This is a genomic window from Bartonella sp. MR63HLJHH, from assembly GCF_042194155.1.
GTDB classification, from domain to species: domain Bacteria; phylum Pseudomonadota; class Alphaproteobacteria; order Rhizobiales; family Rhizobiaceae; genus Bartonella; species Bartonella grahamii.
This window is the reverse complement of record NZ_JBHIMN010000006.1, coordinates 1-53077: the sequence shown is the minus strand read 5'-3', so window position 1 is coordinate 53077 and position 53077 is coordinate 1. Positions and strand designations below refer to the sequence as shown.

Sequence of the window (53077 nt, the reverse complement as noted above, 5' to 3'; positions counted from 1 at the left end):
TATGAATAATAAAAAATAATAACTTCAAGTTAAGAAATGACTTATATAATATTTATATTATATAACGTGTACAATCTTCTTTTTTTAGTATACAAGAGGATGAATTTTATTGTTATCTCTATAATAACCACATAAAAATCTTGCAGTTTTTTATACTCAGGGAATGAGAAAAACTGCAAAGAATAGTTTGGTCTCCCTTTCATTTCAGCTCATCTTTTTATTGTTTAAATCAACAAAAGTACCTTAAGCCATTCTCATGAAAAAAAAGCTTTTGACTCTCAAAACAATTCTTTGCGTGCAATTATTGTAGCTATTGTAACTATTGGCACCGTTGGAACAGCATTGGGAATAGGAACACAACTTGTCTCTCTCTCTTCTTATGGCAGAGAAAGGTATTTCCAATAGTATGATCGGCTATAGTGGAACTGTTGGTGGATTTGCCACAATTGTTGCAGCTATTTTTACTTCTCGAATCGCCTTATGCTTAGGCATTTCTAAAACGATATTATTTATGATGGCCATAGGATCTTTAAGTTTTTTAGGATTCTATTTTTTTGAATCCATATGGATTTAGTTCATTTTAAGGTTTATATTACATTTTACTATGACAGTTATGTTTATCCTATCAAAGTTTTGGATCAACAGTTATGCTCCCCCTAAAAGACGTGGTTTTGTTCTTTCCATTTATGCTATTGTCCTAGGGTTAGGGTTTGCGGTAGGTCCAATGCTATTAGCAAAAGTGGGAACACAAGGATTTATTCCTTTTGCTGTTGGTTATAGTCTTATTATATTGGCTGCTATCCCAATTCTTGCCGCTTGAAATTAAGTCCAGAATTTCAAAAAAGCCAATATACACCATTTTTTCGTTATCTTTTTCACGTTCCAAGCGCAATGATGGCAGTACTTGTTTACGGTGCTATTCAAATGGGCGCATTAACTCTTATTACACCCTTTAGTTTATCCATTGGTTATAATGAGAATGAAGCAGCACACTTTATGGCAACCCTTGTGCTCGGAAATGTTTTCCTCTTAATTCCTATCAGCATTAGGAGTATATAAGCGATTATGCCAAAGATCGACCCTATCCGCTGATAAGTTGCGCTATCTTAGGTTTTTTGGGAACTTTCATGGTACCATGGATCATTCAATATCCATGGATTCTGATGCTTGATCTGTTCCTTCTTGGTGGTGTATCAGCGAGCCTTTATACAATTGGCCTTGCACATCTAGGGGCACGTCTCAAGGGACAAGAACTTGCTACTGCTAATTCTGCTTTTATTTTTTGCTATAGAATTGGTATGCTTATCGGGCCGACCTTTATCGGAAAATCCATGGATATCTTTAATCCTTTCGGTTTTTCAATAGCTATGGCTGTTTTTTTAGTTTATATATCACTTTGGTGTTTGTCCAACTTATGAGAAAATTAATCAGCTCTTGACTTTTTTGAGAACATCCGTAGTGTTGCTGGAGAATCTGATGACATCAGAAATAGGTTTTGATAGCAAAATAATATTTTTTCAGTATAAATAGGGTTCTTACATTATGGCTAAAGCAGCAACCATTAAGATCAAGCTTTTATCAACTGCAGATACCGGTTTTTTCTATGTAACAAAGAAAAACAGCCGTACAATGACAGATAAAATGAGCAAGCGTAAATATGATCCAGTTGTAAAAAAGCACGTTGAATTTAAAGAAACAAAAATTAAATAAATAGATGTTATACTCCAAAAGAAATGTGGGGATATTGCTCTTCAAAGTTATTTTTTGAGGGGCGTTTTTTTGTTTCCTTAAGTTTAAAAAGTTTACTTTAAAATTTGTATGTTTTGTACGGTTTTGAATAAGTTGATTTATTATTTAAGTTGCTTACATATATTCTACATGAATATTTGATTATTGTGATATCTAACGAAAATTTTGTCATTAAAACGAAACATTGTTTCGTCATATGAATAAAATTTCTCGGACGAATTATAAGCAATACTAAAATAGAGTGCGTTATAATAATGTTAGCAGTTTCTTGGTTTCATGAAAAAAAATTCTCATTTTAATCTAAGAAGCTTAAAAAAAATCACTGGTTTCAATATTTTTGTTGCAGCTAGCATTCTTGTTTTTATGTCAATTTATTTTAAGCAGAATCAGCCGTTGCCTCAAAAAGAAAAATTTTCTTCTCAAAACTCTGTTAAAGGAAATGCAGTAATCATTGATGGCGATTCTATCATGATTTCTTCAATTAAGATTCGACTGGTTGGAATTGATGCTCCTGAACTCCACCAATTTTGTGGAAAAAAGAAGGAACGCTACCCTTGTGGACTTGAGGCTAAAAAATATTTAGAACAACTACTAGACAATCAAACTGTTACATGTCACTGGCATAAAATAGATCAATACCGTCGTGTTCTTGCAACATGTAAAACAAAACAAGTTAGCAATATCAATGCAACGCTTGTACATAATGGTTGGGCTGTAAGTTATTATGAATACCCTAAAGAAGAACAAGAAGCTAGAAAGAAAAAAAAAGGAATATGGGCATCAAGTTTTCAACGACCGCGAGAATGGCGCAAAACAAATCCTCGCACTGAATAAGAAAAATATTTTTTAATTTCATTGACCAATGAAACGATGTAAACAGATTATCAAACTTGAAAAAAAAATCTATTCCTGTCGTGTTTGTATCCAACAACCACATTATTTTCCTCCTCTTCCTCACGAACCAAATCCCGTCGTTTATTTATCCGATACGGCTTCGATTGCAATTGCAGGACAAGCACCAGGATTGCGTGTCCATGAAACTTCTATCCCTTTTAATGATCACTCTGGCAAAAGGCTGCGTGATTGGCTGGGGGTAACGAAAGAAGAATTTTATAACAAATCTCTTTTTGCTATTGTTCCTATGGGATTTTGTTTTCCAGGTTATGACAACAATAAAGCTGATTTACCACCAAGGCGTGAATGTCGAGAAATATGGCATGAAAAGATATTCCAAGCGATGCCTCAAATAAAGCTTGTTCTTGCTATTGGCAGTTATGCGCAAAAGTGGCATATTACAGAATTAAAACATAAAACTGTTTCAGCAACCGTTAGTGATTGGAGAAATATTCTTTCCATCCCCCAACCTCAAGGCTATAATGTTATGCCTTTGCCTCATCCATCATGGCGAAATACTTCTTGGTTACAGAAAAACCCATGGTTTAACGATGAGCTTATTGTATATCTGCGTCGTTTAGTGCGTAAATTTTTATAAATTAAAATATTGAGAAAAAATATGGATCGTCTTGACCGAAAAATTTTACATCTTTTGCAAGAAAATGCGACACTTTCTGTTGCTGATATTGCTAAAAAAGTGGGACTTTCGACCACTCCTTGCTGGCGTAGAATTCAAAAACTTGAAGAAGATGGTGTCATTCAGCGTCGTGTTGCCGTTCTTTCTCCAGAAAAAGTAAATGCGCATGTCACTGTTTTTGTGTCTATTCGCACAAACACACATAGCCATGAATGGTTTAAGCGTTTTTCAAAAATTGTGCAAGAATTCCGTGAAGTCATTGAATTTTATCGAATGAGCGGAGATATTGACTATTTATTGCGTGTTGTTGTGCCCAATATTGAAGCTTATGATCTTTTTTATAAAAAATTAATTTCTAAAATTGACATCCGTGATGTCTCATCTTCTTTCGCAATGGAACAGATTAAATATACAACGGAACTTCCACTTAATTATATTAAATTACACGACAAGACGCATGAACAAAACTCTTAAGAGTTTTTTATATCGTCTCATTATCTTTTAGGCATTCAAACTTTCTTGTTAAAAAACCACCGTTTGTGCATGTGTTAAAACAGCAGCTTTGACAATACCAGCTGCCATAGCTGCTCCTGTCCCTTCACCAAGACGCATCCTCAAATCAAGAAGTGGTTCTTTGCCAATTTTTTTTAAAAGTTTACGATGAGCTGCCTCAGAAGAAACATGTCCAACAAGGGTATGATCAAGAGCTTTTGGATGCATTTTATAAAGGACCGCGGCAGCTGCTGTTGCCACAAAACCGTCTAAAATCACGGGTATTTTTTCTATTCTTGCTGCTAAAATAGCACCAACCATAGCAGCAATTTCACGTCCTCCTAAGCGACGCATTATCTCAAAAGGATCATTAAAATAATCCTTATGCAAAGAAATAGCTGTATTAACCGCTGCGATTTTACGCTGATAAAAATCACCTTCTGATTCCTTACCATTTTCTGTCCATTCTTCCACTTCTCCTCCAAACAATGCTAAGCATAAAGCTGAAGCTATTGTTGTGTTTCCAATTCCCATTTCTCCAATACATAAAAGATCTGTCCCACCCGCAATGGATTCCATTCCAAATGCCATTGTAGCAGCTGCACTCCGCTCATCCATTGCAGCATCCTTCGTAATATTCATTGTTGGATATTCCAATGCTAAATCAAATATTTTTAATCCAAGATCATAAGCAATACAAATTTGATTAATAGCAGCTCCACCAGATGCAAAATTTTGCACCATCTTTTGTGTCATAGATTGTGGAAATGGTGTAACATTTTCTTCTACTATACCATGGTTTCCAGAAAAAATAGCGACCAAAGGTCGCGTTACGATAGGTTTTTCTGTGCCCCTCCATCCCGCATACCAAACAGCAATGTCTCCCAGTTTTCCCAATGTTCCTTGCTCTTTTGTTAAGTTTTTTTGCCGTTTTTTTGCCAAGATTATAGAAAACTCATCAGCAACAGGTAAATTTGTAAGCAAAGCACGAAAATCATCAAATGGACTAGCGGTCATAAGGATACCTTTTAAAATCTACAATGTTTATGAAAATCACGTCATATATACAGGATATGAATAATTTATTGTTTTTTTAAACAGTGCTTTAAAAACGTTAAATATTATGAAAGCAATGATTTCTATTTTCTAATCAAATAACGAACATGAAAGATTTAAAATATTATCAATATGTTATTACTATTTTTACATTATGCTCTTAACCTATTTCTCTATTAAATAGGAGCAATCAGCATGTTGTTTAATATATAAATTCTAACATTCCTTCTATAACAAAAGTTGCAAATTTTCAGAAACTTATAAAATCGAAGGGATCAAAATGATCATAAAGAAATCAAAACACAAAGGATCTCAATTTTAACATATGTTAATTGTCAGGCTGTTATTAAATGAGAGCATAAAAAGCTTCTTTTAAAATACATATATCTGCATTTGGTTTTGTTGCGTCATTTGATAATATTTGCCTCCATCGACGTGCCCCACCCCGCCCATGAAATAAACCAATCATGTGACGCGTCACATGAGAAAGCCGCCCTCCCGATGCAATATGTCGAGCCGCATAATCACACATAACCTCAATAAGATCACTCTCACTCAGATTATTTTGCGCCTCATCATAGAGTTCAAAATCAATATGTTTTAACAAAGCTGGATCATGATAAACTTGGCGACCAAGCATGACAGCATCACAGAAAGTTAAGTGTTCTTTGATCTCATCAATCGATTTAATTCCACCATTTATCCCAATGAATTTATGAGGATATTTACGTTTTAATTTATAAACCCTTTCATAATTAAGGGGCGGAATATTACGATTTTCTTTCGGACTCAATCCTTGTAGCCATGCCTTGCGTGCATGTATCCAGAGCGCATCACATCCAGCATTCCAAACCTGATTAGCCAAAAGATCTAACGCTAACTCTTCATCTTGTTCGTCCACTCCAATCCGACATTTGACAGTTACTGGTATAGTAACCTCTCGTTTCATCGCTTCCACGGCATTTGCCACAATGTCTGGATGTAGCATCAAACAAGCCCCAAAGACACCAGCTTGAACACGATTTGATGGGCAACCGACATTGAGATTTATTTCGTTGTAGCCAAAATCTTCAGCAATTCGTGCAGCTTCTGCTAACTTTTTCGGATCTGCCCCCCCTAATTGTAATGCAACTGGGCGTTCTTTATCGCTAAAAGCCAACAATTGTTTGCGAACACCATGAATGACAGAATCTGCTACCATCATTTCCGTATAAAGGAGTGCTTTTTTCGTTAAAAGACGATAAAAAAACCTGCAATGTCGGTCTGTCCAATCCAACATTGGTGCTACTGCAAATTTTACAGGCGATGGAAGGTTGTAAAATATCATGAGGGTATTACTCTCATATCCCTATAGCTCTCTCTCTTTATACATAGAAAAATACTTACTTTTAGTTTACGGAAATTTTTATTCCCTTATACTATCATGAGTATAATAACAGCCCATTATCTTCAATTGATATAACGATTTACTACAATCAATCATGATAAAACACAATATGGCATTTCTTATAGATTATCGTTCAGGTATATAAACATGAAAAAATTTTTCACTATAATATAAAAAGCTCATTTACAATTTCTTCTTACGCTCATCAAGCCTCTATCCTTACATGATTTAGCACAGCGTTTAAGATAATGAACGATAAACTAAAACATTGTACAATTTTTCATAATAGATTTAATTTTCTTTAGATTTTTTAACTTATTGTGCAAATAAATGCTACAGAAGGTACTTTTATTTTCTCCTCAAGAAAGAACAAAAATCCTTATTCTACACGAATCTAATTATAAATCAGTTTTTCTCAATGAGTAATTCTTGGTAATATTCTTCGATTTCACTTTATAAGATAGATAAAGTTGATCCTAAATATTCTATCTAATTTTGCCATTTTATGATTCTTGCAAAAAAACTGAAATTAGGGCATAGACAATCATTGTCTTTTTAATATGTATGATTGACATCAGTATCTCTTGAAGGAAAATATTTTACAATATTGCAAATAAAATTTGTAAAATGAAATGATCATAAACGTTGTTCAATCTCTTGTTTGCTTTGCATATAGGAAGAAAGAATGTCAACCTCTTGTTCATTAAATAGGAGACCAAGTTTTGAACGACGCCATAACACATCTTCACATGCTTTAGCCCATTCTTTTTCCATCAACCATTTTACTTCTACTTCATAAAGCCCATGTCCAAAATCTTTTCCTCTATTTGCCTCACCATGTTCAAATATCACTAATGCTTCCGTACCATAGGAGCGTGCAAGCCTGCGATGTGTAAAAGCATCTAAATCTGGCATCAAAAGAGCAATCTTATTTTCGATTATATCTAATTGATTATAGGGAAAATCACCCCCTGGAAGTACTGTTTTAGCTGTCCATGATGCTCCCTTTTTACCAAGCGCTTTTTCAACAAATTTCATCGCATCTTCAGCCAACTTACGATAAGTTGTAATCTTTCCTCCGTAAAGATTAAGAATCTTTGGTGTTGTTCCTGTTCCCATTTCTTTTAAAACATAATCGCGCGTAATTTCTTGTGCTTTTGAAGCTCCATCATTATAGAGTGGACGAACTCCAGAGTAAGACCAGACAATTGTTTCAGGTAACACTGGTTGTATGAAATATTCACTGGCTGCTGCACAAATGTAATCAATTTCTGTATCAGTAATATGAACGTCAGCCGGATCTCCTTGATAATTACAATCTGTTGTTCCAAGCAAGGTAAATTCTTCTTGATACGGAATAGCAAATATAATACGCCCATCACCATTTTGAAAAATATAAGCACGATCATGAGTATAAAGCTTGGGAACCAAAATATGAGAACCTCTAACAAGTCGTACTGGTGGATGTTCTTTACAGTCTAATATGTTTGCTAAAACATGATCAATCCAAGGTCCTGTCATATTCGCGACATAAGAAGCTGTGACACTATATTCTTTACTACTTAACTTGTCTTGAAGAACGATACGCCATTTATTGCCTTCTTTTTTTAAAGAGAGAACTTCTGTTCGTACTTTTATATCAGCTCCCCACTTTTCTGCATCACGAGCATTGCCAATAACTAAACGCGCATCGTCTACTCTTGCATCAGAATATTCAAAACCTCTCTGATATTCTTTCTTCAGTGTAGAGCAAAATTTTTTTGAAAAATTAATCGTTTTACTGCGCCACAATTTCTGATTCCAATTCCCTAAATAATCATAAATAAAAAGTCCAAAACGCAACATCCAAGCAGGACGCAATTCTTTATGATAGGGAAGAAGAAAACGCAAAGGACGCACAATATGTGGAGCCATACGTAAAATGATCTCGCGTTCTTTCAATGCTTCACGAACAAGTTTGAACTCATAGTGTTCAAGATAACGAAGCCCACCATGAATAAGCTTTGTTGACGCACTTGAGGTCCCAGATGCAAGATCGTTCATTTCAGCCAATCCCACTTTAAATCCGCGTCCTGCTGCATCTCTTGCCAATCCACACCCGTTTATCCCTCCCCCAATGATAAACAGCTCATAATGTGTTGTGGTTTTCATAATTTCACTTTTCATTATTTAATTTTGTTTCTCAGTACTCAATAAAGCAATAGGAAAAAATAATACAAGTGTTCTTCATTGTATTATCAACGTACTTTTTCCTAAAATAAACACGCACAAAAAGCTTTTGATACCCTTACACATCAAAACAACATTTGACAAATTAAAGAGAATTTTTTTATCTTTTACAAAAATAATCCTTGCCAAGCCAAGGTTCATCATATGAAGTCTTTTTAGAGAAAAATTGATGTTTTTTCTCATTCTTAAATACACACTATAGCTAAATGCTTTATTGCACATAGATAACGCTTTTCATATAGTTCACTCAATGACACACTAGGAAATATGAAGGTATACAGATGACTCATCACTCTCAAAATTCGAAAATAACACCTCTTTCAAAAATTTTAGTCCCAGTTATGTCAAGTATTTTAATCTTTTTACCTTCTTTATCAAACGCAACATCACACTCAAAAACAGCAAATCATTTAAGCTTAGAAAAGCTTAAAACACAACTTTTGGAAGATTCTAGCTTTTTATCTAAGCTTAAAGAAAAAATGATACCACATACTGATTCTCATCATATTCAACAAATTGTCAGAGAGTACCTTCTTACTCATCCAGAAGTTCTGATTGAAATGCAGCTTATTCTTCAAGATAAGCTGGAAAAACAGAACGAATACGAAAACAAAATACAAACTTCTGTCATCCATTTATTAGAAAAAGAAATTTTTCATTCTCCTCATGACGCCGTTTTTGGAAACCAAAATGGTAAAAAAGTGCTTGTCAATTTTTTTGATTACAACTGTGGATATTGTAAAAGTTCCTATTCACATATAGAAGACTTGATAAAAGAATATCCAGATTTAAAGGTTATTATTAAGGATTTACCAATTTTAAGCTCTGATTCTATGGCAGCCCATACTGTTGCCTACGTATTTCGAAAACAATTTCCAGAGAAATATCCTCAGTTTCACAAAACGCTTTTAATGTATCAGGGCCGCGCAAATGAAGCTAAAGCTATTAAAGTAGCTGTTTCATTAGGAGCAGATGAAAAAAAACTACGTAATGCAATAAAAGATCCCACTCTACAAAACGCTTTTAAAGAAAATATCCAAATTGCCTCTAAACTTCATATTACGGGAACACCTTCTTACATTATTGGTAATAAAATATTCATTGGTGCAGCCAGACAAGATACTCTAAAACAAGCGATAGACAACACACGGTGAATACCTGATCAGTTTTAGGAAGAATACTGTAAATGAGGTAATTTTATGCTTTCTCTTTTTTGATAACAGGCTTATAAGTGCAATTTTGCGTAAAGCAGATACGAGTTTTAAATTGCAAAGTATAATGATTTAAAGGAAATAAAAATCTTTAAAGCCTCAAAAGATATCATCCCTAATCTAGAGATATGCAGTCATAAAATGAGATAATGACGATCTTCATTGATCAAGGAGTTAGAAATAAAATGGCAACAAAAAAAATGGATTCGGCAAAAACCGCAATTGATACGAAAATTATTCGTGATCTTGCTGAAATTTTGAATGATACCAATTTAACGAACATTGAAGTTGAACAAGGGGAGCTTCGTATTTGTGTCTCACGTCAAAATACCTTAACTTCTTCTGAGCAAGCCATCTATGCTCCTGTTTCTACTCCTACTTTTTCTGTAACATCTTCTCCAGTCCCAACAACTGAATCTCCTATACAATCTATCCAAGAAGATAAATCAAAAAACACAATAACCTCTCCGATGGTTGGAACAGCTTATCTTGCACCTTCACCAGGCGCGCAACCTTTTGTAGAAGTAGGACAAAATGTTTCTGAAGGGGAGACATTACTTATTATTGAAGCCATGAAAACAATGAATCAAATTTCATCACCACGCTCAGGCACGGTAACCACTGTTCTTGTCAAAGATGGCCAACCTGTTGAATTTGGTGAACCACTTATTATTGTTGAATAAAGCGAGGGGCAACCATGATTCGAAAAATACTCATTGCTAATCGGGGAGAAATTGCTCTTCGCGTTTTGCGTGCATGTAAAGAACTTGGCATAAAAACCGTGGCTGTTCACTCTACCGCTGATGCAGATGCAATGCATGTTCGTCTTGCTGACGAAAGCGTTTGTATTGGACCTCCTCCTGCTCGCGATTCTTATTTGAGTATTCAGCAAATTATTGCTGCTTGTGAAATTACAGGAGCTGATGCTGTTCATCCAGGTTATGGCTTTCTTTCTGAAAATGCAAAATTTGCAGATGTTCTAGAAGCCCATGATATTACATTCATCGGTCCAACAGCTACTCATATCCGAATCATGGGCGATAAAATCGAAGCAAAGAAAACCGCTAAAAAACTTGGTATTCCTGTAGTTCCCGGTTCAGATGGAGCAGTCACTGAAGAATCAGATGCTTTACGCACTGCTCGTGAAATTGGTTATCCAGTTATTATCAAAGCTTCTGCCGGTGGTGGTGGACGTGGTATGAAAGTCGTTCATTCTGAACAAGAATTTTCTATAGCTCTCAAAACAACGCGTTCAGAAGCGAAAGCTGCTTTTGGTGATGACGCTGTTTACATAGAGAAATATTTAGAAAAACCCCGTCATATTGAAATTCAAGTCATAGGTGATGGTGCGGGAAATGCTATTCATTTAGGAGAACGCGATTGTTCACTTCAACGACGGCATCAAAAAGTATGGGAAGAAGCTACATCACCTGCACTTAACGAATCTGAACGGAAAAAAATTGGCAGTATTGTTGCAAATGCCTGTGCCCAACTTGGATATCGTGGAGCTGGTACTGTTGAATTTCTTTATGAAAATGGTGAATTTTATTTTATTGAAATGAATACGCGTTTACAAGTCGAACATCCTGTAACTGAAGAAATTACGGGTATAGATTTAGTCCATGAACAAATCCATATTGCATCAGGCTGCAAGCTTTCAGTGACACAAGATGATGTCTGTTTTTCTGGTCATGCCATTGAATGCCGTATTAATGCAGAAGATCCTATTAACTTTACGCCATCACCTGGAACCATTACACATTTTCATACACCTGGAGGTTTAGGGATTCGTGTTGATTCAGGTGCTTATTCAGGTTATCGTATCCCTCCTTATTATGATAGTATGATTGGAAAGCTGATTGTTCATGGACGTACCCGTTTAGAATGTATGATGCGTTTACGGCGTGCTTTAGATGAATTTGTCGTCGATGGGATAAAAACTACACTACCTCTTTTTCGCGATCTTATTAATAATCAAGATGTTGCTGATGGTAATTATAATATTCACTGGCTAGAAAAATACCTTGCTCATCAATCAAAGTCTTCAGATTCGTAATTCGATAGCAAAATGGTGAATTCCTATAAAAGATTCTATAAGATATCAACATAAGGATAATTCCAACCTTGCTGTAAAAAGTGGTAAAAGAGGAAATAGATTGGTTATTTTTTATTTGTTATACAGTTTTCTTTTAATATGTACAAAATTTGATAATTTTCTGTTTTCCTTTTTGCGAGTTTGTGCTAACTCCTACGTGGTTACGCCCTTATAGCTCAGTTGGTAGAGCACCTGATTTGTAATCAGGGGGTCGGGAGTTCGAGTCTCTCTGGGGGCACCATTTTACATCTTCAACATATTGAAATATATAGATTTTTTCTTTAAATAGCCATTTTCAGACCACATTTTAGACCACCTTCTACAGTTTATATAATTTTACCTAATTTGTTCTTATTTGCTCCTTATTTTTCTTTGGAGTGAAGGCTAAGATCTCTTTTTTTCTCCATCTCACTGCTCTCCCTAGCTTATATGGCTCCGGAAACACCCCCTGAAGCACCCAATTGCGAATCGTTGTTGTGGATACACTAAAAAGCTGTGCACACTCACGTGTCGTTACATATCTATCTCCATCATCAAATATCATCTCATTACCTTTCTCTTTTTTATGTTAATTAAATGGGTGGGGGTGCTTAAGCAAGAGGAGAAGGAGAGAGCACCCCCATAGGTTTAAGCAGCTTTTGCCAAAATCTTTTGCATCTCTTGTTCTATTTCCCCTAAAAAGATTTCGACCGCTTTATTAATCTCTTCAATGTATTTCTCATCACGGAGGACGCGTTTGACTTTCATTCTCAAACCAGTAGATTTGCCTACAAAGTTTGGATTATAGCTAATGAAATCACACCACTTTCGTCCTGTACAAGCCATTTGGAATTGCATTTGTGCGATATATTCAGGCTTGATTTCGTCATACATAAAAAAACGAAGATGAGTCGTTGATTGTGGACATTTGACTTCGATTAAACCGTCCTCTCCAATCAACCCATCAGGACTTGCCCCCGCCATTTTCATTTTTGGGTGGGGGATAAACCCGCATCTTGTGACTTCTGCGTCATAAATGAATTCATATTCTCTTAAGGCATTCTCTTCATATGCAATGCCCCATTGCATAGCAGGTGTTGTATAAGATTGGCTTATTTCTTCTATTAAGCGTTCTGTCATGAGTTTCGTTTTGTAGTCTTCATATTTGTTTGTAGGCAAACCTTTTGCTGTCTTACTGAGTACGTTGTAAACGTTTGAAGCAGTGACTTTTCCTAGCCTTGCTTGAAACCATTCTGCTGTTCTTTGCTCCATCTCACACCGCCGTTTGTTGTTGAGTTGGTGCATATTCAATATCTTGTATAGGTGCATCTAATTGCTCTTGTTGTGCTTTTTTCATTTGTGAACGTTGCTTTTTTTTCAAAGAAAACAAAGCGATTTGAGCTTGTTTATAAGACATATCTGTTAGATTTTTTGCTCCTACGAAAGAGATAAGCTTACTTTCTTCAGATTGTGTTTTTTTAATTAATTCTTTGATTTCATTCATTTGTTCAGGAGAGATACCTGAAAGAAGCGTGTTGCCATCTGTATCGTCTTCTTTTCTTGCGACATTAAGAAGCATGCCTAAGAGATATCTACGTGCGTAGGTGAGAGTAGAACCAACCGCTTGTATGTTATTTTTGCTCCCTGTAGCATCAAAAGGAAAGGTTCCTTCTGTTGATATTTCATTGCCCGATATATGCTTTAAAGTCATTTCTACAGTTATGTCATTTGAACTCTGGTCTTTGATACGAGAGAACAAGGCAAAGTGATGTGTTGCAAGAGTTTCTTTGATTGAATCAATATATTTATCAAGCGTGGTATAGAGGCTTTTAGTATGTGTATTAATGGCGTTTTGTTCGATATCTTTGTATTCCATTTGCATAGCAGAAAGATCACGGACAAAGTTTTGGCGCTCTTGTCGTTTTATCTCTTGTTCTCGCAATTCAAGAAGACGCTTGAGACGATCCAGATCAACATCATTGTCTAAAGCTCTTTCTAAAATAAGCTCCATAGCTGTAGGTTTGATTTCACAATCGTTCATTTTTTCCACTAATTCCGTTTGTGTGGTACTTAGTTCACTCATCTTGATTTCCTCCATTGCGCGCAATTCCCCCGTGGCGTGAATCACGCTTGTGTTTAAAAGTTGTTTGTGTGGTTAGAAAGAAACGTCGTCCCCTGTTAAGTTTTCTGTCTTTTCCTTGTAAACAATTTTGTAATCGGCATAAATTTGTGCATCGCCATAAATTCTTGGATCACCATCAATAATTGCATATTTGTAAATTTGTGCGTCCCCAAAAATATCCCCCCCATATACTTTTGCGTTATCATAAACTTGTGCATTGCCATAAACGCGTGCAAAATAAGCAACTTTCGCGTTACCAAACACTTTAGCGCTGTCGTAAACTTCGGCACCACAATAAACCATAGCTTCATTACTAACCCAACAGTCGGCTTCATGACTTAGGTTGTCCTCATCCTCTATAAAGCCCCCAAGGTTACCTTTCTTGACGCCACCAAAATCTCTTAATGCTCTAATTCGGTGAAGCGTAAATCCATCAACATTAATTGTTTCATCAGTAAGTTCGTATTTTCTCATCGGGTCTTTTCTCCAGTTGAGATTCTTCTATTGTCATTAATCCAGTCGTCCCAACATACACATGCTTCACCGTAAATTTTTGCATGACCGTAAACATGCGCATTACCGTAAACTTGTGCACTTCCATAAACACGCGCCCTATCGTAAATGTATGGCTCTTCGTAAACTTGTGCATTGCCATAAACTTCTGCATTATCAAAAACGTGCGGTTCACCGCAAATATATGCATCACCGTAAACTTCTGCATGACCGTAAATGCATGGTTCATCGAAAACTTCTGCTTTGCCATAAATACGAGAATTGTCGTAAACCTCGGCATAACCGTAAACATGTGCATTTTCGTAAACCTTAGCATCATCATAAACCTTGGCATAACCCCCAACCCAGCAATTGCCATCATGACTTAGATTGTCTTCTTTCTCGATATAGCCGCCAAGATCACCTTTCTTGACGTCCCCCAAATCTCTCAATGCACGAATGCGGCGGAGCGTTTTGCGCCCAACTTCGATTGTTTCATCTGTCAGTTCATATTTTTTCATCTGGTCTTTTCTCCAGTTGATATGGCGTTATAGTCATCAACGTGTGCGCTACGATAAACTTCTGCATCACCGTAAACTTTTGCTTCTCCGTAAATTTCTGCCTTATCATAAACACGTGCTTCATCGTAAACGCGTGCATCATTGTAAACTTTTGCACGCCCATGAACATGTGCATTGCCAAAAACCAAGGCATCACCAAAAACCTTGGCATAACCATAAACCTCTGCATTATGGGAAACGCATGCATTACCGTAAATTTCTGCATGATCATAAATTTTAGCATCACCATAAATCCTTGCACTATCGCCTATATGTCCGTCTTTAATTTTTGCATTGCCATAAACTTCTGCCTTATCGGAAACATATGCATAACCGTAAACATGTGCATTATCGGAAACTTTTGCTTCATTGAAAACGCGTGCACAACCGTAAACCTCTGCCTTACCGTAAACACGTGCTTCATCGAAAACGCGTGCACAATCGTAAACCTCTGCCCTACCGTAAACGCATGCCTCACCGTAAACTTCTGCTTCTCCATAAATTTCTGCCCTACCGTAAACGCGCGCTTCATCGTAAACGCGTGCGCTCTCGTAGACATGTGCATTATCGGAAACTTTTGCTTCATCGAAAACAAGTGCATTGCCATAAACACGAGCATCTCCAAAAACACAAGCCTTATACCAAATCCAACAATTGCCCTCATGGGATAAGTTGCCTTCATGCTCTATAAGACCGCCTAGGTCGTCTGCTTTAATACCACCAAAGTCTCGTAAGGCACGAATGCGGTGGAGAGTTTTGCCATCAACCTCAGTTGTTTCATCAGTAAGTTCATATTTCTTTTCCATGGTTTTTGCCTCTACCTTAAGATAGCATCACTTCCATAAAATGCTGTTTTGCCAGCTACTATGGCATTACCACCAACTTTTGCGTTATTATAAACTTCGGCATCATCATAAACCTTAGCATTTTCATAAACTTTGGCATTTTCATAAACCCATGCCTCACCACCAACCCAGCAATTGTCATCATGGCTAAGATTTCTTTCACTCTCTACCCAACCACCAAGATCACCTTTTTTAACATCTCCAAAGTCTTTTAATGCACGGATACGGTAAAGCGTTATTCTATCAACTTTAATTGTTTCATCAGTCAATTCGTATTTCTTTTTTATCATAATAACCTCCTCTTAATGCATGCTTTGTCTTTTAAGCTCTTGAGACAGCACACCAATTCCTTTTGCTGTAATTTTTGCGCAAGGAATGACCTTTTCTATTCCACTTGCGGTTTGAAGTGTGATGGTTGGACAATCCATAAGTTTCTTTTGGATTTTGTCTTGATAAGGAAGCAAATTTCCACCTGCTGCTCGTCTGTAAATCCAACCTTTTTTCTGTAAGAAGAGAATGAACTGTTTTGGTTGCATTTCGAGTATTTTAGCGGCTTCTGTAAGACCGAAGAGTCCATTATGGCGCTGTAAGCTTTCAAGAGCCATTGCCTTTGGTTTTAAATTTGCAATAATATTATCTTTTTGTTCATTTTCATTTTTGAGATACGTTAAAACACCAAGCATAACTTGAGGGCTTGAGTAGTCGATTTGTGGTATTGCTGCTTGCTTTTCCAATTCTTGCCAACGGTCTATAATCCTAGCACGTAATGTCATACTGTAGCCCGAAACTAAAATGAGGCATTCACGTTTAGGGAGATTGTAACAGTTTTGCGTCTTACCTTGTTTATCTAAATAGGTGGATCCAAATTTGGATTGACCCCCTTCAGGATATAATTCTCCTAACATTTGCCGAATATCACGCATAATATGCGCATGTTGCTTACCGCATAACTCTGCAATTTCACGACTAGACATCGTTTGAACTGTTGTGTTTTGAAAATTGTTTTCAGATGTTATAATAAGGCTTTTCATCATCACCCCCTTAATTAAGAAAAACACAAGTTTTGGTATAATATTATGCCATAGTTTCTATGGCGCTCTGCTTTAGCGATTTTCCTTGCTGCGTGAATTTTGAAGTGATGATTATTGGTTTTATCTGTCTCTATTTCAGATTTTGGACAAATCTTCTGTCTGTTCCATTCTTGTTTTGTAAAAACAAAATCCATGCCTTCTTTTAGATCAAGCTTTTCAACACAATCATTAAACCAAGTGGAAAAATCTTGTTTCAAATGTAAGTACCTATGCATTACATGGGCATTGACCATTTGGACATAACCGATTTTGTTGTCTACCTCGTTTTCAGGCGTGAGATATCCTTCACTATGAATATGAGTATCATGTGTGGTCATAAGTTTACTCTAATCAATTATTGATGGGAAAAGGGGAGGCGCTTTTAAAAGCGCCCTTTAGAATTTTTAAAGCACATCACAAGGACGCAAACGGTGTTGTTGTTCGTAAGTACCGTAAATCTCATCATTATATTTTTCGTCTGCGATCTCGTCTAAAAGTCTATTGTAAACATCACTTTCACGTACAAAGTAATGAACCTTACTATCCTCATGGAGATGTTCGATATTTGCTTCTACATATGCGTCTGCAATCTCTTCAGAGATATCTTCACAATTATTCTCAGAAGGATTTATACGAAAGATTTGGATTGCATCATCTACCTCATCAACAATGCTTAGAATTTGGCTTGCATCAAGTGGTCCAGACTCTGCAATGTGTTGATCTTTATCGTAGGCAACTAATAAAATTTCATTGGAATTTATAAGAATTGGCTTATCCATAATTTTTCCTCCCTAACGCCTCTTGGCGATTGTTTGTGCGTGGTTTGTATAATTACTTATACGTAAATGTATAAATAGAAGCAAGCAAAAAATCGCATATATTTCATTTTTTTTTCATTTTCACTTAAATGTCATCTTCACAAGCAATAGAATCAAAAACTTTATTGGGATTATTTCATAAGTAGACGATAGGATTTGCGCGGTAATATTGCAACTATTTCTCCAACCCATTTTATCTTAGCATTTTTAATAGGTAGCGCATTCCATGATTTGAGTACAATGCCCTCTGAAGAGCGAGTAATTTGTTTGATGAAACGCCTATTATCTTCTGTTAGAACGACAACTTCATCACCGTAATAATCGCTCATTGGCTTTGTTTGCAGATGTTTAACTACGATTAAATCACCATCTTTATACACGGGATACATGGAATCTCCACGAACCATGAATCCTATTGTTTCAAAAGGCAAATCAAATGGTATTTCGATTGTTTCAAGCCCATCTTCTGGGATTTGCTCAACATCGGTATCAATCTCTAATCCTGCTCCTACATACCCCATAACAGGAACAAGTGTAGTAATTTGATTATAACCTTTTAAGCTTTTATAAAGTTCTAAAATTGCGTCTCTGTGTGAACCTCTGGGATCTGATTCACTTCCTAACCATCTTGATACGGTCGCTTGGGTTACATTTAGTCTATCGGCAAGATCTTTTTGATTAAGACCAAACTCAGATTGCAATACTTGCAATGTCGCAATGATATTTTTCGTCATAATTAGTTACTTATGATTTTAAAATTAAAAAAATCTATTGTTTTTTTTAATTAACTCTATACAATTGCGTATATGGTTAAAATTAAGGAGCTTAACTCAAATGGACACAGAGGAAAAATTAAAGATTAAATCTATCCGAAAGTGTTTATCGCTAACACAAAAGGAATTAGCAGATATTTTAGGTGTTAAGCAAGCTTCTGTTTGTCGTTGGGAACAAGGCAAAGGACTATCTTTAAATAGTTATTTAAAGCTGCAAAAGTTGAAGGATAGTTCTAGCTCTATGCCTGCTTTTACTACTTCTACAGATAATAACGAACATCAACAGCAGCATTCACACTCTTAAAGAAGAAAGATCATGAGAAACGGAATATTGAAGAAACTCTACACCCAGTTTTGTAGATTAATAGGTTGCAATACGAAAATCAAGAATGGAGGCAGATTGGTGGAAGAATGGAGAAAAGTACCATATCGTGACTGTAGCGTAGAAGATCTTGTGAAACGACACGAAACTCACACAACAATTCTTAAAAAACGAGAAGAATGCCATAAGTCAAAATTTGATAGTTGGATGAGATGGCATGAAGCCACTCTTGCAGAGCGAGATAAGTCAATTGAACAACAGCAAGTAGTACTTGAAAACCTATCCACTTTAATTAAGCAAAAAAATAAAACGCTGCATAAACAAAGATTAAAATTGGATTTACAGATGAGAGTTATTGATGAATTAAATAATAAAATCAATTATTTAATCAACAAAAAAGAAGAACCCAGATTGACGGATTTTGTTTTTGCAGGAGAAGTTTTTTAATTCTGGTGTCATTAATCCCAAAAATGAGGGTCGTTAATTAAAAGCGGATCTTTGGGATTAACTTCATAATAAGTCTCTTTTAAACGTGGATATGAAGCCCAAAAATGAACGGTGAATGTTTCCTCTGGATTAACAATTGAAGTGTGTTCAAGTGTAAAATTTGCAATGTTGCGAGAATTAGGCTTACGGCAGGTAATCATGAAATCTAAAAAAGTACAGCGTTTAGCGGATATAATAAAAAAATTTAAAGCATACTCTGATGAAGCATTTGATTTTATATTTTCGGGACATAACGCAATGAGTTTGGGCGTTGTCCTTTTAATAACGAGGTGCCCCTCCGAAGACTCAAATTTCCATTGAGTAAAAGGACAAGCGTTTTTAACAAACTTAAAGGGACTGTTTTTCGATATGCGTATATTCTTTATCATCATATCTTGTGTCGTAAGATTTTTAATGCACAGCTTTACCTTAACATGGGGAGTACCTTTATATTCTTGTGGGAGGAATATTGCCTTCAATTTTAAATATGGTCCCAAATCCCGTGCTTTTTTATCTTCTAATAGAATAGCTGTCTGGATTTCTGATGCTATAGTTTGTCGTTGGAAGATTTTAAGTTGTTTTTTTAAGCTTCGTTGTTGCACAAAAAGTGTCACCATTCCAGTAACTATCGTAGCAATGATAGGAGCAATCGTAAGATTATCACTTATCCAGTGCAGCAAAAATACAGCACTATCATTTATCCGGTGCAATAAAAATACAACCTTATCAACTACCCATTCTTGCATCATAACTCCCCCCACTTTTTTAGAATCGTTGGGAGGATACTTTTTCATAAACATTTTTTCAAGACAAGCAATCACAACACGCTCTGTCATAGCAAACATATAAATACGTAGAGCCTTAAGGGGGGATTATGATCACTAACGCACAAACCATTTTATGTCTTGATCTAGGGACCAAGACAGGCTGGGCGATATGCGGTGCGGATGGTCACATAACAAGCGATACAGAAGATTTTCAATCACGCCGTTTTGAAGGCGGTGGTATGCGTTATTTACGCTTTAAACGGTGGCTTACTGAACTAAAGAGGTCTGTTGATGAAATTGACGCAGTGTATTTTGAAGAGGTGCGCCGGCATGTGGGTACAGACGCTTCTCATATTTATGGGGGCTTTCTAGCAACCTTAACAGCGTGGTGTGAACATCATCAGATACCATATGAAGGCATTCCTGTTGGCACAATTAAGAAGGCAACAACAGGAAAAGGCAACGCCTCAAAAGAAGAAATGATTAAGGCGGTATGTGCAAAAGGACATGTGCCTAAAGACGACAACGAAGCAGATGCTTTAGCAATTTTATATTTAATGAAAGAAGGGGGCGCGCATGTCTAATGCAATGCCATGGATAAGATTCCATTTGTATGACTGGATAAGTGGTACAGACGGAATGACGTTAGAGCAAAGGGGCGCTTATATGACGCTTCTCGTTCGCATGTATGATAAAAAAGCACCAATTAAAGAAGATTTTGAAACGCTTGCACGTGCTTGCAATTGTTCGCAGAAAAAATTTGCAGATATTGTCGAATATCTCATGAGGAATGATAAACTTATTGAGACAGATAATGGATTGTGGAATACGCGCGTTGAAGAAGAGCTAAACGATTTTGCTGATAAAAAAGAGCACATATCGCAAGTTCGTAGTGAGGCTGGTAAAAAAGGTGCAAAAGCAAAAAACAATATAAAACAACATATTAATAATTTTGCTGAAGCAAATGATAAGCAAAACGTTTTTTTTGCTGAAGCAAACGATAAGCAAAATCAAGCTATAAAGAACCAGAATAAGAATATATATAAAAAAACTAATACTATCGTATTAGCAAAAAAAGAAATTGGTTCTGAAAGTTTAGAAACAAACGATTTGGTTGACGAGCCAACAGAGGTTGCTGCTGTTGAAACCACATCAGAGCAAATCACAACCTCATCAGACAACCAACCTCCCATTCACGAGCAAGAGAACGTTCCCAAAAAAGCAAAACGAGCGAAAGCTAATCGCGGTTGTCGATTGCCAGATGATTTCAAACCTAATTTGCAATACGCAATCGATAAAGGCTTAACCCATGATGAGGCGCTGTTAGAAGTCGAACGGTTCAGAAATTTTTGGCTGGCAAAATCCGGAGCAAATGCAAACAAAACAGATTGGCCGGCGACATGGCGAAACTGGATTATACATCCAGAGTACGGAGCGCTATCCAAGAAACAAACACAAACACTTAGAGGTTATCATGGAAAATTCACTCAGAAAACTTTCACAGAACAGCTTGCAGAAGGCTTCAACGAACTCAGAGATCATCTCTCATCTGGAGAAGATTATGGAAATGATCAGTCCGGGGTATCCATTGACGCTGAAAGCTGGGAATACATTGACGAAACAGGAGGAAGCGCAAACCTTAGATGCTTGCAATCGTCTACAAGCGTTGCTCTCTGTGAAAGCTTCAGTTAAGCAAATTGAGCAAACTTCTTTCCTACTCTCAAGCATGAGAGTCCCTGCGAACACAGATTCCAAAGCCGTTGTCCTATCCTATAGCATGATGCTGGAACGGATTTCAGCATATGCTCTGAAAAAGGGCGTCGAAGATATCGTAACTGGTCAAGCAATTGGGATATCAAAAACATTTATGCCAACTTGTGGAGAGCTTTTAACTTATTGCCAGACACTAGAAAATACCCTTCTTTCAAAAGCCGAAAGTGTACGTAGAGCAATTGAAAACACACGTGAGAAAGCACTCAAAGAAAAAACAACGAAAGAGCATTTTCGACCACTAACGCTTGTTCACAAGCAAGAGCTTGAAGAAACTTTAAATGGTCTTGGGGGAGCAGTGAAAAACATTGCAAGTTAGCAAAATAGTGAAAAGTGCTGATCATTTTGGGATTAGACATGCGTTTAAATCGACAAAAAGATACCATACAAAGCGATTTAAAGATTTTACGATGAAAACCATATCTATAATATAAAACGCTCTGTACGGTCAAATTTTAGGTAAATAGACCAATTGGTAAAATTATGGACTAAAAACATGAGAATATTAAAAGACCTGTTCTTAAAAAAACGTAAACAACCCATGCAAAAAGAGTTTGTTGCGACAGCTGTTGGTTATGTTCCTTGGGGGGACGGAGCAGAGGAGTATTTTTACAACCTCTACAAATATGAAGACGGCACAAGAGAATGTGAAAAGTTTGATGGCGGCCAGTATTATACCACACCAGAAAATGCGGATTTTAGTACCAAAGCGCAAGTGAAAGCTTGGGTTTATGGGGGTGGTATTCCGAAAAGCGTTCTCAATTACGAACCTCTCATAGATGAGATCAACAAGGAGATAAAAAAATTATCAGAAGTAGCTTGACATTATTACAGCAATATGAATAATCGAATCAGGTGCCTAACAAACACCTTAAAACAACTAGCGGATTGGTTGCCGAAATAACTGTTTTTCCGCAATTTAAAAGCTTTGACTCGTTATATGTTATACGCATATAATGATCTTGTCGGGTGTGGTTATGCTATAAAATACCTTCACGGGGAAAGCATAACGACGGGCTAGTTGCCGTGTTTGTTAGCGCCCGGCACTCTTTTTTAGAGTGTCATTAACAAACGTCTAACAACTAGGAGTTCTCATGAACACTCTTATAGAAATTAAAGGAAGTGCTACTAATGGTGCTACCACTCAGACTATGTCTAGCATTGAAATTGCGGGGGTATGTAGTAAGAAGCATAAAAATGTTATGCGAGACATTAAACAAATATTTAGCGAGCTCAAATTTGAGCCGGCTAAGTTTTTAAGCAGTTATATTGATGAACAAGGAAAAACACGCCCTTGTTATAATTTACCCAAACGTGAATGTTTAATTCTTGTTTCTGGTTACAGCACTGCTTTACGAGCTAAAATCATTGACCGTTGGCAAGAATTGGAAAAACAAGTAGCAACACCGCAAATTGATTATTCAAGTCCTCAAGCAATGATTGGCTTTTTGACACATCTACAAAACCAAATCGAGCAAAAGGATAACACCATTGCCGAATTAGCACCAAAAGCAAAAGCTTTGGAAGGCTTAAAACGCTCTGATGGTTTGTTTGGCTTAATTGAAGCAGCAAAGATGTTAGAGGTACGACCAAAAGATTTAACGGATTACTTGCGTAAACATGATTGGGTGTATCGACGGGCTCCAGGGGCGCCACTGTTACCTTATCAAGACAAAATTAAGAAAGGATTTATGGATTGCCCTGCTATTACCATTCAAAGACCGGATGGTACAGAAAAGGTGCTGCCTTCAACGAAAATCACATCTAGAGGATTAGCTTGTTTGAGAGAACAAATCCATGGAGGTGTACAATGAACACCAGTGTCGACTTCTTATGCGATTTATGGATAGCGTTGGCTCAATTTTCCAATCATCAAAGCGTTGGAGATGAGGATTGTAACACGCTGGTGCAGGTCATGGGCGTGGTGGAAAAAGCTTTGATTTTAGAACTTCAAGATGAAGTGCCCAATTTTACAAAGATTCTGGCAGTTCTTACAGATTTCGGAGCTTCAGAGTTTCCCATGGCTATGAATCCTTTTTTGAAAGCTTACGAACCAAATTTGGAGAGCCCCATTAAAAAGGTTGCTTAATTAAAAAATAGAACTCCCTTCCCCATCTTTACAAGGTGGGGAGGAAGTTAAGCCGCATTTTTGATTGTAATAATGACTTGCTTGCCAAGAACGCTCAGTGTTTGCTCTAGTGTTTGAAGCTTAGTTGGATAATTGGGATCAAGAATGCGTCTTGCTTCTGTTTCTTTTTTACCCAAACGATTAGCCAATTCTGTTTTTGTGATATTCGCTTCATTAAAGGCTTCTACCACTGCAAGTTTAAGAGCATTCCAAGCATCTACCGTGACCTTTACAAGACCTTTATATTGCTGTGGTACTGGTAAAGGTAAACCGCGCATAGGATAGCTCCGTAATGCTAACCCTAAAGCTTCAACAGCATTCTCTAATGCCTCTGCTCTATTTTCTCCAGCTGTTATTGCTTCTGGTACATCTGGAAAGGTTACAATAAAACCACCATCTGGATCAGATTCCAGTTTTGCTTGATAAGTGTATTCCATGTTTAGGTCTCCTCGCCATAATCGAAATGCTTTTGAAACGAAAATTTAAAGCTGTTGAGAGAATAACTCATACCCCCAACTGCTTTTTTATTATTTTCACGTAAAGTGGGGTCAATTCACCAGATTTTATAACGGTTGTCTTATCTCCAAAAGTTACCAAATAATGTGACCCTTTACCTGCATCAGGAGCTTCACTATAATGAATGCCTCTTTTTCTGGCTTCTTTACGTAATTCCCTAAGCAGCGCTTCTCGTTTCATTTAGCCTCCCCTTTCTGCATAAAATGAATATCGCACAAAAAGGTTCGATAGTCAACAATAAATCGAACAAAAAAGTTTGATACAGACTCTTAATGAAAGGATATTTATTGAAAAGTTAAAAGCAGAAATAAGAAAGCCGTGCCATTTGTGCGACATAGTTTTTTGATGAATAATTTGTCAAATAATATTATAATGTAATACTTAAAAAAACTGTTATTAACAAACTGAAATAATTGAATAAATATGCAATTTATGCTAAGATTTTTATGTATAAATTGCAAATCTAATGGGGCTACAAATATGCTAAATAAAGTGACGTTAATCGGACGCCTTGGTGCTAATCCCGAAAGCAAAACAATGAATTCTGGAGCAGAAATAGTCAATTTTAGTATAGCGACTTCTGAGAGCTATACAGATAAAAAAACCAATCAAAAAGTAGAGAAAACAGAATGGCATTCCGTGGTGATTTTTAATCCACATTTGGCAAAAATTGCACTTCAATATCTAAACAAAGGCTCAAAGGTTTACATAGAAGGAAAATTACAGACACGCAAATGGCAAGATAAAAATGGGCATGACCGTTACACAACAGAGATTGTCTTACCACAATTCAAAGGCGAGTTGTATTTGCTTGATGCGAAGAAAGAGCAATCAGCATCCCCTACCCCTTCACCCATTACTTCTCAAAATTATGCTATCGCTTCAGGTGCTCAAGATTATAGAACAGCTCTTAACGATAGCGTCCCATTCTGATTGATAACATATGACAAAGAGAAAAAAACGTACAAAACGCGGACGTCCTCGGATTAAAGGATGCATAAGAGAACCAAACGGACGCATCTCACGAGCAAAAACACCGCATGAACCCATGGATAAATTGGCAATTGAAATGCGTGCCAAACGCTTCTGTTTGACCATAGAAGAGGCTAAAAATCCACTTTCCAGTACCTATATTGGGCGGCTTTATTTGCAAGGCGAAATCAATCAAGACCAATATGATGCTGCGCAAAAATATCTTGAAGTGAAAAACAATTACCTATGTGCAAAAGGATTGCCTAATGCAATTTATGATAACTTTACTCCTTCATCAAATGAGGAGGCACAAAAACGGTGGATTGCAAGAGCAACTCATTGTTATGAAGTGACGAAAGAGGCTATCAAAGAAGCACAACACCTCTATAGACAGTATAATCTTTATGCTGCATTACAATATCTTGTTATAGAAGATCAATCGCTAACACATCTTGTTAGTTCTTTGCGTATTGTTCTTAATGCGCTTCATAAGCACTTTAGCCGTTAAAAAAGAATTGACATCAGATGAAAAATCATTAAAATGTGTATATATTTACACATTATGAGTTTAGGGAATGGAACAAGATAGCCGAAAAATCATTGCAAAATTAAAGCGTGATGGCTTTGAACTTGTCAAAGTAAAAGGTTCTCATCATAAATTAAAAAAAGATGGTAAGGTTGTTATTGTTCCACATCCTAAAAAAAATCTTCCGATTGGTACAGCACGTTCTATCGCACAACAAGCAGGTTGGTTAAAAAAAGGAGAAGAAAAATGAAAAGATTTTTTGCTCTTGTTCATAAAGATGAAGATTCTGCTTTTGGTGTTCAGTTTCCTGATTTTGAGGGACTTTTTTCTGCTGCTGATGAGGAAGAAAATTTAATCGCAAACGCAACAGAAGCACTTCAACTTTATTGTGAAGATATAGATATAGTGCCCATTCCTTCAAAATTTGAGGAAGTCATACAACGGGAATCTGTCAAAACAGCTTTGTCAGAAGGAGCTTTTTTAATACAAGTCCCATTTATTGAAAATGATGCAGAAGTGGTACGTACGAATATATCTATTGAAAGAGGACTCTTACGTGCAATTGATGATTGTGCACAAGAAAGAGGTTTAACAAGATCTGCTTTTTTGGCAACAGCAGCGCGTCACGAGCTTAATATTTAGATTTTCTTCTTTTTTGGCTGTGTCAATACATACCTTTTTGTTTCTAAAAACACCATATTTAGGTAAAAAAATAAAAAAAATACAAGATCATGATTTTTTTTGTTGACATGATGTAAAAAATCGTATTTAATGACGGCACGGCACTGGTCGTATTGTGTCTAAAATTCAAAAATATCCCCTAAAAATTCAGTAAAATGTGAACTTGAAACGTGGCTAGAAAGCCCTGTTTTCTCGGTAATTCTGGCTAATCAATTTTTCACAGAATAAAAATCAATATTTGACTAATGATGTCATTAATTATGACTCAAAAGGAGCAATGATGAAAGCTGTCATCACTAAGCCAATGTGTGTTGTTGGAGACAATAAAAGCACTGTTCGCTTTGAACCATCAACACCCAATAATCCATTTGTTGAAGTTTCCAATCAAGTCTACGCACGTCTCAAGCGCGCTAATGCTGTAAAACCTTTTATTGGAGTCAAGACAACAGCAAAAACAGACAAGGCAGTTGAACAAATTAAGCAGATAAAACAAGAAGCCGTACAAACATCGTCTGAACCAGTGACAAAGGAAATTCCACTCGAACAGCCAAAAGCATCTAAAGCTTCTAAGTCATCAACACCTACCCCCAAAAAGGCTTAGAAGTTGAAGTTAATCATCCACCAAAAATGGTATCTTCAACAGGTGAAGGATACCTTCACCAATCTTCAAGCACCACGCCTTAATTGGGCTTTGCGTAATGCTGTAAATACCTCTGCAAAACAAGTCGAACGCTTTGCAGAAAAACAAATTGCCGATGTTACATCTGCCCAATCAAAGCGTGTCAAAAAAGGCGTTTATATTAAAGGAAAGGCTACTGCAAAGCTTCTCGAGACAGATATCATTGGTTCTGGAACACCGATACCTCTTAAATTTTTTCAAGCAAGAGAAACAAAACGCGGCGTAACTTACACAATGTTTGGAAAAAAAGAAATCTTACCCCATGGATTTATTTGCGGTGGAAAATTTCCTAAGCGTGTTACGCTAAAAATGGGAAACAATGTTTTTCAAAGAGCAGATGGAGATCAATTCCCTATTGCAAAACAAGAAGGACCCTCAATTGCTGGAGTTATGTCCAAGCCAAAAATTGCAAGTACTATTGTAAAAAAAGCCAATGAGAGATTAATTGCCAACATACAGTACCAACTTGCTCGTCAAGAATATGCCGCCAATAAGAAAACTAAATAATGCTCTTAAGCTATGTCAACACACTACTCACTTTAATTGTAATTTTTAAAGCAGATTATCACTTGCGCTTTGGTTTTCTCCAGAAAAAATACAATAAAATCAATGCAAAAGGTACTTCCCAGCGGGTTGGGTCTGTTGCGGGGCAGGCGAGCGCGAACTATCGCTAGCGACAGAATTTTCAAATTGACTGTACATTGTACACTTAACTTATTGATAAATAATGATTTTAGTGTGTACAGTATGATATGTAAAATGTCTCCTTATCGCATTGAAGCCCGTTTTTCAGTTCGTGATGTAAAGCTTTCTTTCTTGGTACGCCGAAAGCCCCGTTCCTCAAGATGAGAAAAAAATCAAGGCAAGGAGCAACTATGAATAAGAAAACGCGTAAGGGTCTATCGGTTCGTGCGTTTGCAAAAAAGATGGGTGTTTCACATAATGCGGTGGTTTCTCGGATAAAGACAGGTAAATTTGATGCAGCTCTTTTTGAAGATGGTTCTGTCAATGAAGCGCTTGCAACAGCTATCTGGAATGAGAATCCAACAAAGCGCCCTGCTTCACTTTTAGCGCCTGATGGACAACCGCGAACAAAGATCAAACAAGCCTCCACAGATGGAGCCAATGAATACAAGATAAAACTGGAGCGGATGCAAGTTGCCCTTGAAAGCGAAAAGATTGCCCTTGAACGACTACGCGAAACCACTGTTGATCGAGAAGAAATGAAAAAGGCAGCGCGTGAGTTTGGAAGAGCGCACCGTGATGCTATGTTGAATTTTCCTCATCGTTTTGGTGCAAGCATTGCTGCACAAGTTGGATGTGATGCGGCCAGCCTTATTGGTGCTATTGATTATTATATGAGAACCGCTTTGCTTGAGGCGGTTAATATTCCAGTGCCTTTTCATGATCCTCATTCTCCAGAGTTAGAGCACTTGCAAGAAACGAATAATGGATGAAAATGCAGTCGAAGAATTTTTCGCCAATGCCAATGACGCACGACAACCAGACCCACCGTACACGGTTTCGCAATGGGCGGACAAGAATAGGTATCTTAGCACCGTAGCAAGTGCTGAGCCTGGGCTTTGGAGAACAAAGCGTACCCCTTATTTGCGTGAAATCATGGATAACCTTTCCTCTTACGTGCCAATTGAAACAACCATTGTCATGAAAGGGGCGCAGATTGGCATGTCAGAAGCAGGATTGAACTTTTGCGGTTATGCCATTCATTATAGTCCGGGACCTGCCCTTTATGTGATGCCAACGGTTGAGACAGCGAAGAAATTATCAAAAACCCGTCTTGACCCAATGATTATGGCAAGCCCTGCTTTAAGCGAACGCATTGCCCCAGCGCGGGCACGCGACAGCGGTAATACAATGTTTTCGAAAGAGTTTGATGGTGGTGCATTGATGCTTACAGGAGCAAACAGTGCAGCTGGTTTGCGTTCCATGCCTATTCGTTATCTGATTTTGGATGAGGTGGATGCCTATCCTCTCAGTGTGGATAACGAAGGTGATCCGGTGATGATTGCTGAAAAGCGAACCTCAACCTTTGTGCAGAGAAAGATTTTTAAATTGTCCACACCAACACACCGTGACACAAGCCGTATCGCCAAGGATTTTGTGCTAGGAGACCAGCGATATTACAATGTCCCTTGTGATGCATGTGGTGTTCTACAGCCCATTGTTTGGTCACAAATTAAGTGGCCAAAAGGCGCCCCCGAAAAAGCTGTGTTTGTTTGTGCACATTGTGGTCATGAACATGCTGAGCACAGAAAAACAGATCTCATGAGTGAAGAAAGAGGTGCGTGCTGGGTGCCTACGAGTGAATCAAGCAGACCGAATTTGCGTTCTTACCATATTTCGGCACTCTATTCACCTTGGCTTACTTGGGGGGAATGCGCAAGAGAGTTTTTAGATGCCAAGGATGATCCGGCACTTTTGCAGCCTTTTGTCAACACAGTGCTTGGAGAGCCATGGGAAGACAGAACAGGCGAAGTTGTTGACCCTGATAGCCTCTATGCAAAACGCGAAGATTATCCATTGGCACCAGAACAAGCCGTGTTGTTAACAGCGGGTATTGATGTGCAAAATGACCGCTTAGAACTTGAAGTGGTGGGATGGGGACGCAGTGAAGAAAGCTGGCATATTGATTATCACGTCATTCCTGGTGATCCCTCTTCTTTTGAAGTATGGGACCAATTGGATGAATATCTTACAAGACGCTGGCCGCATCTAGGCTATAAAGATGGCATCAAGATAACGGCTGCTTGTATTGATACCGGTGGTGGACACACACAAGCGGTTTATAATTACGTGCGCCCGCGTGAGGGACGCCGTATCTGGGGGATTAAGGGGCAAGCGGGATGGCGTGCGGTATGGCCGCGCCGTCCAAGTAGAAACAACAAAGGACAGATCAATCTCTATATTGTTGGTGTTGATGCAGCAAAAGATATTATCACGGCACGGTTTAAAAAATCCGGTCCTGAAGCATCGGGTGCTGGTGCAACACACTTTCACAAAAACCTTGATCGGGAATATTTTGACCAGCTAACCGCTGAAAGAAAAGTCATCAAATATTTTAAAGGCTTCAAGCGCATTGAATGGCAAAAAAGCGAAAAGGCAAGAAATGAAGCCTTGGACTGTAGGGTCTATGCTTATGCTGCTTTACAAGGTCTGATTTCGGCAGGAATAAACCTTAATCGAGAAGTCGATATCTTAGAAGAGCGTCTGGAAAAACTTAAAATTGAAGGCTCTTTAGAGCAGCCAACACCAAGACATGCCCCTTCTCCTGCTCCAAGAAGATCTCAGACAGCACAGCCTCAAAGGAAACAATCCAGAACGGTGATGAATCCTTATATGCAAGGGGATTGGAGGTAATTTGTGGGTGAAACTTTAGAACCAATTAACAGCAAAATTGACAGACTTGAAAACTTAAAAAGGCGGCGTGAGCAAATTGAAGAAGCTCTTTATTCGGGAGCGCAATCGGTGCGCCATGGCGATAAGCAAGTAAGCAATCGTTCTGTTGAGGAACTCCGCAGAGCGCTTGAGATGATCAATACACAAATAGCCAACCTTGAAGGGCGCAAGCGTTCACGCGTTTTCTATTTTAATATATCACGAGGCTATTAATGGCTGGTTTTTTCAATAAACTCACAGGCTTTTTTAAAATTTCTCGTCAACACAATCCCCATTTTGAAGCTGCAAGTAAAAGCCGTCGCATGGGTGGTTTTGACCCCGCAAAAAAACATATCAATAAAGCAATTGAAGAATGCGGTGATACCATTGTTGCCCGTTCAAGATGGCTTTATGATAATGAATCTCTTTATGGGTCTGCAACGGAGGAATGGGTCTCTGCGGCTGTCAGTGATGGGATTAAACCTTATCCTCGTATTGAAGGCTTTCAAGAAGAAAAGAAAAAGCTTTTAGACTTATGGTGGCAATGGGTTGATGAAGCCGATTATGATGAAGATACCAGCTTTTATGGGCTGCAAGCAACCATTGCACGAGAGGTCTTTTTAACCGGAGAGTGCTTTGTAAGATTGCATTATGTTGATCTCTACGGGCGCTCTGGTGTGCCTCTTCAATTGCAAGTTTATCCCACCGAAATGTTGGACCTTTCCTACAATAGACCTGCTGAGATTGAAGGCAATTACATTCGTATGGGGATTGAATTTAATGCCAGTGGTAAGCGCGTTGCTTATCATTTCTGGGAACATCACCCCTATGATGATGTCCCTGCAAATATGGCATTTGAGAGCCAAGAGCGCGTGCGCGTCCCCGCTGAAATGGTCATTCATATCAAAGAGCGCCGTATTGCCGGACAATTGCGCGGTTCTCCCAAAATAACGCGCTCTATGACAAAGATCTTTCAACTCGAATCCTATGACGACGCAGAACTCGATAGAAAAAGGACGGCGGCTCTTTTCGCGGCGTTTGTCAAGGACAGTTCCCCAAACGTCGAAAAATTATCCGATAATCGTGATAAAAACAACGTTGAAGAAGAATACAAAGCACCTGTCATTGCGCCCGGTGCATCTCTTTATTTAGGAGAGAATAAAGAGGTTACATTCTCAAATCCTGTTGAGGTTGGTGGCTCTTATGAGGCTTTTCAATTTCGCAATATCTTGAAAATTTGTGCAGCACTTAATATGCCTTATGCCGTTGTGACTGGAGACGTTACGCGGGGGAATTTTTCAAATGTGCGTACCTCCATCATTCAGTTTAGACGGCACGTCAAACAATGGCGTGAACATATCATTGCCTTTCAGTTTAACCGCATTGTTTGGGAGCGTTTTGTTGAAATGGCAGTGCTTTCTGGATGCGTCAATTTGCCAGGGTGGGAAGAAAATTCCTTGCCATGGCTTCAATGTGAAAGCTTTGCGCCCCCGCTTGAAATGATTGATCCAAACAAGGATATCTCAGCGGAAAAAGAAGAAATCCGTGCAGGCTTGAAAACACGACGCATGGCACTTGCCGAGCGCGGCTTTGATATCGACAGCATTCATGCCGAACTGCAAGAAGAGCACACAGACGCTCGTGCGCGCGGCTTATCTTTTGACACGGATATGGCAGCGCCCTCTGATAGCAATCAAGTAATTGATACCGCAGATTCAGAACCTTCTGAAACTTATGAAAGTAACCAAGGCAGTGAGGCACATACAAATGGTGAATAATCTCGACATGCCGTTTTTGGCATCACGGCTTTTTGGTGTTCCTCATATGCTTGCATCAACAAAGCTTGATATCATTTTGAATGCTCTTGCGCCGCGTCTTTTTGAGGGAGAAAAGTTTCCCCCTAAGGCTTTTGCGCAAGGGGATACAGAAGCTTTAAGACCCCCTGAAACTTATGTAGTACAAAACAATATTGCCATCCTACCAGTTCATGGCACGCTTGTGCGCCGTGGCGCATGGCTTGGGGCTTTATCGGGGCTAACCTCTTATGAAGGTTTAAGGGCTTCTTTTCGTGAAGCCATTGCACAACCTGATGTTCGCGCTGTTTTACTTGATATTGACAGCGGCGGTGGAGAAGCCGGCGGTGTGTTTGATTTAGTTGAAGAGTTTCAAACACTCTCAAAACAATACGACAAGCCCATTTGGGCACATGCCAATGAATTTGCCTGTTCAGCGGCTTATGCCATTGCTTGTGCTGCTTCTCAAATATGGGTAGCTCGTACAGGGGTTGTGGGCTCGATTGGGGTTGTTTGCGCCCATCTTGACCAATCCCGTGCAGATGAAAAACACGGGCATAAATGGACCTTTGTCTTTGAAGGTGATCACAAAGTTCATGGCAATCCTCACGAACCCTTGAGCGATACAGCACAGATAAAAATGCAAGCAGATTGCGCCCTGCTCTACGAGATGTTTGTCGATTTGGTGGCGCAAAACAGACGCTTAAATGCTGCTGCAATTCGTGACACAAAAGCAGAAACTTTTATAGGCAACCAAGCTCTCAAACTTGGATTAGCAGATGCGCAAGGCACCCTTGCGCAAGCTTTGGAAGCCTTAACGGATTCCATATCACAAAACCCAACATCAACAACAAAAGAAGGACAAAACACATGGCACGCACACAATACCGCGCTGAAGAAGAGGATGACGAAAAGATCGTCGACATCATCAATGACGAGGAAGAGGACGAAGACGATAGTGACGTCGACAAAAACGCCGAAGACTTCGACGACGAAGAAAACGAAGATGAAGATGAAGACAATGGGGCCAAGCAGGAAAACATAAAAGCTGCTCTTGAAAAAGAAAGAAAGCGCGCAAAAGCACTAACAACCCTTGAAAGGCAAGCAAAGCACTTAGGCGTTTCTTTTGACGCAGCAAAAGCTATTCAAAACGGTATGAGTCTCGAGAAAGCACGCCAGTGTGTGTTGACGGCTGCTAGCTCTCAAAGCGAGTCTTTAAAAGTCTCGCCTTATGCCCCTCATAGTGATGGGACGAGCAAGGCAAAGATTCACGCAAAATGGGAAGCAGCTTGGAGGGCAGTGAAATGACGAATATTATTTATGACGACGTACGCAATGGCGCTTATCTTGGACCCTACGACCCTGACATGTCAAACGAAGAAGTGGTGTTTGCATCAGGAGCATTCATTGAAGCGGGAACTGTCATGGGAAAGATAACCGCAACGGGACACTATGCCCCCCTTAATCCAGCAGCATCAGATGGCAGTCAAACACCGGCAGGGATTTCTTTTGCCACTATTGACGCAACAGGCGCAGATCAACGCGCCGTGATTACAGCACGCTTATGCACTGTAAAAGCTTCTGAACTGCTATGGCCAGATGCCATCACGGATGAGCAAAAGAAAGCAGCCATTCAGTCTTTAGAAGACAAGAACAACATTCTATTGCGATAGGAGAATGCACACATGGATATGAATTTTTTTAAACATGATGCTTTCTCAAGCATCACAATGATGAAAGCCATTGAAAACTATGAGTTTCAACCTGGTCTTGTAAGCTCTCTTAATCTTTTTGAGGAAGTTGAAACCAGTACCACAGTGGTTGGGATTGAACGGCGTGATAATACATTTTCCCTTATTCAAACCAGTGAACGTGGCGCACCTTTGGCAGAAGGTGATAGAGAGGGTCGTAATCTTCGGTTTTTCAAAACAACACGGATTGCCAAAAGTGATACCGTAAAATCAGAAGAAATCCAGAACCGTCGTGAATTTGGCACAGAAGATCAGTTAGAGACAGCAATGAAATATATTGCCAGAAAACAAAAGAAACTGATTTCTGAAATCGAATTGACATGGGAAAATATGCAACTTGGCGCTGTTCAAGGTGTTGTCCTTGATGCTGATGGCTCGGTGATTGTCGATTGGTACAAGGAATGGGAAATCACACCACCAAAGCCCATTGACTTTAAACTAAATGTTGAGACAACCAATGTTGCTGACAATGTTGATCGGGTCATTATGAGGATGATTGAGGCTTCAAAAGGAGCATTTTCTGATCGTTCTCGGATTATTGGGCTTTGTGGAAATGAATTCTTTTCCAAGTTGAAAAACCATAAAACAATTCGGGAGACCTATTTAAACACAGCCTTAGCACAGACACTCAATAGCGCCGGAGGTGTTGCAACACCAAGCGCTCTTGGCTCGGGCAGCTTTGGCAGTTTTGACTTTGCTGGTGTCACTTTCATTAATTACCGGAGTATCCACAACTATAATGTAAGTGCGAAGGCTGGAACAAAGCGCGCCATAGGAATTAAGCCTGATGAATGTCAATTCTTCCCTGTTGATGCGCCTAGTGTCTTCCAAAAAACCTTTGCACCAGGGGAAAGCTTGGATTTTGCCAACACGGTCGGAAAACCTCTCTACACCATGTTGATCGTTGATCACGACCGTAATGCATGGGTAAAACCTGAAGTCTATAGCTATCCGCTTTACATTTGCACACGCCCTGAAATGCTGTTTAAAGCAGTGATTGGAGCGAAATAACATGCGATGGCACGGGCTGCTAAACCAAATGGTTAAAGATGTGCGCAACACTTTTGGGCAGCCCATCATCTACACGCGAAAGGACAACCAGCAATCTTTTCGTATCACAGCGATTTACACCATTAAGCATTCAGAATCGGACGCTGGTGGCAGAATCCCCACGACAATTGCAAGAAAGGAACTTGATCTTTGTATCAATGACATTGGAGGATTACCACCAAACCCTCAAGATAATGTTGTAATCATTTCCCCTGAAAACAGCAAAGCCCCCTCTCAAGAGCACTTCGTGATCACAGATGTCCAAGCCTCAGAATCCGGTATGTATAAGCTTATCTTGCGGGAGATAAAACAATGAAGCATCTTTATTTGGTGTGTTTAAAAATCAATAAGGCTGCCCAAGAGCCCTAACCACTGCAGCAAATTGGGGAGTAGCGGTGAATTTGTAGTTCCATGGTATACCAGAGCGGCGATTAACCCGACATCCCTCATATGTGATGTCTACTGATGCAATTCGCGTCCAAGTAGTTCGTTCATTCTTTTCAGAGCTTTCAAACACAATAGCTTGATCGGTTACCAAAAGACGCCCACGTGCTACAACTACCATTTGTTCTATTTTATTTACTCTACGTTTACCAACAAAATTAGCATATTCTTGAACTCCCAACAGTTTTTCATTAGGTGCTAGACGATAATCATATTCACTTGCATCAAGTTCTTGAAACATTTCACATGCTTCGGAAAAATTAAAGGGAGGGATATCTGGTTGTAACATCGCAACTTGTTGTTCAAAATGTTTTTTGCGTCTGTATAGACAATAATTATATAAAGCGGAACCAGCAGAAAAAGTGAGGATTATTAACAACCCCCATCCCCAAAAGCCTAATCCATCATCTTTGTCTGGTTTGTTAACTTGAGAGGGGGTAATTTGCTTATCAGTATCCTCAGCTGGTATCTGAGTCACGCTTTCGTTTTGAGTAGCAACATCTATTGACGAAGTCGAGGAGGAGGTAACAATTTCATTATTGTGTGTAATTTGATTTGGTTTGTCTTTGTGTACAGAAGCACCTACTATCGCAGAGCCGATAAATAATAAAGCTCCAATACCAAGAGTTTTCAGTCCGTTTTTCCGCCATTTCTTTATACATACTAAAACGAGTCCGACAATCATCATTGGCAATGATAACAAGCACACGATCATTGCAATTGTATCAAGGGTATCCAGCATTACCTCCCCCTCCGCTATAAATAAAAAAGTAAAGTGGAAATTTAAAGTGAGTCGACAAATAAAGTAAAGACGTACTTATATAATTTAGAAAAATGTAATATTACTTATTGACATTGTGACAGGAGTATGAATAATCGAATCAGGTGCCTAAGAAACACCTTAAAACAACAAGCGGATTGGTTGCCGAAATAATCAGTCTTCCGCACATTGTAAAGGCTTTGACTCATTATATGCGTATAGCGTATACTGGTCTTGTCGGGTGTGGTTATGCCATAAAATACCCTTTCGGGGGAAAGCATAACGACGGGCTTGTTGCCGTGTTTCTTAGCACCCGGCACTTTTTTAAAGTGTCATTAAGAAACATCTATCAACAAGGAATTCATTATGAATACTCTTATAGAAATTAGAGAACAGGTTATTGATCAGGAAACTGTTCAAACTGTTAACGCGCGTGATTTACATACGTTTTTAGAAATAAAAGCTCGCTTTAATGATTGGATTAAAAATCGCATTAAAGAATGTAAATTTCAGGAAAATATAAACTTTATAACGCTTACTAAAAATTTAGTAAGCGGTGGAAAGGTAAAAGAATACCACATTACGTTAGACATGGCTAAACATCTTTCGATGATAGAGCGTAATGACAAAGGGCATGAGGCGCGTCAATACTTTATCAAATGCGAACGGCTTCTGAAACAAGTAGCAACACCGCAAGTCGACTACTCCAAACCGGAAGCATTGCTTGGTGTCTTGAATCACTTACAAAGTCAAATAGAGCAAAAAGATCATGTTATTGCTAAATTAGAACCAAAAGCAGAAGCTTTGGAAGGTTTAAAACGCTCTGATGGTTTGTTTGGTTTGATAGAAGCAGCAAAGATGTTAGAGGTACGACCAAAGGACTTAACGGATTACTTGCGTAAACATGATTGGGTGTATCGACGGGCTCCAGGGGCGCCTTTGTTACCTTATCAAGACAAAATTAAGAAAGGATTCATGGATTGTCCCGCTATTACCATTCAAAGACCGGATGGTACAGAAAAGGTGCTCCCTTCAACGAAAATCACATCTAGAGGATTGGCATGTTTGAGAGAACAAATCCATGGGGGTGTGCAATGAATAGCAGTATCGATTTTTTGTGCGATTTGTGGATGGCATTGTTTAAGCTTTCTAACCATCGAGGCATTGGAGATGAGGACTGCAATGCTATAGTTGAGGTTATGGAATCGGTCGTAGATGCTCTGGTTTTAAAGCTTCAAGATGACGTGCCCAATATTACAAAAATCTTGGCAATTTTGACAGATTTTGGAGCTTCAGAACTTCCACATCGTATGGATTCTTTGTTGCAAACTTATGAACCAGATTTAGAGAGCCCCATTAAAAAGGTTGCTTAATTTAAAAACACATCTTCCCTCCCCGTTCTTAAGATGGGGAGTGGTCAAGAGACTTCTTTAGGTAAGAACTCAAAATGAACGAGTTTAAAACCAGTTAAGTCATAATCTGTAAGATCTGCAGTATCGACAAAGTTTTCTGCTTCTTTATCCGTCTTAAAAACGGGTATTTGTTTTAATTTAGAGGTTTTCATAAGAATTAATTTTCCTTTGGTGCACATAGATTTTTCAACGCTTCAAAGTTTAGAAGAAATGTATCTGTTTAAACTCACACCATTTTCAGCGGCTTGTATTGCAAGTTTTCTATGGAGTTCTGGTGGTATTCTTAATTGAAACTTACCACTGTATTTACCATGTGACAAAGGCACAGGAACTTCTTCTCCATTATGTTGCATATCCTCAACAACTTCTGAAACAAGGTCCATAATACCTTTTAAAGCTTTTTCTGCTTGAACGTCTAACCATGAAAGGGATGGGAATTCTGCACACAATCCAACATATTCCTCATCTTCTTGCGACCACAAAACACGATATGTATAATGATTATTGTTCATGTTTCATCCTTTCTATCGCTTGTAAGACTTGTTTGACTTGATAAGCTTTTGCTTTGTTACCAGAATCTTTTTGAATATTCACACGAGGATCACCAAGCCACGGTGTTTTAAAAACAAAGTGGCTTGTACCATTGTTCCGCGGTTCTCCAAAGAAATAGACACATACAGCCAACAAATCTGAAAACTTGATGTTCTTTGGTGACGCTTTCATCAAGCTGATTATTTTTTCAACTTTATTGCTCATAACCAATAATAGTATCATTATTAATCCTAGTCAATCATTTTATACACTTAATTGGACAGGAGCGCCCATGCATCCGAGAGAGACGATAAGGGAAAGCTTTGTTGCGTTGATCAAAGCAGCAAAGACGGCAGCTGGTGACAATATTTTCAATATGCGTGATTTCAACTTTTCCCCTGAGAACACGCCTGCAATTAATATCTCAACACAAAGTGAAACAATTGAAGATGGCTATGATTATGGAATAAGGCGGCGTGTTTTAACGCTAGATGTTGAATGTTATGCGACATGTGAAGATGGAGCACGTTTTGTAGACCAACTAGCATGGCAAGTTGAGGAGGTTTTCTACGCTAATCCCAATCTCAACAACACAGTTGAGACATGCCGCCTGCAAAATATTGCTTTTGCCTTTGGTGATAATGGCGCCCTAGCGCTCCATGGTGCAATTTTAACCTTTGAAGTCATTTATGTGACCAACATCCCCAACATGGATGAAGAAGAAGGCAGTGTAACAGCAAGAATCGTTGAACCTTTCTTAAGCTTTGAACCAGAAACAGGCGTGAGAAATAAAGATAAATACCATAAAATTGAAGGTGGACATGTTAGAGCGGCGCGATAAAGAAATCACAGATCTAAAAAGACGTGTGGCCAATATGGTTGTGGTGGGGAAGATTAGCCATGTCGACCATAAAAACGCACGCTATCGGGTAAAAAGTGGCAATCTCATCAGTGACTGGATTCCAGACACACAAGCCCGCGCCGGTAAAACACGCTCCTATGAAGGGCGCGATGTTGGAGAGCAAGTAGTTGTTATCTCGTCATCAGGGGATTTGTCACAAGGGGTGATTGTTGGTTCACTTCACACCGATGCTAATCAAGCAGCCGATAAGGGCAGCATTCACCGAACGATATACCCTGATGGAACCAGCCTTGAATATGATGATGAACAAAACACTTATGGAATTCATATCAAATCAGGGGGAAAATTTATCCTGACAATCGCTGATGGTGTGTCACTAAAAGGTGATGGGGGCAAGCTAGAGCTTACCGCACCGGAAGGCATAAAGATTGTTTCAGAAAGCGATATAAATTTAAACGCAAAAGGCGGCATCTCTTTGAAGGCTGGTGGTGGCATTTCACTGAATTCGAATGATAGTCTCTCTCTTTATTCTGGGAGTAATGTTTCCATTCATTCAAGTGGACTAAAGCATAACGACACCAATGTAGGAGCAACACATGTTCATGGTGGTGTTTCCCCTGGTGGTTCTATGACAGGAGGTCCCAATTGAACAGTGGAATGGACCGTACAACGGGAAAGTCATTGACCGGCATTGATCATTTACGCCAATCAATCCTTGATATTTTGTCAACGCGGATTGGTTCGCGTGTAATGCGGCGTGATTATGGTTCACGCGTTGCTGAACTCATTGATGCTCCAGTGAATAATGCTTTTGCTGTTGCTCTTTATGCTGCTGTTGCTGAGGCTTTAGACAAGTGGGAACCGCGTTTTAAATTGAAAAAAATTGATTTTAAATGGAGTGAGGCTGGACAAGTTTCTTTGTCCTTTGAAGGCATTTATTTGCCATCCGGCAAGCCCATTACCATGGAAGGATTATTGATAAAATGAATGGAGTACTTGCAAAACCGGAAATCATCACAGAACTTTCTTTTGAGGAAATACGCGCTGCTGCTCTTGCCCATTTAAAAGAGCTTTTGCCTGAATATACCATTCTTGAAAGTGATCCGGCTGTAAAAGTCATTGAGGCTTTTAGCTATCGAGAGTTGCTTTTAAGACAACGTATTAACGAAGCGGCACGCAACAACATTCTTGATTTTGCAACCGGTGAATCTCTTGATGCTTTGGGAAACTGGCATGGTCTTGCCCGCATGGAGGGTGAAAGTGACGAGAGATATCGTGAACGCATAGAGCTTCATGCCCGTGGTGGCAATGGTAGCGGGACAGAGCCCTATTACAAACTTATAGCCTTAACAGCCGATAGTCGTGTTAAGGATGCGATTGTTTACCGTAAAGGCAAAGACCCAACCATCTATGTTGCTCTTTTTGGCAACAATGAAGAAGGAACGGCATCTGAAGATCTCATACAAACAGTCTCAGAAGCTCTTCACAGAAAAAATATCATCATGACCAATGATACAATCATTGTTCACGCTGCTGTCAAAAAAGTGCTGGATTTAGAGGCAGATGTTTGGCTGTTACCAGAAACATCTTTGAAAATTCTTACAACAATGGAAACAAATTTAAGAGCAGCATGGAGACAAGAACAAGCCATTGGTCGTGAATTAAGTTTGTCGTGGTGGATTTCAAAACTAATGATTTCTGGTGTCCAAAAAGTCATTGCCATTACACCAACACAAGACAGTATGGTTTGTGATGAAGAAATTTTATCGATTGGAAAAATCACCTTAAACTTCAAAGGGCGTGCGCGCTAATGGTTGGCTCCCTCCTCCCCACAAACGCGACAGAATTTGAAAAGCGCCTTGCCGATGCTTGCGATTTTCATCAAGATATTGATGGTTCTGTTTTGGGGATTTCACGTTCTAAACTGATCACACGCCCTCCCCGTTTCTTGCCGTGGTTGATTGAAGAATACGGGCTTGGAGAGCTTACGCCTTATGTTCCAAATCTCTATGATCTGATTGATCAAGGGATTCAATGGCAGCGCTTGCGCGGCTCCCTTGCTGCAATAGAGGTGGGGCTTGAATGGCTCCAGATTACAGCACGCTTTCAACCCGCCTGGACGGGGCGGATATGGTGGAATTCCTTTCAACTTGATTTTGATCAGTTGCCTGAACGGAAAAGCCTTGAAGCCATTGAAGCAATTACCGACCTTTCCAAAAGTTTGCGCTCTGATTTTCGTCGTGGTGTTTATGGTTATGATGTTCAAGCCATGGAAGGCAATATGTCACGCCTTGATGACAGCATGTTGGAGTATGAAAGTGGTGTTAGCTTAACAGCTGGGGGCACTTTGTTTTCCTTTGGGCGCACAACAGAGATAGAGCACGTTCTCTTAAGAGAAGAAGGCAGGCTTATTGGTAATTGGATAGATGATGGGGATGAAGAATTAAGCTGGGACCAAATCGATTACCCATGGGACATGGCAAATTTTCCGTGGTGTTCGGTCAAAAAACATGAACGCGATATGCTGATGGCAGAGTGGTTTCATGGTCGCACGCTTTATCTCGTGTTAAGAGACAGCCAAGATGCCGTGATTGGGTATCAAAGATGCTATGCTGTAGCGCCTGTCGAACAGGCTTTGGAGGGGGTTTACAGCCATTCAGGCAATCACTATCAGCCCTCCCCGAGGGGCACGGCGCTTCTTGTTGCAGCCCGCACAGACTTTCGCGATGTTGACGGCAAACAAGCAGCATTTGTTTCTGTTCTCGTTCATGCCACCCCCAAACAAGATATCCCCCTTGGCAAACTTTGGTTGGAGCCTGATGAACTCAATGGCGGTGTCGAGATACTCAAAACGCCCATTAATATTCCTTTGCGTGCCGATGTTCGCGAACAATTCAAGATTTTATTGAGGTTTTAATATGAAGCATGAAAGTGGTCTACCGTTTGCAATTGACAGATCTCGCGGCAAAGAGGAACAACAAAGCGTTGTCTTTTACGGCACGCGTCCGTTTATTCAAAGTGGTGAACTGAATGAGGTTCAAACCATTATAAGGGGACGGCATGACCGCTTGGGGCGCCTTGTGGCACAAGAAGGAGATCGCGTTGAACGAGCTGATGCTTTTGTCAACAAAGAGACAAGGACCGTCACTTTAACGGATGGCAAGATTTATATCGCAGGCGATATTTTCCCCGTTGCACCTGCTGTACTCAACAATGTTGCCATGATTGGGCGCTTGGAAATTGGTGTGAAGCTACAAAAAAAATGGATAACACACGAAGATGATCCAGAGCTGTTGGGGCAAGTTCCTGGCACCTTGGCAGAAGGAGAGCCTGGAGCCGCACGCGAAACAGCAAAGCTTATTTGGGCACTGAAAGAGGATGCGCAAAGTGGCACTTTCTTTCCCGTTTATATCTTACAAGATGGTGTTCTGATTGATCAAAAATCCCCATCACTGCTTGAACCCGCCATGCAAGCTATTGCGACGTATGACAGAGCCCATGGACATTATATCGTGAGTGGCTGTCGTGTGAGCGCATTGGGAGCAAATAAAGGTTGCCAAGTGTTTAGTATTCAAGAAGGAGAAGCCAATATCAATGGCTTTAAACGCAAGCGCTTAGCCGCTTTGCGTCATGAAGAGATGCAAGATTTTTCGACAAGCGTTGTTCCGAGCGAAACGCATATTTTTGCGCCTCCAAAAGGGAAAACAAGTTTTACCTTTAAACCCTATTATTTTCCTATTGCCGATATTCAGTCTCTTTTGTTGACAAAAGAAAAAACCGTTAACGTCACCCGTGGTGCCGTTGCCGCTGGGCGTGATGGTGTTCCTGATAAAAGCATCACCGCGTTTATTAAAGTTGTTCAAGGAAGCAAGGAATTTAAAGAAGGCACAGATTTTAAAAAAACCGGAGACACCATTGATTGGGCACCCTTAGGAGACGAACCTTTACCGGGCAGCAGCTATAAGGTGACTTATCGCACCCGCGCAAAAATCACGGCTGATAAAGTAACAGAGCAGGAAATCACAGTCTCAGGTGGGGCGCAAGGTGGTGATATTATCGTCAGTTACACTTACAAATTACCCCGCATTGACCGTATAGGTCTCAACACAGAGGGCAATGTGGTTTACATCAAAGGCATTTCATCAGACCAACCTATGGCACCAAGTGTCCCTGATGATGTGTTGTCCCTTGCAACGATCACCAACAATTGGCTTGAAACGCCGGTTGTGGTCAATGATGGCACACGTGTTGCCCCCTATGATGAGATGTGGCGCTATTTTCAACGGGTGCTTTCGCTTGACCGGTTGATGCAATTAGAGCGCATTAAAAGCAATGTGGACTCTAAAGAACCTGTTGCCAAAAAAGGTATGTTTGCTGATCCCTTTCTAGATGACTCTTACAGAGATGAAGGCTTTCAACAAACGGGGGCTGTAGGCAACGGCATTTTGCAGCTTGCTATTGACCCAACATTCTATACTGCTCCTTTAAAAGCGCCTGTCACGCTTGACTGGACAAATGAAGTGATCATTGCGCAAGAGTTGACAACGGCTTGCGAAAAAATCAACCCCTATCAAAATTTTGCACCCCTGCCTGGTACAGTAACCCTTGACCCCGCGACAGACTTTTGGCACGAACAGCGCACCGATTGGCTCTCAAGCGTGACCAATCAACTGAACATGGGATGGAACCGTGGGAGAAGCATTCGTAAAACAGAAATCAGTGATGATTTGGTGAGTGCAACCCAAGAGAAAATCGATTTTTTGAGACAAATTACCCTTTCCTTCAAAATTGAAGGTCTTGGCAAGTGGGAACAATTAGAAAGCCTCACTTTTGATGGTGTGAATGTCTTACCGAATTATCCCCTTTTTGCCGATTCTTATGGCGCCATTGAGGGCACTTTTAAGATTCCTAAAAATATCACTGCTGGCACAAAAAATGTTGTGGCACGGGGGAAAGGTGGAACAATTGCAACGGGGCTTTTTACCGGTCAAGGTGTGATTGATGTGAAAGTCATGCGGCGCACCACAACGGTGAAGATATGGACGCAAGTAGACCCACAAGCGCAAGTTTTTACCCCCGATGAAACACGGCAAATCACCGGTATTGACTTTCATCTTTGCAAAATCGGTAATCAAAACCATGATCTGGTGATTGATTTGGTCACCACAGAAAACGGTTATCCGACCGCCGATATTCAAGCACAAAGCTTTTATTCTATGAAGGGCGCAAAGGCAGGTTGGGCAGAGGCACGCTATGATGTACCACTCCTTGTGATGGATGACCGCTTAACGGCTTTCGTTATCAAGACAGATGATGCTGATCATTCCGTCTCTTTAGCAAAGCTTGGGGATTTTGATGCAGAACACCAGAGATACGTCTCGAGCCACCCTTATGTAACGGGACCACGCTTTTCTTCTGTCAATGCGCAGACATGGACCGCCCATCAAGATGAGGCTTTAGCCTTTCGTGTGTTGGCAGCCCGCTACACACAAACAGAAAAAACCATTGATCTTGGCACTTTTGATCTTGTTGATTGTTCTGATTTGCAAATACGCGCAGCCATTGAATTGCCTTCAAGTGAGTGTTCTGTCATCTTTGAAATTGAACGAAACAATGGCACGGTTTATCAACTCCTTCCCTTTCAATTGCTAAGCCTTACTGAATATATCAGTGAAAAGGTGAAGCTTCGCGCCATTCTCAAAGGGACAGAGAAGCTCTCACCTATTTTGTTTGCTCCTGTTCAATTGATTGCGGGGAAGATTCATAAAACAGCCACTTATGTCACCCGTGCTTTTACCTTTGGGGAAAAGGCAAGGTTGACCAGCTATATCAAAACCTTTTTACCAGGCGGTGCAACCTTTACACTCGAGATGCAACTGGATGATGGGGCGTTTGTTCCTTTGAAACTCGACGAAACAGAGCAGTTATCCGAGCCCCTTTGGACAGAGCGCAAATTTGTAAGCAGCGATAAAACAGCCAAACAAGCGCGCCTCAAACTCACGCTTACTGGTGGACCGGCGGCACGGTCCATGGTGAGTGATTTTGGCGCTGGCATATTATAATGGGAGAACAGAGATGACCAAAACCAAAAAACTCGACATGGAATTGCCTAAAGAAGGTCGTTTTATTAGTTCTGAATTCCCAATCTTGCGCGAAAACTTGACGAAAATTGATCAAGCCATGATGGAAGTTGAGGTAAAGGTAGAGGGAAAAGCACCTTCAAAACACACCCATAGCATAAGTGATGTCACAGATCTTGAAGCGGCTCTCAAAGGCAAAATGGCAGCGGATAAAACCTTCTCATTTGCTGATTTAAGCGATATCGAGGGGGCACAAGATGTAGCCAACAATTATGTTCTCTACAAAGCAAGCAACAATCACTTTACCTTTGGCAGTGCTGTCTCTCTATTAGGCGCACATCAACATAAAACCGAAGATATCGTGGGGCTTGATGACTTTAGAGCCAAGATCAATGAAGATCTGACAGCCTATGGTCGCCTACAACAAGCCAATGAATGGAAAAATTACAACACATTTAACAGAAAAGTCACCATGGGTGACGACTTGGAGATCTTGGGCAATTTATCATCTGATTTCTTCAGTCGTCCGAAAAGGAAAGTGGTTACCCGTTTAAGCGCAAATGAAAGTACGCTTAAAGGACCGCTTAAAGTGGATGGTGATCTTGTCTATACCAAGAGCGAAATTGATGCTTTGCTGGACGCGCTAAACAATAGCATGCCAGTAGGAACTGTAATTTATTATCCTGCACTAACAGTTCCAAAGGGATGGTTAAAAGCAAATGGTGCGCTCATTTCACGGAGCGACTATGCACAACTTTTTGCGGTTATAGGCACGACTTATGGTGCTGGCGACGGCAAAACTACCTTTCGCTTGCCAGATTTAAGAGGGGAGTTCCTACGGGGAGTTGATGATAAACGTAATATTGACCCTAATAGAACCATTGGATCACAGCAAGGCGACGCTATCCGTAACATTACAGGCGAATTGAATTTTGATGCCAAGGCTAAAGTTGCAAGTGGCGCTTTTAAATATGGTGGGGTTTCTAATAGCAGCAATACTTCTTCTGGTTCATCCTCAACCATAAAGTTTGACGCATCTAGAAGCGTACCAACCGCAAATGAAAATCGTCCTCGGAATATAGCGCTGTTAGCGCTTATTCGCTATTAAAGCATGCCGAACATGAAACAGATGTTAGCAAAGTTCCGGTACTTCACACTGTTTAATCTCTTCCTCACTCTGAAGGGATAATGTTTTATGAAATACTAGATAAATAATGACATCCCCTGCTTTAAACATGTTGATCACTATTCAAAATGTCATCTAAACCACGATCTAAATCGTCTAATATATTTTGCGGTGCATCTGCATAAACAAAAGATTGTACACGAGAACGCGCTTTTATTAATTCATGATATAAATCAACAGGAAGCAGATCTTTAGCACTTAAGTTCATTTGTTCCATTCTAAATTTAATAGCCTCAATAGGATGAGGAGAAGAAATAGGATAATGTTCTGTTTCATAAGCTTCAATTAACAAAACAAGAGTTTTCATTCTATCAAATTCTGGAGTATTAACTTCTGGCTGCTTATCAAACATTGCAGACACAACTTCTAAAGCTTCTTGGTAATCTCTCTCTGTACAAATTGGTTTGATATTCATTTCTTAAATTCTTTTAGTTCTACAGTATTCCATTAACAATATTTAACTGTAACATTTTTGTTGACAATTGTCACTTAATATATTACATCTTATTTAAAATAAAGTTGTTGAGTTTGCTATGATCAAAACATTTAAAAATAAAGACCTACAATCTCTCTGGGAAACAGGAAAAAGTAAGATTGATAGCAGGCTTCATCAGCGTATTATTCGCCGTCTGGATACTCTTGACGCAGCTTCTCAAGTTAGTGATATCAATGTACCAGGTTATAACTTTCATATGCTTAAAAGCTTTACTCCGACTCGCTACACAGTCCATATCAATGGTCCTTGGTGTATCACTTTTGAATTTAAAGACGGGCACGTTTACCACGTTGATCTAGAGCAATACCATTGAAGATTTTAAGATTAATTGTAAAGGAAACTATCCATGACTACACGCAATCCTAATCGTTGTCCTACTCATCCAGGAGAAATTTTAGCCGAATCTTTGGAGCATTTAGATACAAGCAAAACTGAAATTGCTCGGATTCTTCAAATATCACGTCAACATCTACATGGCATCCTTAAAGGAGAACGCCCTGTCACGGCTGTAACAGCGGCTCGCATTGGCAAATTATTAGGCAATGGACCAGCCCTTTGGCTACAGCTTCAAGCCAATTATGATACATGGCATGCATTGCGGGATATAGATGTCTCTTCTATTCCAACACTAAAAGTTAGTAAAAAAGCAGATGTGCAAATGGAGCATAGCCGTTAAGAAAGAAATCGCATACCTCCCCGCCTCAAAGACGAGGAGATAAAATCATGTTTTTAAAGTTAAGCAGCTTTCTTAACAGAATTTTTCAAACTCGGATCGTAAGCTTTCAACAAAGGCTCCATAATAGAAGGAGGTTTTAAAGATCCAAAATTTGTAATCATTGCCAGAACTCTGAGTGCGTTTGGTGATTCATCTTGAAGTTTTAAAATCAAAGCTTTTTCTATTGCATCCATGGTCTCAATGAGAGCATTAAAAGCTTTATCTTCGACATCATCACGATCAGAAAACTGAAACAATGCCATCCATAAATCGCACAAAAAATCGATACTGGTATTCATTGCACACCCCCAAAGATTTGTTCTCTCAAACATGCTAATCCTCTAGATGTAATTTTTGTTGAAGGCAGCACCTTTTCTGTACCATCCGGTCTTTGAATGGTAATAGCGGGACAATCCATAAATCCTTTCTTGATCTTGTCCTGATAAGGTAACAGAGGCGCCCCTGGAGCCCGTCGATAGACCCAATCATGTTTACGCAAGTAATCCGTTAAATCTTTTGGTCGTACCTCTAACATCTTTGCTGCTTCAATAAGACCGAATAAACCATCAGAGCGTTTTAAACCTTCCAAAGCTTCTGCTTTTGGTGCTAATTTAGCAATAACATGATCTTTTTGCTCTATTTGACTTTGTAAGTGATTCAAGACACCAAGCAATGCTTCCGGTTTGGAGTAGTCGACTTGCGGTGTTGCTACTTGTTTCAGAAGCCGTTCGCATTTGATAAAGTATTGACGCGCCTCATGCCCTTTGTCATTACGCTCTATCATCGAAAGATGTTTAGCCATGTCTAACGTAATGTAGTATTCTTTAGAAGGACGACCTCCTGAACTTTCGCTCAAAAAAGAGCAAAAGCTATAACCTTCTTTAAATTTACATTCTTTAATACGACGAATAATCCAATCTTTAAAACTGGTTTTAACTTCTAAAAATGTATGCAAGTCACGTGCGTTTACTGTCTGGACAGTATCGCCATCAATGACTTGTTCTGTAATTTTTATAAGAGTGTTCATGAGAACTCCTTATCGTTAAATGTTTTTGATTGACACTCGATAAAAGAGTGCCGGGTGCTCAAAAACACGGCGATAAGTCCGTCGTTATGCTTTCCCCCAAAGGGTATTGTATAGCGTAACCACACCCGACAAGCTATTTATATGCTATACGCATATAATGAGTCAAAGCTTTTAATCTGCGGAAAAAAGACTGTTTCGGCAATCCACCCGCTTATCGTCAAGGTGTTTTTGAGGCACCTGATTCGAAAATACACATTACAGAAATAATGTCAAGCTATTTTCGATAATTTTTTATCATTATGCCAGTCTAACAAATACAGCAATCACCCCCTCATTTTTTTCCCATTCATTTCATTAGCCAACCATTTAAAGGAGCATAAAGTATGGCAACAGGTTTTTTACACGGTGTTGAAGTTATCGAGGTTGACGACGGCACCCGCCCCCTTCGCGCGGTACAATCGGCAGTTATCGGGATTGTTGGCACGGCGCCCGATGCAGATGAACAAGCATTTCCTCTTAATACACCCGTTTTGGTAACAGGCTCTCTTTCACAAGCAGCTAAACTGGATAAAACAGGCAAGCGTCAAGGCACCCTACCCAATGCCCTTGATCTTATTTTCAAGCAAGTGGGAGCTATTGTTGTTGTCGTGCGTGTGAACGAGGGTGACAATGAAAATGCAACACTCACCAATGTTCTAGGTGGTGTGAATGCAAATGGCGCTTATGAAGGCGTCCATGCTTTGATTGGAGCGGGGTCCATTGTGGGACAAACACCACGCATTCTCATCGCTCCAGGCTTTACACATCAACGCCCTTCCAGTGTGAATATTGAAGAGAATGGAACTGGTGCAACTGCCAACCCCGTCGCAGCAGAACTGATTGGCATTGCAGAGCGTCTGCGTGCTATTGTGGTGCTTGATGCACCAAACACAACAGATGAAGCAGCCCTTAGCACAGTAAAGGATTTTGATTCAAAGCGCGCCATCATAGTTGACCCTTTTGTAAAGGTGAATCGTGATGGAAAAATCTTAGAACAGCCAGCAAGTGCAGCAGTTGCTGGTGTCATTGCTAAAACTGATTTTACACACGGTTTTTGGCATTCCCCTTCAAATAAAGTGATCAATGGCATTGTTGGAACTGCGCGCCCCATTGATTTTTCCATTGGTGATCGATCAAGCCGCGCTAACCTTCTTAACGAACAAAACATCACAACAATTATCCGCGAAAATGGTTATCGTCTTTGGGGTAATCGCACCCTTTCAAGCGATACAAAGTTTGCTTTCTTATCGGTGGTGAGAACCGCAGATATGATCAATGACGCCATTTTGCGCGGGCATCTATGGGCTGTCGACCGCAATATCAAAAAAACCTACATGCATGACGTGAGTGAAAGCGTCAATGCCTATTTGCGTGATTTAAAAGCACAAGGCGCCATTCTTGGTGGGCGTTGTACGCCTGATCCAGAGTTGAATACAGCAAGCGCTATTGAAAGCGGCAGAGTCTATTTCAATGTCGAATTCACACCAACAACACCAGCAGAACACATCACATTCCGTTCACGCATTGTGAATGATTATTTAGAGGAGATTTTTTAATGGCTATCCCCGTTTTACCAAGAGTTTTGAAATATTTTAACATTTTTGTCGACGGCATTCCCTATCAAGCAAAATGTGAAAGCGTAACATTACCGAATTTGAACTTGGTTGTTGAAAATTATCGTGGCGGAGGCATGGACTCCTCCATTGAAGTTGACCTTGGTCTTGAAACTCTCATTCTCACCATGACCATTTCTGATTGCTCTCCAGAGTTGATGGCACTGTTGGGGCGCACTGATGTCGACATTTCATTACGAAGTTCAATGCAAGCGCAAGGCACACCCGCAGAAGGTGTTGTCATTACCATGAGAGGACTATGCAAAGGCTTTGAAATGGCAGAATGGCAACCGGGGAGCAAAGCAACATCCACAGCAACATTTACATTGCAGTATTTTAAATATGTCCAGAAGGACGTTGAAATTGTTGAGATAGACGCCCTCAACATGGTGAGGAGATTCAATGGCGTCAATCAATTAGCAGATCATAGAGAAAACTTAGGATTATAAAAATGACAGTACAAACAAGCATTACACATAAATTATTGATACCTGTTACTTTTGAGGGAAAAGAGCACACCACAATTACCTTACAGCGCCCCAAAACAAAAGATCTGCAAGCAATCGACAAAAAAGAAGGCATAGAGCAAACAATTGCTATGGTTGCACGCCTTTCTGGATGGGCACATGAAGCGGTTGGAGAACTCGATATTAATGACTTGTCGAGCATTGGAGAGATTTTGGAGTCTTTTATCAAGCGGCGGGATACCTCGACTGGGAAAACGCCGCTAAACTCATAGCCGATATTACCATTGTGTTCCATTGGTCCCTTTCAAAGATGATGGAAATGGAACCGCAAGAACTCATATTCTGGCGAAAACAAGCAGCAGAAAGGTATAAGACAAAATGAGTGAAAAAGTTGCTGATGCAAAGGTAAAACTGTCTCTTGAAGACAAACTCACCGCGCCTCTTAAACGTGTACAAAAAAAATTCGATACATTGTCTAAAACACTCTCACATAGTTTGGGTATTCCGCGCTTTTCTGCTGCTGTCAAAAACATGACAAAAAGCCTTCATGGCGTTCAAAGTGCTCTTGGAGTGGCGGCAAGCCGTGCTTCGGTCTTTACTGGTGTCTTAGGGCTTGCTGGTGGTGGTCTTGTGGCAAGTGTAGCCGCCCTCACCATGAAAACCATGCATCTGGGGGATAGTCTTCATCACGCATCACGCCATTTGGGGATGAGTGTTGCATCGCTTCAATTATGGGGCGATGCAGCCGATAATTCAGGATATTCTGCTGAACTTTTTCAACAATCTCTAGCAACTTTAAATAGGCGTTCAGCACAAGCATATGCTGGACAAAAAAGAGGCATTATGGGCTTTGAAGCACTTGGCATTTCTGTCAAAAACGCTTCTGGAAAACTCAAATCAAATTCGGCTTTGTTGGAAGAAATTACCGACAAGATGAGTAAGATGAAAAATCAAGCACAAAGACAGCATATTGCCGCTCTGCTGTTTGGGGGCGATGGTAAAGAAATGGCGACCATGCTTGCACAAGGCATGGCGCCTATCAAAGAGCTGTTTGCAAAGGCGCGAAAAGGAAAATGGCTCATAGGTGCCGATGTTGCACGCTATGCAGCAGATTTGAGTGATAAGCTTGGTGCTTTTAAGAAAAAAATAGGCGGTATCGCGAGCTTTATTGGCGCCCGTTTCATGCCCGTGATTAATGATATGATTGACGGTTTTTCAAAGTTGATTGATGAAAACCGCGACCTCATTCAAACAACCGTTGCGAGCTGGGCAAAAACCTTAAAAAAAGTCCTTAATGATTTGCTTAATCCTACCTCCGATTTAAGAAAAGGCATCAGTGATCTCACAGAGAGAATTAAAGGCTGGTTCCAATGGCTAGAACCTCTGATTGGTGAAATAACCCTTTTCAAGGTAGGACTTGTGGCACTTGGTTCGTTCATTTTTGGTCCACTCATTGCCGCATTAGCCGCAGCGGGAGTAGCGTTTGTCACGCTTGGCTATACTATAATGACGACACCTATCGGTTGGCTAATTGGCGGCATCGCAGCTCTTGTTGTAGTCTATAAATATTGGGATAAACTCAATGGCTGGGTAGCCGCATCTTTAGCCGCAGTTGGAGTAGTTCTTATAGCTTCACTCATTCCAGCAATAACTGCCGTTAGTTCTGCTTTTATATCGCTTGGTATCGCAATCATGACCACTCCTATCGGCTGGATCGCTGGCGGCATAGCAGCCCTTGTTGGAGTTGGATATCTGCTCTACAAAAATTGGGATACGGTAGTAAGCTTCATAAGTAACTTGTGGAATTCTTTTGCGAGCTTATGTAGTAACGTTTTCAATAACCTCTTGACGCTCTTTAAAAACTTTTCACCGCTCTCTTGGATTTCAAAAAAAATCAATGCATTGATTGAGTGGCTGTTTAGCATCGATTTAATGGAAGCAGGTTCCAATCTCATTGGTAGCTTGTGGGACGGCATCAAAAGCCAATGGAATGCTCTGTCTGAATGGTTTAGCGGCATGATAAGCAAATTAACCAGCTGGATGCCTAATTGGATGAAAAAAAAGCTAGGCTTTAATGTTTCAATCAACAAAACTTCAACCCAGACCATTAAAACCTTTACCAATGAAACCAATGCACGCGCAAAAAGAATGCTGGATACAGTAGTGGTTACAAATACCCCACCTGAAAAACGCAAGAGT

At 39.7% G+C, this 53077-nt stretch carries 73 protein-coding genes and 1 tRNA gene; 50 read left to right on the top strand and 24 right to left on the bottom strand.

Going from position 1 to position 53077, the window contains the following annotated elements; genetic code table 11:
- Positions 1-361 precede the first annotated feature (361 nt).
- The 7 genes from ACFIKQ_RS05295 to ACFIKQ_RS05265 all read left to right on the top strand — a co-directional run bounded on the left by ACFIKQ_RS05295 (position 362) and on the right by ACFIKQ_RS05265 (position 3754).
- On the top strand, positions 362-574 hold the full coding sequence (locus tag ACFIKQ_RS05295) for a hypothetical protein (protein ID WP_375636075.1): 213 nt from the start codon (positions 362-364) through the stop codon (positions 572-574).
- A 30-nt stretch (positions 575-604) separates the two neighbouring features.
- Positions 605-820 carry a hypothetical protein gene (locus tag ACFIKQ_RS05290; RefSeq protein WP_375653096.1) on the top strand — a complete coding sequence of 72 codons (216 nt, stop codon included), beginning with the start codon at positions 605-607 and terminating at the stop codon, positions 818-820.
- A 307-nt stretch (positions 821-1127) separates the two neighbouring features.
- Entirely contained in the window at positions 1128-1418 is a 291-nt protein-coding gene (locus ACFIKQ_RS05285; RefSeq protein ID WP_375636072.1) for a hypothetical protein, read from the top strand.
- Between the two features lie 124 nt (positions 1419-1542).
- Positions 1543-1710 carry a 50S ribosomal protein L33 gene (gene rpmG, locus ACFIKQ_RS05280; protein ID WP_004864083.1) on the top strand — a complete coding sequence of 56 codons (168 nt, stop codon included), beginning with the start codon at positions 1543-1545 and terminating at the stop codon, positions 1708-1710.
- 315 nt (positions 1711-2025) lie between these two features.
- Positions 2026-2583, top strand: a complete 558-nt coding sequence (locus ACFIKQ_RS05275) for a thermonuclease family protein (protein WP_375636071.1) — start codon at positions 2026-2028, stop codon at positions 2581-2583.
- 28 nt (positions 2584-2611) lie between these two features.
- The gene (locus ACFIKQ_RS05270; protein WP_375647614.1) at positions 2612-3241 is read left to right on the top strand and encodes a uracil-DNA glycosylase family protein; all 630 of its coding nucleotides are present in this window, start codon (positions 2612-2614) and stop codon (positions 3239-3241) included.
- 21 nt (positions 3242-3262) lie between these two features.
- Positions 3263-3754, top strand: a complete 492-nt coding sequence (locus tag ACFIKQ_RS05265) for an Lrp/AsnC family transcriptional regulator (protein ID WP_015856433.1) — start codon at positions 3263-3265, stop codon at positions 3752-3754.
- A gap of 48 nt (positions 3755-3802) precedes the next feature.
- Here the strand turns inward: ACFIKQ_RS05265 and cobT are convergent, their stop codons facing one another.
- The 3 genes from cobT to glpD all read right to left on the bottom strand — a co-directional run bounded on the left by cobT (position 3803) and on the right by glpD (position 8381).
- Complete coding sequence (gene cobT / locus ACFIKQ_RS05260) at positions 3803-4789, bottom strand: nicotinate-nucleotide--dimethylbenzimidazole phosphoribosyltransferase (protein WP_375656104.1); 987 nt, start codon at positions 4787-4789, stop codon at positions 3803-3805.
- A 385-nt stretch (positions 4790-5174) separates the two neighbouring features.
- A complete protein-coding gene (gene dusA, locus ACFIKQ_RS05255; protein WP_375644808.1) occupies positions 5175-6155 on the bottom strand; it encodes a tRNA dihydrouridine(20/20a) synthase DusA in 981 nt (326 codons plus the stop codon).
- Positions 6156-6851: 696 nt separating this feature from the next.
- Positions 6852-8381: a glycerol-3-phosphate dehydrogenase gene (gene glpD, locus ACFIKQ_RS05250; RefSeq protein WP_375647610.1), complete on the bottom strand. Its 1530-nt coding sequence runs from the start codon at positions 8379-8381 to the stop codon at positions 6852-6854.
- Between the two features lie 344 nt (positions 8382-8725).
- Between glpD and ACFIKQ_RS05245 the strand changes: the two genes are divergently transcribed.
- The 4 genes from ACFIKQ_RS05245 to ACFIKQ_RS05230 all read left to right on the top strand — a co-directional run bounded on the left by ACFIKQ_RS05245 (position 8726) and on the right by ACFIKQ_RS05230 (position 11991).
- A complete protein-coding gene (locus ACFIKQ_RS05245; protein WP_375656103.1) occupies positions 8726-9598 on the top strand; it encodes a DsbA family protein in 873 nt (290 codons plus the stop codon).
- A 242-nt stretch (positions 9599-9840) separates the two neighbouring features.
- Positions 9841-10338 carry an acetyl-CoA carboxylase biotin carboxyl carrier protein gene (gene accB, locus ACFIKQ_RS05240; protein ID WP_273787930.1) on the top strand — a complete coding sequence of 166 codons (498 nt, stop codon included), beginning with the start codon at positions 9841-9843 and terminating at the stop codon, positions 10336-10338.
- 14 nt (positions 10339-10352) lie between these two features.
- A complete protein-coding gene (gene accC, locus ACFIKQ_RS05235) occupies positions 10353-11711 on the top strand; it encodes an acetyl-CoA carboxylase biotin carboxylase subunit (RefSeq protein ID WP_375636065.1) in 1359 nt (452 codons plus the stop codon).
- A gap of 204 nt (positions 11712-11915) precedes the next feature.
- Positions 11916-11991, top strand: a tRNA-Thr gene (locus ACFIKQ_RS05230).
- Positions 11992-12090: 99 nt separating this feature from the next.
- Here the strand turns inward: ACFIKQ_RS05230 and ACFIKQ_RS05225 are convergent.
- From ACFIKQ_RS05225 to ACFIKQ_RS05175, 11 genes are all read right to left on the bottom strand, one after another.
- A complete protein-coding gene (locus ACFIKQ_RS05225; protein WP_015856272.1) occupies positions 12091-12294 on the bottom strand; it encodes an AlpA family transcriptional regulator in 204 nt (67 codons plus the stop codon).
- An 83-nt stretch (positions 12295-12377) separates the two neighbouring features.
- Positions 12378-13001 (bottom strand): lambda exonuclease family protein, encoded by a 624-nt coding sequence (locus ACFIKQ_RS05220; protein WP_375656102.1) that lies wholly within the window; start codon positions 12999-13001, stop codon positions 12378-12380.
- Position 13002: 1 nt separating this feature from the next.
- Positions 13003-13812 carry an ERF family protein gene (locus ACFIKQ_RS05215; protein ID WP_375656101.1) on the bottom strand — a complete coding sequence of 270 codons (810 nt, stop codon included), beginning with the start codon at positions 13810-13812 and terminating at the stop codon, positions 13003-13005.
- A 72-nt stretch (positions 13813-13884) separates the two neighbouring features.
- Positions 13885-14325: a hypothetical protein gene (locus ACFIKQ_RS05210; protein ID WP_375656100.1), complete on the bottom strand. Its 441-nt coding sequence runs from the start codon at positions 14323-14325 to the stop codon at positions 13885-13887.
- Positions 14322-14864 (bottom strand): hypothetical protein, encoded by a 543-nt coding sequence (locus ACFIKQ_RS05205; protein ID WP_375656099.1) that lies wholly within the window; start codon positions 14862-14864, stop codon positions 14322-14324. The genes ACFIKQ_RS05210 and ACFIKQ_RS05205 overlap by 4 nt, the downstream gene beginning before the upstream one ends.
- Positions 14861-15709: a hypothetical protein gene (locus ACFIKQ_RS05200; RefSeq protein WP_375656098.1), complete on the bottom strand. Its 849-nt coding sequence runs from the start codon at positions 15707-15709 to the stop codon at positions 14861-14863. The genes ACFIKQ_RS05205 and ACFIKQ_RS05200 overlap by 4 nt, the downstream gene beginning before the upstream one ends.
- Positions 15710-15720: 11 nt before the next feature.
- Positions 15721-16038 carry a hypothetical protein gene (locus ACFIKQ_RS05195; RefSeq protein WP_156850804.1) on the bottom strand — a complete coding sequence of 106 codons (318 nt, stop codon included), beginning with the start codon at positions 16036-16038 and terminating at the stop codon, positions 15721-15723.
- 12 nt (positions 16039-16050) lie between these two features.
- Positions 16051-16779 carry a Rha family transcriptional regulator gene (locus ACFIKQ_RS05190; protein ID WP_375656123.1) on the bottom strand — a complete coding sequence of 243 codons (729 nt, stop codon included), beginning with the start codon at positions 16777-16779 and terminating at the stop codon, positions 16051-16053.
- A gap of 14 nt (positions 16780-16793) precedes the next feature.
- On the bottom strand, positions 16794-17156 hold the full coding sequence (locus ACFIKQ_RS05185) for an antA/AntB antirepressor family protein (protein WP_375656097.1): 363 nt from the start codon (positions 17154-17156) through the stop codon (positions 16794-16796).
- 66 nt (positions 17157-17222) lie between these two features.
- Complete coding sequence (locus ACFIKQ_RS05180; protein WP_375656096.1) at positions 17223-17597, bottom strand: hypothetical protein; 375 nt, start codon at positions 17595-17597, stop codon at positions 17223-17225.
- Between the two features lie 170 nt (positions 17598-17767).
- Entirely contained in the window at positions 17768-18370 is a 603-nt protein-coding gene (locus ACFIKQ_RS05175) for a S24 family peptidase (RefSeq protein WP_375645143.1), read from the bottom strand.
- Positions 18371-18470: 100 nt separating this feature from the next.
- Between ACFIKQ_RS05175 and ACFIKQ_RS05170 the strand changes: the two genes are divergently transcribed.
- Both ACFIKQ_RS05170 and ACFIKQ_RS05165 read left to right on the top strand, forming a co-directional pair.
- On the top strand, positions 18471-18713 hold the full coding sequence (locus ACFIKQ_RS05170; protein ID WP_375645144.1) for a helix-turn-helix transcriptional regulator: 243 nt from the start codon (positions 18471-18473) through the stop codon (positions 18711-18713).
- A gap of 99 nt (positions 18714-18812) precedes the next feature.
- Positions 18813-19178 carry a hypothetical protein gene (locus tag ACFIKQ_RS05165; RefSeq protein WP_375645145.1) on the top strand — a complete coding sequence of 122 codons (366 nt, stop codon included), beginning with the start codon at positions 18813-18815 and terminating at the stop codon, positions 19176-19178.
- 11 nt (positions 19179-19189) lie between these two features.
- Here the strand turns inward: ACFIKQ_RS05165 and ACFIKQ_RS05160 are convergent, their stop codons facing one another.
- Positions 19190-20062 carry a hypothetical protein gene (locus ACFIKQ_RS05160; RefSeq protein ID WP_375645146.1) on the bottom strand — a complete coding sequence of 291 codons (873 nt, stop codon included), beginning with the start codon at positions 20060-20062 and terminating at the stop codon, positions 19190-19192.
- A 29-nt stretch (positions 20063-20091) separates the two neighbouring features.
- Here ACFIKQ_RS05160 and ACFIKQ_RS05155 point away from each other — a divergent pair, with 29 nt between their 5' ends.
- The 6 genes from ACFIKQ_RS05155 (at position 20092) to ACFIKQ_RS05130 (ending at position 23843) form a co-directional block, all read left to right on the top strand.
- Positions 20092-20568, top strand: a complete 477-nt coding sequence (locus ACFIKQ_RS05155) for a crossover junction endodeoxyribonuclease RuvC (RefSeq protein ID WP_375645147.1) — start codon at positions 20092-20094, stop codon at positions 20566-20568.
- On the top strand, positions 20561-21676 hold the full coding sequence (locus ACFIKQ_RS05150; RefSeq protein ID WP_375656095.1) for a YdaU family protein: 1116 nt from the start codon (positions 20561-20563) through the stop codon (positions 21674-21676). Before ACFIKQ_RS05155 ends, ACFIKQ_RS05150 begins: the two co-directional genes overlap by 8 nt.
- The gene (locus ACFIKQ_RS05145; RefSeq protein ID WP_375656094.1) at positions 21660-22073 is read left to right on the top strand and encodes a hypothetical protein; all 414 of its coding nucleotides are present in this window, start codon (positions 21660-21662) and stop codon (positions 22071-22073) included. The genes ACFIKQ_RS05150 and ACFIKQ_RS05145 overlap by 17 nt, the downstream gene beginning before the upstream one ends.
- A 177-nt stretch (positions 22074-22250) precedes the next feature.
- On the top strand, positions 22251-22577 hold the full coding sequence (locus ACFIKQ_RS05140) for a hypothetical protein (protein WP_375656093.1): 327 nt from the start codon (positions 22251-22253) through the stop codon (positions 22575-22577).
- A 271-nt stretch (positions 22578-22848) separates the two neighbouring features.
- Positions 22849-23568, top strand: a complete 720-nt coding sequence (locus ACFIKQ_RS05135) for a phage antirepressor KilAC domain-containing protein (protein WP_375645117.1) — start codon at positions 22849-22851, stop codon at positions 23566-23568.
- A complete protein-coding gene (locus tag ACFIKQ_RS05130; RefSeq protein WP_375645118.1) occupies positions 23565-23843 on the top strand; it encodes a hypothetical protein in 279 nt (92 codons plus the stop codon). The genes ACFIKQ_RS05135 and ACFIKQ_RS05130 overlap by 4 nt, the downstream gene beginning before the upstream one ends.
- Before the next feature lie 47 nt (positions 23844-23890).
- On the opposite strand, the gene ACFIKQ_RS05125 is transcribed toward ACFIKQ_RS05130, so the two are convergent.
- Both ACFIKQ_RS05125 and ACFIKQ_RS05120 read right to left on the bottom strand, forming a co-directional pair.
- Positions 23891-24319 (bottom strand): type II toxin-antitoxin system HicB family antitoxin, encoded by a 429-nt coding sequence (locus ACFIKQ_RS05125; protein WP_375645119.1) that lies wholly within the window; start codon positions 24317-24319, stop codon positions 23891-23893.
- A gap of 67 nt (positions 24320-24386) precedes the next feature.
- A complete protein-coding gene (locus ACFIKQ_RS05120; RefSeq protein ID WP_004859817.1) occupies positions 24387-24578 on the bottom strand; it encodes a hypothetical protein in 192 nt (63 codons plus the stop codon).
- A 300-nt stretch (positions 24579-24878) separates the two neighbouring features.
- Here ACFIKQ_RS05120 and ssb point away from each other — a divergent pair, with 300 nt between their 5' ends.
- The 15 genes from ssb (at position 24879) to ACFIKQ_RS05045 (ending at position 35562) form a co-directional block, all read left to right on the top strand.
- Positions 24879-25331: a single-stranded DNA-binding protein gene (ssb, locus tag ACFIKQ_RS05115; RefSeq protein ID WP_375645120.1), complete on the top strand. Its 453-nt coding sequence runs from the start codon at positions 24879-24881 to the stop codon at positions 25329-25331.
- Positions 25332-25341: 10 nt separating this feature from the next.
- Entirely contained in the window at positions 25342-25878 is a 537-nt protein-coding gene (locus tag ACFIKQ_RS05110; RefSeq protein WP_375645121.1) for a hypothetical protein, read from the top strand.
- A 67-nt stretch (positions 25879-25945) separates the two neighbouring features.
- Positions 25946-26146 (top strand): type II toxin-antitoxin system HicA family toxin, encoded by a 201-nt coding sequence (locus tag ACFIKQ_RS05105; RefSeq protein WP_007553727.1) that lies wholly within the window; start codon positions 25946-25948, stop codon positions 26144-26146.
- The gene (locus ACFIKQ_RS05100) at positions 26143-26538 is read left to right on the top strand and encodes a type II toxin-antitoxin system HicB family antitoxin (protein WP_005864994.1); all 396 of its coding nucleotides are present in this window, start codon (positions 26143-26145) and stop codon (positions 26536-26538) included. Before ACFIKQ_RS05105 ends, ACFIKQ_RS05100 begins: the two co-directional genes overlap by 4 nt.
- A gap of 319 nt (positions 26539-26857) precedes the next feature.
- The gene (locus ACFIKQ_RS05095) at positions 26858-27178 is read left to right on the top strand and encodes a hypothetical protein (protein WP_375620509.1); all 321 of its coding nucleotides are present in this window, start codon (positions 26858-26860) and stop codon (positions 27176-27178) included.
- 3 nt (positions 27179-27181) lie between these two features.
- Positions 27182-27763, top strand: coding sequence for a hypothetical protein (locus tag ACFIKQ_RS05090; RefSeq protein ID WP_375656092.1), 582 nt, complete (start codon positions 27182-27184; stop codon positions 27761-27763).
- 368 nt (positions 27764-28131) lie between these two features.
- Positions 28132-28713, top strand: coding sequence for a hypothetical protein (locus ACFIKQ_RS05085; protein WP_375653067.1), 582 nt, complete (start codon positions 28132-28134; stop codon positions 28711-28713).
- Positions 28706-30634 (top strand): phage terminase large subunit family protein, encoded by a 1929-nt coding sequence (locus ACFIKQ_RS05080; protein WP_375653066.1) that lies wholly within the window; start codon positions 28706-28708, stop codon positions 30632-30634. The genes ACFIKQ_RS05085 and ACFIKQ_RS05080 overlap by 8 nt, the downstream gene beginning before the upstream one ends.
- Positions 30635-30637: 3 nt before the next feature.
- On the top strand, positions 30638-30886 hold the full coding sequence (locus ACFIKQ_RS05075; RefSeq protein ID WP_375656091.1) for a phage head-tail joining protein: 249 nt from the start codon (positions 30638-30640) through the stop codon (positions 30884-30886).
- Positions 30886-32430, top strand: a complete 1545-nt coding sequence (locus ACFIKQ_RS05070) for a phage portal protein (protein ID WP_375656090.1) — start codon at positions 30886-30888, stop codon at positions 32428-32430. The genes ACFIKQ_RS05075 and ACFIKQ_RS05070 overlap by 1 nt, the downstream gene beginning before the upstream one ends.
- Entirely contained in the window at positions 32420-33490 is a 1071-nt protein-coding gene (locus ACFIKQ_RS05065; RefSeq protein ID WP_375656089.1) for a S49 family peptidase, read from the top strand. Before ACFIKQ_RS05070 ends, ACFIKQ_RS05065 begins: the two co-directional genes overlap by 11 nt.
- Positions 33373-33753 carry a hypothetical protein gene (locus ACFIKQ_RS05060; protein WP_375656122.1) on the top strand — a complete coding sequence of 127 codons (381 nt, stop codon included), beginning with the start codon at positions 33373-33375 and terminating at the stop codon, positions 33751-33753. The genes ACFIKQ_RS05065 and ACFIKQ_RS05060 overlap by 118 nt, the downstream gene beginning before the upstream one ends.
- Positions 33750-34118, top strand: a complete 369-nt coding sequence (locus tag ACFIKQ_RS05055; RefSeq protein WP_375647668.1) for a head decoration protein — start codon at positions 33750-33752, stop codon at positions 34116-34118. Before ACFIKQ_RS05060 ends, ACFIKQ_RS05055 begins: the two co-directional genes overlap by 4 nt.
- Before the next feature lie 12 nt (positions 34119-34130).
- Complete coding sequence (locus ACFIKQ_RS05050; RefSeq protein ID WP_375656088.1) at positions 34131-35207, top strand: major capsid protein; 1077 nt, start codon at positions 34131-34133, stop codon at positions 35205-35207.
- Position 35208: 1 nt separating this feature from the next.
- On the top strand, positions 35209-35562 hold the full coding sequence (locus tag ACFIKQ_RS05045) for a hypothetical protein (protein ID WP_375656087.1): 354 nt from the start codon (positions 35209-35211) through the stop codon (positions 35560-35562).
- Between the two features lie 27 nt (positions 35563-35589).
- Here ACFIKQ_RS05045 and ACFIKQ_RS05040 read toward each other — a convergent pair whose 3' ends face one another.
- A complete protein-coding gene (locus ACFIKQ_RS05040; RefSeq protein WP_375656086.1) occupies positions 35590-36432 on the bottom strand; it encodes a hypothetical protein in 843 nt (280 codons plus the stop codon).
- A gap of 384 nt (positions 36433-36816) precedes the next feature.
- Here ACFIKQ_RS05040 and ACFIKQ_RS05035 point away from each other — a divergent pair, with 384 nt between their 5' ends.
- Both ACFIKQ_RS05035 and ACFIKQ_RS05030 read left to right on the top strand, forming a co-directional pair.
- A complete protein-coding gene (locus tag ACFIKQ_RS05035; RefSeq protein ID WP_375656085.1) occupies positions 36817-37548 on the top strand; it encodes an antA/AntB antirepressor family protein in 732 nt (243 codons plus the stop codon).
- Complete coding sequence (locus tag ACFIKQ_RS05030; protein ID WP_375656084.1) at positions 37545-37823, top strand: hypothetical protein; 279 nt, start codon at positions 37545-37547, stop codon at positions 37821-37823. Before ACFIKQ_RS05035 ends, ACFIKQ_RS05030 begins: the two co-directional genes overlap by 4 nt.
- A 44-nt stretch (positions 37824-37867) precedes the next feature.
- Here the strand turns inward: ACFIKQ_RS05030 and ACFIKQ_RS05025 are convergent, their stop codons facing one another.
- Genes ACFIKQ_RS05025 through ACFIKQ_RS05015 form a run of 3 tightly spaced genes read right to left on the bottom strand, consistent with a single transcriptional unit; the run spans position 37868 to position 38636 of the window.
- A complete protein-coding gene (locus tag ACFIKQ_RS05025; protein WP_375656083.1) occupies positions 37868-38014 on the bottom strand; it encodes a CopG family antitoxin in 147 nt (48 codons plus the stop codon).
- A 42-nt stretch (positions 38015-38056) separates the two neighbouring features.
- A complete protein-coding gene (locus tag ACFIKQ_RS05020) occupies positions 38057-38374 on the bottom strand; it encodes a type II toxin-antitoxin system HicB family antitoxin (RefSeq protein WP_007554230.1) in 318 nt (105 codons plus the stop codon).
- Positions 38364-38636 carry a toxin HicA gene (locus ACFIKQ_RS05015; RefSeq protein ID WP_012231065.1) on the bottom strand — a complete coding sequence of 91 codons (273 nt, stop codon included), beginning with the start codon at positions 38634-38636 and terminating at the stop codon, positions 38364-38366. Before ACFIKQ_RS05015 ends, ACFIKQ_RS05020 begins: the two co-directional genes overlap by 11 nt.
- A 49-nt stretch (positions 38637-38685) precedes the next feature.
- On the opposite strand from ACFIKQ_RS05015, the gene ACFIKQ_RS05010 reads away from it, so the two are divergent.
- The 7 genes from ACFIKQ_RS05010 to ACFIKQ_RS04980 are packed head-to-tail and all read left to right on the top strand — an operon-like array spanning position 38686 to position 46443.
- A complete protein-coding gene (locus ACFIKQ_RS05010) occupies positions 38686-39234 on the top strand; it encodes a hypothetical protein (protein WP_375656082.1) in 549 nt (182 codons plus the stop codon).
- Positions 39215-39904, top strand: a complete 690-nt coding sequence (locus ACFIKQ_RS05005; protein WP_375656081.1) for a phage baseplate assembly protein V — start codon at positions 39215-39217, stop codon at positions 39902-39904. The genes ACFIKQ_RS05010 and ACFIKQ_RS05005 overlap by 20 nt, the downstream gene beginning before the upstream one ends.
- The gene (locus tag ACFIKQ_RS05000) at positions 39901-40242 is read left to right on the top strand and encodes a GPW/gp25 family protein (protein WP_208438644.1); all 342 of its coding nucleotides are present in this window, start codon (positions 39901-39903) and stop codon (positions 40240-40242) included. The genes ACFIKQ_RS05005 and ACFIKQ_RS05000 overlap by 4 nt, the downstream gene beginning before the upstream one ends.
- Complete coding sequence (locus ACFIKQ_RS04995) at positions 40239-41066, top strand: baseplate J/gp47 family protein (RefSeq protein WP_375656080.1); 828 nt, start codon at positions 40239-40241, stop codon at positions 41064-41066. Before ACFIKQ_RS05000 ends, ACFIKQ_RS04995 begins: the two co-directional genes overlap by 4 nt.
- Positions 41066-42172, top strand: coding sequence for a phage tail protein (locus tag ACFIKQ_RS04990; protein ID WP_375656079.1), 1107 nt, complete (start codon positions 41066-41068; stop codon positions 42170-42172). The genes ACFIKQ_RS04995 and ACFIKQ_RS04990 overlap by 1 nt, the downstream gene beginning before the upstream one ends.
- Position 42173: 1 nt before the next feature.
- A complete protein-coding gene (locus tag ACFIKQ_RS04985) occupies positions 42174-45317 on the top strand; it encodes a DUF4815 domain-containing protein (RefSeq protein WP_375656078.1) in 3144 nt (1047 codons plus the stop codon).
- A gap of 13 nt (positions 45318-45330) precedes the next feature.
- On the top strand, positions 45331-46443 hold the full coding sequence (locus tag ACFIKQ_RS04980) for a Bgr_08870 family protein (RefSeq protein ID WP_375656077.1): 1113 nt from the start codon (positions 45331-45333) through the stop codon (positions 46441-46443).
- Between the two features lie 121 nt (positions 46444-46564).
- On the opposite strand, the gene ACFIKQ_RS04975 is transcribed toward ACFIKQ_RS04980, so the two are convergent.
- Positions 46565-46936, bottom strand: coding sequence for a type II toxin-antitoxin system HigA family antitoxin (locus tag ACFIKQ_RS04975; protein ID WP_375620553.1), 372 nt, complete (start codon positions 46934-46936; stop codon positions 46565-46567).
- Positions 46937-47054: 118 nt separating this feature from the next.
- Between ACFIKQ_RS04975 and ACFIKQ_RS04970 the strand changes: the two genes are divergently transcribed.
- Together ACFIKQ_RS04970 and ACFIKQ_RS04965 are read left to right on the top strand one after the other, a co-directional pair.
- Positions 47055-47330, top strand: a complete 276-nt coding sequence (locus ACFIKQ_RS04970) for a type II toxin-antitoxin system RelE/ParE family toxin (RefSeq protein WP_208431509.1) — start codon at positions 47055-47057, stop codon at positions 47328-47330.
- Positions 47331-47363: 33 nt separating this feature from the next.
- Positions 47364-47693, top strand: coding sequence for a HigA family addiction module antitoxin (locus tag ACFIKQ_RS04965; protein WP_375653050.1), 330 nt, complete (start codon positions 47364-47366; stop codon positions 47691-47693).
- Between the two features lie 59 nt (positions 47694-47752).
- On the opposite strand, the gene ACFIKQ_RS04960 is transcribed toward ACFIKQ_RS04965, so the two are convergent.
- Both ACFIKQ_RS04960 and ACFIKQ_RS04955 read right to left on the bottom strand, forming a co-directional pair.
- Positions 47753-48031, bottom strand: a complete 279-nt coding sequence (locus tag ACFIKQ_RS04960) for a hypothetical protein (protein ID WP_375632901.1) — start codon at positions 48029-48031, stop codon at positions 47753-47755.
- Positions 48028-48759, bottom strand: a complete 732-nt coding sequence (locus tag ACFIKQ_RS04955; RefSeq protein WP_375656076.1) for an antA/AntB antirepressor family protein — start codon at positions 48757-48759, stop codon at positions 48028-48030. Before ACFIKQ_RS04955 ends, ACFIKQ_RS04960 begins: the two co-directional genes overlap by 4 nt.
- A 383-nt stretch (positions 48760-49142) precedes the next feature.
- Here ACFIKQ_RS04955 and ACFIKQ_RS04950 point away from each other — a divergent pair, with 383 nt between their 5' ends.
- The 5 genes from ACFIKQ_RS04950 to ACFIKQ_RS04930 all read left to right on the top strand — a co-directional run.
- Positions 49143-50354: a phage tail sheath subtilisin-like domain-containing protein gene (locus ACFIKQ_RS04950; protein ID WP_375656075.1), complete on the top strand. Its 1212-nt coding sequence runs from the start codon at positions 49143-49145 to the stop codon at positions 50352-50354.
- Positions 50354-50860, top strand: coding sequence for a phage major tail tube protein (locus tag ACFIKQ_RS04945; RefSeq protein WP_375656074.1), 507 nt, complete (start codon positions 50354-50356; stop codon positions 50858-50860). Before ACFIKQ_RS04950 ends, ACFIKQ_RS04945 begins: the two co-directional genes overlap by 1 nt.
- Positions 50861-50862: 2 nt before the next feature.
- The gene (locus ACFIKQ_RS04940; protein WP_375653044.1) at positions 50863-51150 is read left to right on the top strand and encodes a phage tail assembly protein; all 288 of its coding nucleotides are present in this window, start codon (positions 50863-50865) and stop codon (positions 51148-51150) included.
- 38 nt (positions 51151-51188) lie between these two features.
- Entirely contained in the window at positions 51189-51260 is a 72-nt protein-coding gene (locus tag ACFIKQ_RS04935) for a GpE family phage tail protein (protein WP_081485993.1), read from the top strand.
- The coding region (locus ACFIKQ_RS04930; RefSeq protein WP_375656073.1) for a phage tail tape measure protein at positions 51257-53077 on the top strand (1821 nt) is incomplete at its 3' end. The genes ACFIKQ_RS04935 and ACFIKQ_RS04930, both read left to right, overlap by 4 nt.

What these genes read in the sequence shown, in the direction of transcription:
- ACFIKQ_RS05225 (WP_015856272.1), bottom strand. Translation starts at nt 12,294, where the DNA reads ATGATATTTGATGATGGAGATAGATATGTAACGACACGTGAGTGTGCA.
- ACFIKQ_RS05150 (WP_375656095.1), top strand. Translation starts at nt 20,561, where the DNA reads ATGTCTAATGCAATGCCATGGATAAGATTCCATTTGTATGACTGGATA.
- accB (WP_273787930.1), top strand. Translation starts at nt 9,841, where the DNA reads ATGGCAACAAAAAAAATGGATTCGGCAAAAACCGCAATTGATACGAAA.
- ACFIKQ_RS05275 (WP_375636071.1), top strand. Translation starts at nt 2,026, where the DNA reads ATGAAAAAAAATTCTCATTTTAATCTAAGAAGCTTAAAAAAAATCACT.
- ACFIKQ_RS05040 (WP_375656086.1), bottom strand. Translation starts at nt 36,432, where the DNA reads ATGCTGGATACCCTTGATACAATTGCAATGATCGTGTGCTTGTTATCA.
- ACFIKQ_RS05140 (WP_375656093.1), top strand. Translation starts at nt 22,251, where the DNA reads ATGAGAATATTAAAAGACCTGTTCTTAAAAAAACGTAAACAACCCATG.
- ACFIKQ_RS04995 (WP_375656080.1), top strand. Translation starts at nt 40,239, where the DNA reads ATGAATGGAGTACTTGCAAAACCGGAAATCATCACAGAACTTTCTTTT.
- rpmG (WP_004864083.1), top strand. Translation starts at nt 1,543, where the DNA reads ATGGCTAAAGCAGCAACCATTAAGATCAAGCTTTTATCAACTGCAGAT.
- ACFIKQ_RS04975 (WP_375620553.1), bottom strand. Translation starts at nt 46,936, where the DNA reads ATGAATATCAAACCAATTTGTACAGAGAGAGATTACCAAGAAGCTTTA.
- ACFIKQ_RS05155 (WP_375645147.1), top strand. Translation starts at nt 20,092, where the DNA reads ATGATCACTAACGCACAAACCATTTTATGTCTTGATCTAGGGACCAAG.
- ACFIKQ_RS05045 (WP_375656087.1), top strand. Translation starts at nt 35,209, where the DNA reads ATGCGATGGCACGGGCTGCTAAACCAAATGGTTAAAGATGTGCGCAAC.
- ssb (WP_375645120.1), top strand. Translation starts at nt 24,879, where the DNA reads ATGCTAAATAAAGTGACGTTAATCGGACGCCTTGGTGCTAATCCCGAA.
- ACFIKQ_RS05175 (WP_375645143.1), bottom strand. Translation starts at nt 18,370, where the DNA reads ATGACGAAAAATATCATTGCGACATTGCAAGTATTGCAATCTGAGTTT.
- ACFIKQ_RS05285 (WP_375636072.1), top strand. Translation starts at nt 1,128, where the DNA reads ATGGTACCATGGATCATTCAATATCCATGGATTCTGATGCTTGATCTG.
- ACFIKQ_RS05265 (WP_015856433.1), top strand. Translation starts at nt 3,263, where the DNA reads ATGGATCGTCTTGACCGAAAAATTTTACATCTTTTGCAAGAAAATGCG.
- ACFIKQ_RS04990 (WP_375656079.1), top strand. Translation starts at nt 41,066, where the DNA reads ATGGTTGGCTCCCTCCTCCCCACAAACGCGACAGAATTTGAAAAGCGC.
- ACFIKQ_RS05095 (WP_375620509.1), top strand. Translation starts at nt 26,858, where the DNA reads ATGAAAGCTGTCATCACTAAGCCAATGTGTGTTGTTGGAGACAATAAA.
- ACFIKQ_RS05080 (WP_375653066.1), top strand. Translation starts at nt 28,706, where the DNA reads ATGGATGAAAATGCAGTCGAAGAATTTTTCGCCAATGCCAATGACGCA.
- ACFIKQ_RS05170 (WP_375645144.1), top strand. Translation starts at nt 18,471, where the DNA reads ATGGACACAGAGGAAAAATTAAAGATTAAATCTATCCGAAAGTGTTTA.
- ACFIKQ_RS05270 (WP_375647614.1), top strand. Translation starts at nt 2,612, where the DNA reads ATGAAACGATGTAAACAGATTATCAAACTTGAAAAAAAAATCTATTCC.
- glpD (WP_375647610.1), bottom strand. Translation starts at nt 8,381, where the DNA reads ATGAAAAGTGAAATTATGAAAACCACAACACATTATGAGCTGTTTATC.
- ACFIKQ_RS05185 (WP_375656097.1), bottom strand. Translation starts at nt 17,156, where the DNA reads ATGACCACACATGATACTCATATTCATAGTGAAGGATATCTCACGCCT.
- ACFIKQ_RS04960 (WP_375632901.1), bottom strand. Translation starts at nt 48,031, where the DNA reads ATGAATACCAGTATCGATTTTTTGTGCGATTTATGGATGGCATTGTTT.
- ACFIKQ_RS05100 (WP_005864994.1), top strand. Translation starts at nt 26,143, where the DNA reads ATGAAAAGATTTTTTGCTCTTGTTCATAAAGATGAAGATTCTGCTTTT.
- ACFIKQ_RS05035 (WP_375656085.1), top strand. Translation starts at nt 36,817, where the DNA reads ATGAATACTCTTATAGAAATTAGAGAACAGGTTATTGATCAGGAAACT.
- ACFIKQ_RS04955 (WP_375656076.1), bottom strand. Translation starts at nt 48,759, where the DNA reads ATGAACACTCTTATAAAAATTACAGAACAAGTCATTGATGGCGATACT.
- ACFIKQ_RS04945 (WP_375656074.1), top strand. Translation starts at nt 50,354, where the DNA reads ATGGCTATCCCCGTTTTACCAAGAGTTTTGAAATATTTTAACATTTTT.
- ACFIKQ_RS05200 (WP_375656098.1), bottom strand. Translation starts at nt 15,709, where the DNA reads ATGGAAAAGAAATATGAACTTACTGATGAAACAACTGAGGTTGATGGC.
- dusA (WP_375644808.1), bottom strand. Translation starts at nt 6,155, where the DNA reads ATGATATTTTACAACCTTCCATCGCCTGTAAAATTTGCAGTAGCACCA.
- ACFIKQ_RS04970 (WP_208431509.1), top strand. Translation starts at nt 47,055, where the DNA reads ATGATCAAAACATTTAAAAATAAAGACCTACAATCTCTCTGGGAAACA.
- ACFIKQ_RS05110 (WP_375645121.1), top strand. Translation starts at nt 25,342, where the DNA reads ATGACAAAGAGAAAAAAACGTACAAAACGCGGACGTCCTCGGATTAAA.
- ACFIKQ_RS05125 (WP_375645119.1), bottom strand. Translation starts at nt 24,319, where the DNA reads ATGGAATACACTTATCAAGCAAAACTGGAATCTGATCCAGATGGTGGT.
- ACFIKQ_RS05055 (WP_375647668.1), top strand. Translation starts at nt 33,750, where the DNA reads ATGACGAATATTATTTATGACGACGTACGCAATGGCGCTTATCTTGGA.
- ACFIKQ_RS05130 (WP_375645118.1), top strand. Translation starts at nt 23,565, where the DNA reads ATGAACACCAGTGTCGACTTCTTATGCGATTTATGGATAGCGTTGGCT.
- ACFIKQ_RS05245 (WP_375656103.1), top strand. Translation starts at nt 8,726, where the DNA reads ATGACTCATCACTCTCAAAATTCGAAAATAACACCTCTTTCAAAAATT.
- ACFIKQ_RS05160 (WP_375645146.1), bottom strand. Translation starts at nt 20,062, where the DNA reads ATGTTTGCTATGACAGAGCGTGTTGTGATTGCTTGTCTTGAAAAAATG.
- ACFIKQ_RS05010 (WP_375656082.1), top strand. Translation starts at nt 38,686, where the DNA reads ATGCATCCGAGAGAGACGATAAGGGAAAGCTTTGTTGCGTTGATCAAA.
- ACFIKQ_RS04985 (WP_375656078.1), top strand. Translation starts at nt 42,174, where the DNA reads ATGAAGCATGAAAGTGGTCTACCGTTTGCAATTGACAGATCTCGCGGC.
- ACFIKQ_RS05205 (WP_375656099.1), bottom strand. Translation starts at nt 14,864, where the DNA reads ATGAAAAAATATGAACTGACAGATGAAACAATCGAAGTTGGGCGCAAA.
- ACFIKQ_RS05025 (WP_375656083.1), bottom strand. Translation starts at nt 38,014, where the DNA reads ATGAAAACCTCTAAATTAAAACAAATACCCGTTTTTAAGACGGATAAA.
- ACFIKQ_RS05065 (WP_375656089.1), top strand. Translation starts at nt 32,420, where the DNA reads ATGGTGAATAATCTCGACATGCCGTTTTTGGCATCACGGCTTTTTGGT.
- ACFIKQ_RS04980 (WP_375656077.1), top strand. Translation starts at nt 45,331, where the DNA reads ATGACCAAAACCAAAAAACTCGACATGGAATTGCCTAAAGAAGGTCGT.
- accC (WP_375636065.1), top strand. Translation starts at nt 10,353, where the DNA reads ATGATTCGAAAAATACTCATTGCTAATCGGGGAGAAATTGCTCTTCGC.
- ACFIKQ_RS05020 (WP_007554230.1), bottom strand. Translation starts at nt 38,374, where the DNA reads ATGAACAATAATCATTATACATATCGTGTTTTGTGGTCGCAAGAAGAT.
- ACFIKQ_RS05050 (WP_375656088.1), top strand. Translation starts at nt 34,131, where the DNA reads ATGGATATGAATTTTTTTAAACATGATGCTTTCTCAAGCATCACAATG.
- ACFIKQ_RS05190 (WP_375656123.1), bottom strand. Translation starts at nt 16,779, where the DNA reads ATGAAAAGCCTTATTATAACATCTGAAAACAATTTTCAAAACACAACA.
- ACFIKQ_RS05030 (WP_375656084.1), top strand. Translation starts at nt 37,545, where the DNA reads ATGAATAGCAGTATCGATTTTTTGTGCGATTTGTGGATGGCATTGTTT.
- ACFIKQ_RS05085 (WP_375653067.1), top strand. Translation starts at nt 28,132, where the DNA reads ATGAATAAGAAAACGCGTAAGGGTCTATCGGTTCGTGCGTTTGCAAAA.
- cobT (WP_375656104.1), bottom strand. Translation starts at nt 4,789, where the DNA reads ATGACCGCTAGTCCATTTGATGATTTTCGTGCTTTGCTTACAAATTTA.
- ACFIKQ_RS05180 (WP_375656096.1), bottom strand. Translation starts at nt 17,597, where the DNA reads ATGGATAAGCCAATTCTTATAAATTCCAATGAAATTTTATTAGTTGCC.
- ACFIKQ_RS04950 (WP_375656075.1), top strand. Translation starts at nt 49,143, where the DNA reads ATGGCAACAGGTTTTTTACACGGTGTTGAAGTTATCGAGGTTGACGAC.
- ACFIKQ_RS04940 (WP_375653044.1), top strand. Translation starts at nt 50,863, where the DNA reads ATGACAGTACAAACAAGCATTACACATAAATTATTGATACCTGTTACT.
- ACFIKQ_RS05015 (WP_012231065.1), bottom strand. Translation starts at nt 38,636, where the DNA reads ATGATACTATTATTGGTTATGAGCAATAAAGTTGAAAAAATAATCAGC.
- ACFIKQ_RS05070 (WP_375656090.1), top strand. Translation starts at nt 30,886, where the DNA reads ATGGCTGGTTTTTTCAATAAACTCACAGGCTTTTTTAAAATTTCTCGT.
- ACFIKQ_RS05135 (WP_375645117.1), top strand. Translation starts at nt 22,849, where the DNA reads ATGAACACTCTTATAGAAATTAAAGGAAGTGCTACTAATGGTGCTACC.
- ACFIKQ_RS05290 (WP_375653096.1), top strand. Translation starts at nt 605, where the DNA reads ATGACAGTTATGTTTATCCTATCAAAGTTTTGGATCAACAGTTATGCT.
- ACFIKQ_RS05195 (WP_156850804.1), bottom strand. Translation starts at nt 16,038, where the DNA reads ATGATAAAAAAGAAATACGAATTGACTGATGAAACAATTAAAGTTGAT.
- ACFIKQ_RS05105 (WP_007553727.1), top strand. Translation starts at nt 25,946, where the DNA reads ATGGAACAAGATAGCCGAAAAATCATTGCAAAATTAAAGCGTGATGGC.
- ACFIKQ_RS05210 (WP_375656100.1), bottom strand. Translation starts at nt 14,325, where the DNA reads ATGAGAAAATACGAACTTACTGATGAAACAATTAATGTTGATGGATTT.
- ACFIKQ_RS05005 (WP_375656081.1), top strand. Translation starts at nt 39,215, where the DNA reads ATGTTAGAGCGGCGCGATAAAGAAATCACAGATCTAAAAAGACGTGTG.
- ACFIKQ_RS05215 (WP_375656101.1), bottom strand. Translation starts at nt 13,812, where the DNA reads ATGAGTGAACTAAGTACCACACAAACGGAATTAGTGGAAAAAATGAAC.
- ACFIKQ_RS05220 (WP_375656102.1), bottom strand. Translation starts at nt 13,001, where the DNA reads ATGGAGCAAAGAACAGCAGAATGGTTTCAAGCAAGGCTAGGAAAAGTC.
- ACFIKQ_RS04965 (WP_375653050.1), top strand. Translation starts at nt 47,364, where the DNA reads ATGACTACACGCAATCCTAATCGTTGTCCTACTCATCCAGGAGAAATT.
- ACFIKQ_RS05120 (WP_004859817.1), bottom strand. Translation starts at nt 24,578, where the DNA reads ATGAAACGAGAAGCGCTGCTTAGGGAATTACGTAAAGAAGCCAGAAAA.